Consider the following 55,524-nt stretch of genomic DNA (forward strand, 5'->3'; position numbering starts at 1 on the left):
TGGAATGATGACTTCATCACCTGGGTTAATCACCGCATTGAGCAAATTGAAAATGCTGTGTTTGGCACCACAGGAAACCAGGATTTCATTGGCCTGATAACTGACGTGATTTTCTCTCAGCAGCTTGCCCATGATGGCCTGTTTAAGTTCTGGGGTACCGTCGACCGCTGTGTACTTGGTTTGTCCGGCATTGATCGCCTCTATGGCGGCTTGTTTGATGTGATCCGGGGTATCAAAATCCGGTTCTCCGGCGCCCAGTCCTATCACATCCTTACCGGCCCTCTTCAGTTCCGCCGCTTTCATACTGACGGCTATGGTGGCAGAGGGTTTTACCCGCTTCACCAGATCTGCAACAAAATCGTTCATTCCCGCTGTCAAAGTGTTAAAAACTGCCTATCTTAAGAGACTGTCTACAGATCGCAACCTTTTTCTTAACTACCTGCCCTTAAGATGACACAGATCATGACATCAGGTCTTGATTCAGGGCAATGGCTGGCAGGGAATGGCAAAGTCCACATGGTAATGCTCATCGTGCCGCACCCAGACCTGTTGATGATTGAAGGTGATGTGTTCTCTGAGGTAGGCACCAGCTGGTGTGTCCAACACAGCCGGTTGCAGGCGGGGATCAAGGATTACTTTTTTGATGTCAAAGCCTGCAGCCACCGCGTGTTGATGTAAGGTCTTCAGATGATCTGCCAAAGCAGCATAATCAATCCGATACGCCCCCATCTGGCCCTCGGCGTTAAATTCCAGGTCATAACCCCAGCGATTACTGATACTGACCGGCAGCAACACCGATCGCATGTCCTTCAGAACCGGCACCATAAAATCCACGGACAATCCGTTTTGGTGGGTTCGGTGGGGTTTGAACCGACCACCTTGTGGCCAACCGGTTTCGGCATACATGTATTGAGTGCCCGGACGGGTGTTGACCAGTTCCGTATAACTGGACATGACCACCTCAGCCACCTGATGGTGCACATGGGTGCGACCCAGGTGCCAGGCCAATTCACTGAAGACCACAAAGTTCTCACCACTGGCCGGTAAGCGCACCGCACCTTCAATGGAACCCTGATGGCTCTGGCCACGGCACACGCTGTCGGCCCTGACAGGACTGACAACACACAACAACAGTAAGGTGATCAGACGCATACTGTTCTGACCACGGGATGGCTCATCGGTTCATGCGTGACTTAATCAACGCAATGCACTCTTCAACCCACTCCACTTTGGCACCGACTTTTTTAACCCCCAGCATCAACGTCAGATTGGGATAAAATTCTTCATCCGGTAAATCATGCGGATAATCCGGAAATTCGGTTTTGGTCTGCTCCTGTATACACACCAGATGTTCATGCCATTGCTTCATATGGCTGTGTAATGGTTCGAGGAAATCAATCCGCGCCTGATCATCGGGCAGCGCGCCAAGAAAAAAGGTTTGTGCCAGGTAGGCCAGTTTTTCGGTGTTGGTGATCGGCCCTTCTGCCAGCCACTTCACCAATTCCTGCTGTCCGGCCGGCGTCACCTCATAGAGTTTTTTATCCGGCCCTTTATCAGATGGCACAGACTCCACCGTGAGCAAACCCTGCTCTTTGAGCTTCCTCAGCTGCGGATAGATTTGTGACAGTTCAGCAGCCCAGAAATTACTGAACACTTCATCAAACATTTTTTTGATGTCGTATCCGCTTTGGGGCTGCTGCAGGATGCCCAGTAAGATGTGTTTTAAACTCAAACCGCCTCCTTTACGCCGGGATTTCTTTGAATTTGCGCTGATAGTGCCGGCGCCAGATAATTGAAGCCGGGATGCCGATTGCAGCCGGTAAGATCCACGGAATCACCGCCACCCAGCCAGTTAAACCAATATCAAACATGCGGGTCATACCGAACACCGCAAAGGCCGTGTGAAAAGCGATGCCCGCACCAATCATGGAGCCCAGGTGTTCATACAGCCAGCCCCGTGGACTGCTCTCCTTGCCACCCATGTAGCTGAGCATGCCCATGCCGGTGGTGAAACCAACCGGACTCAGGGCCAGCAATACCGGCATCATCTCGGGTCTGAGAATCAATGCATATGCAACAATTAATCCGCTGAGCAGGATACTTAACCAGGCCATCAACTTCATATACGGCGTGGCCAGTCCGCTGATGTCTTTTTTGTGTTGCAAAACATCCACGGCATAAATGGTGATGATAAAAGTGATCACCGACAGGTAGCCAAGAAACAGAATAAATGCATAGCTGTTCGGATGACTGACAAGTCCATGGCCTTTGGCCTGCAACTGTGGGATGTACATCAACACACCGGCGAAGGCGGTAAACAACACCACCCGGGCCAGCCAGACCCAGATCTTACCTGTTTTTTTATGCAACGGACTGCCTTTTTTGCTTAACAGAGGAATCCAGAATAACGCCAAACCAATAAAACCACCCACCACATGAATGTTCCTGAAAATGTCATGCACCCAATCCATACCACACCTCGTTACTATATAAGAATATATATAGCATACTATATCATTTATTACATAGTCAATCACCCTGATCAAATTCGTGACTAATGGACCAGACACACTACAACTTGCAGATTGATTGAGCTATCATTAGCCACCATGGAAACCGTCAACCTGCAGATCAAAAAGAAACCCAAGCCATTCACCATCAACAGCCCGTTTGAACCGGCCGGCGATCAACCGCAGGCCATTGAAAAACTGGTCTCAGGATTTGAAGATGGTCTGAAGTCACAAACCCTGCTCGGCGTGACCGGTTCAGGTAAAACCTTCACCATCGCCCACATGATCAACAAAGTACAGAAAACCACCATGATCATGGCCCACAACAAAACCCTGGCCGCCCAGTTGTATTCTGAGTTCAAGGAGTTCTTTCCTGACAATGCAGTTGAATACTTTGTCTCTTACTACGACTATTACCAACCCGAAGCCTATATTCCGGCCACTGACCTGTACATTGAAAAAGACGCCTCGATCAACGAATACATCGAACAAATGCGCCTGAGTGCCACCAAATCCCTGATGGAACGTCAGGACGTGATCATCGTGGCCACAGTTTCGGCGATATATGGCTTGGGCGATCCTCAGTCATACCTGCAAATGCTCATTTCACTGAATGTAGGTGACACCATTGATCAGCGCACCCTGCTCCGCCGGCTGGCAGAACTGCAATACAACCGCAACGACATCATCCTTGAGCGCAGCACCTTCCGTGTACGTGGTGAGGTGATTGATGTGTTCCCGGCTGACTCGGAAAAAGCTGCAGTACGGATTGAAATGTTTGATGATGAAATTGAATCACTGTGTTACTTTGACCCATTAACCGGTCGCAAAATCAGTGAAGAACAAACCATCAATATTTTCCCGACCTCCCACTATGCCACGCCCAGGGAACGAATTCTGAACGCCATCAACAACATCCGCGAAGAACTGAAAGACCGGCTCAAAGTGCTGTATGACGACAACCGGCTGGTAGAAGCCCAACGCCTTGAACAGCGCACCATGTACGATCTGGAGATGATGCAGGAGCTGGGTTACTGTCAGGGCATCGAGAACTATTCCAGACACCTGACCGGCTTGCCGGTGGGCCATCCGCCGCCGTGTCTGTTTGATTACCTGCCGAGTGATGCCCTGCTGGTGATCGATGAATCTCATGTCACCATCCCGCAAATTGGGGCGATGTACAAAGGTGACCGGTCACGCAAAGAAAACCTGGTGCGCTTTGGTTTCCGCCTGCCCTGCGCGCTGGACAACAGACCACTGAAATTTGCCGAATGGGAAGAACGCACCCCCAGAACGGTGTTTGTTTCTGCTACCCCTGGGAAGTATGAAGCCGAGCACCAGAACCAGGTGATTGAACAAATCGTCAGACCAACCGGATTGATCGACCCCACCATTGAAGTCCGGCCGGTGGCCACCCAGGTTGACGACCTGCTGTCAGAAATCAACCAACGCGTCAAACTGGAAGAGCGGGTACTGGTCACCACCCTGACCAAACGCATGAGTGAAGACCTGACGGACTACCTCACCGACAAAGGCATCCGGGTGCGTTACCTGCACTCAGAAATCGAAACCGTGGAACGGGTGGAAATCATCCGTGATTTACGCAAAGGGGTGTTTGATGTATTGGTCGGCATCAACCTCTTACGTGAGGGACTGGACATGCCGGAAGTGTCCTTGGTGGCGATCCTTGATGCCGACAAGCAGGGTTTTTTACGCTCTCAAAGCTCACTGATCCAAACCATCGGCCGCGCTTCGCGAAACCTCAATGGCAAAGCCATTCTATATGGCGACAAGATCACCGCCGCCATGCAGGTGGCGATTGATGAAACCGAACGCCGCCGTGAAAAACAAGTAGCACACAATAAAGAACATGGCATCACACCTAAATCAGTGATTCGTAAAATCCATGACTTACAAGATGCTTATGAACAAAACGAACCCCGCGAATTGGTTAAAGTGGCCGAAGGAAATGCGGCCTACTCCGGTAAAAAAGCCAAAGAACTCGGTACCTTACTGAAGAAACTTGAGAAACAAATGAAACAACACGCCGCCGACCTGGAATTCGAAAAAGCCGCCGACCTGCGCGACGAAATCGAACGGATTAAGGCCGCGGTGTTTTGAGTGAATGACTGAAGATGAGCTCTGATGTTGGCCCTGTGGGCAAGTGATATTCGATGCACACAACCACAGGTGCCACCCGATCAAATGACACTGGGTTCCGGCTCGGAGGCCGCAACCCAGCGTCTTTTAATGAATGAAATCATTCACTTCAGGCATTTCAGGGTACGTCAAAAAAAATCAACAACACTCCCCTGTCATTGATTTAACTGCGCTACAACACATTGCCAGTAAGATAGCAAAAGTGATAAACGACACCATCAAAATCAACCACCTCAATCCATTCATCCATCAATTTAAATCCTTCGCTGAATATGTCTCTTCCAGATGTTTGCCACAACAATTCACCTGAATCTGTAAATCGTGATATGCTCAATTCTCCATGAGCAATTAAAGCTTGGTGTTTTTCTGAATAATACAAGCCAAAACACGTTGCATCATCAATCCTCATATGCCATTTGATGCTCTTCTCTTTTAAGCTTATGACAATGACCTGATCGCCCACAGCAACAAAAGCCATCTCCTTAATTAACAGTAAAGAATTATTGTGAACACCGGTTGGTCCACCTCCCGTTCCAATGACAGCAAAGGGCACCTCATCAATGAACACCCCATGAATGGAAGCAGGCAGATACCTGTCCTCAATTAACAACTCATTCGGATATGATCGTTCGTTACTTGAAGATCCAAATGTATGGTTTGGCTCATCGAGTAATGTGATTTGTGTTGTTTTCATGCGCTCAGGCTATGTTAATTCACTGATATGACGATTGACCATGCAAGGCTTGTGGATGGGTGAGTCCACTCCATGAATGGTTCCATCATCGAATGATTCTATTTGCAACACCCGATAGGTACCTGGAAACACCTTGACATAACGATTGACCATATCCACAACAATCAGTCGTTGTCGCTTATCCGGAGTCCATTGTGGCACTGCAAGGAATTGTGAGTCAGCAGACCACTGAATTGAGGGACTACAACATTCAAGCTTCATTCCATTAGATAGTTCCAGACTGCCCTGGGTTGGACCACCCATTGCAATTTCATAGGCATCCTTCATTTCCGCGACTGACGTTCCGTCAGGTGAGGCCATCCTGACTCCATAGTGCCATGGTGAGATGATCATTTTTTTTAACTTTAATGGGTTTCTTCAACAAAAGCCCGGCCACCCAAAGCTGGTGGCCAGGCGAATTCAAACCATCAATCCCTGAACAACCCATGCCGGTCCGGGTAATCCGGGCGTTGGATGGGTGATTCGGGCATGTTTTGCATTTTTTGTTTGATCAGTTCGATGGCTTTGTCCAGTTGGGGGTCTTCGCCGTTGATGACCTGGGCGGGCCATTGATCGACCTCCACATCGGGAGCCACACCGGCGTTTTCGATGCCGAAGCCCTGCTCGTTGAAGAAGGCCACATTGGGGGCTGAGACCGAGCCGCCGTCGATGAAGTTAGGATAACCCAATACACCCACCAGGCCACCCCAGGTGGTTTTGCCCACCAGGGTGCCGAGGCCATAACGGCGAAACATGTACGGCAGGTAATCGCCACCGGAACCGGCGTTTTCATCGATGATCATCACTTTGGGGCCCTGGATCGAGGCATGCGGGGCCTTCAGGTCGTTGCCGTAACGGAAGTTCCACTGCGCAACTTCCGGCCTGTTCAACAGGTCAATCACGTAATCGGCCAGGTAACCACCGCCGTTGTAGCGCTCATCAACAATGATGGCTTTCTTGTGCACCTGCGGGAAGAAGTAGCGTTTGAAGTACTCATGACCGGCATTGGCGGTGTTGGGCACGTAGACATAAGCCACCTGGCCATCGGTGGCTTCATCGACTTTTTTGATGTTGCCTTCCACCCAGTCCCGGTTTCTCAGGGCGTATTCCTGGTCTACAGGGGTAACCTCGATCTGGCGACTGTTTTTACCATCGGCTCGCTTGCTGACTGTCAGGGTGGTCACCGTGTCAGCGGTGTTTTCAAAGAAACTGAACAGGTTGTCATCAACGGTTATTGGCTGGCCGTTGACTGCCAACAGGTAATCACCTTCCGCAACATCCACGCCTGGTTCAGTCAATGGTGAACGCAAGCCCGGGTTCCAGTTCAGCCCGCCAAAGATCTTACTGATTTGATAGCGGTCATTGTTACGTTCAAAATCAGCTCCCAGCAGACCGCCTTTGACCGTCTTCATTTCATGCAGCCGATCGCCGCGGCTGTTGAAGCGGTGGTGACCCACGGCCAATTCACTGAACATCCATTGCATGACCCTATACAAGTCACTTTTCGTTGCCAGGTGCGGTAAGAAGACCTCATACTTGTCTTTCATGGCCGGCCAATCGGCACCATGCATGCCCGGATCATAGAAATAATCCCGGTTAACCTGCCAGGCTTCAGCAAAAATATTGGCCCACTCTGCCTGAGGCACCACTTTTACTTGCACCGCATCCCAGTTCAAAGGGTTGCCCTTCTTCGGATCTTTGGCCAGGTCAACAGTTCCCCAACTGCCTTTACTTTGATACAGCACGTGGCTGTTGGTGGCTGACAGCTCAAAAGCATCTGTTGCCAGTAAAGCGGTTTCTTCTTTGTCTGCGAGGCTGTATTTGTGCAGTGTCAGCTGACCTTGCTCATCAGCTTTGGTGTAATACAGCTCACCGGTTTTACCAACCCTGAGGTTGGCATATTGCGCACTGGCCAAAGGCAGATCAATGATCCGCTGACTGATGCCTGACCAGTCAATGCGCATGGTCGCTGGTTCTTCGGATTTGTCTTCATCTTTCGACTTGTCGGCCGATTCTACGGACTGGATGACCACCTGGTCATTGTCCTTTTTAAAGGGTGACACCACATCTTTTTGTAAAGTCACCAGGTAAATATTGTTGGTGCTTTGCATGTCGATGCTGGACTGATCAAACCAATTCTGTACCGGACCGGCATCAGTCGAGGCCAGCACATACAGGTACTGTCCATTGGGATCAAAAACCGGATGGCTCAGGTTGGACAAGCCATCAGACAAGGCGTAAGATTTTTTCTTTTCCAATGAATACAGGTACACATGCTCAAAACTGTTTTCTTCGATCAGGGTGTAAGCCAGCCATTTTGAATCAGGTGACCAACCACCAGTGAGATCACGGAACGGACCCGGTATGTATTGCTGATCTGCAGCGATGCGGGTGGTTTCACCATCACCGATATCGGTGATGAACAACTGCCTGCCATTGTCAGCATAACTGACTTTTTCACTGTCCGGTGACCAATGGATGTGGGCATAAAAACCAGCTCCTTCCAGCTCAATGGCTTTAACGGATTTGGTGCTCATGTCTCGCACATGTAATTTGTATTCACCCGACTGGTTGGAGAAGTAAGCCACATACTGACCATTGGGCGACCAGACCGGTTGGTTTTCATGACTGCCCGGAGTCTGTGTGAGGTTTTTAGGATCACCTTTATCCACCGGAACGGAAACCACTTCGCCACGGAAATCAATCACCACCCGTTCACCGGCCGGAGAAATGGTGGCCGTGCGCACAAACTCTTTACCAGCTGCGTACCTGGTGCGGTGCTCCAACAAGTCCGTATTGATGGTGATCGCCACGCTGTGTTGCTGACCACTGCTGATATCCAGGGTGTGGATCAGGCCGGCTTGCTCATAAACCAGGGTCTGCTGATGGACTTTCAGACTCAACACCGGGTAGTCGTCATGAAAGGTCAGTTGTTTGATGGCTTTGCTGGTGGTGTGATAACTGAAGATATTGAATTCACCGTTGCGGTCACTGCGGAAATAAACATGTTCACCAGACCACTGTGGGTTGCTGTCATTGCTGCCGGTGGCGGGCTTGGCAATTTCATCCACGGCATGGGTTTCCCGGTTGTATAACCAGATTTTACCCATGGTGCCGCCGCGGTAATTTTTCCATTGATTAAACACCGTGCGATTGGGTGTGTAAGCAATGTGCGAATCGTCATCGGAAAATGCGGCCCAAAACCCGGTGGGAATCGGTAATTCAGTGGCTGGACCACCGTTTACTGAAATGGTGTGTAACTGAGAAAAACGGTTGGTGTGGGAAAAGCGATTGGAAGTGAACAGCACTTCACTGCCATCCTGATTAAAATCCACCACGGCATCATGGTAAGGATGCCAGGTCAGGCGTTTGGGCACGCCACCGGTGATTGGCATCACATACACATCATGGTTTCCGTCATATTCGGCATCAAAAGCAACCAATGAACCATCTGGCGAGATGATGGGGAAAGACTCCACCCCTGGTGAAACAGTCAGCCGGCGTGGATCAGAACCATCACGGTTCACCACCCAAAGGTCTTCTGCATAAACAAATACGATGTGCTCATCACTGATGGCGGGTTGTGACATCAGGCGGGTTTCTGCCATGGCCACTGACGCTTGCAAAAAAAGCAACAATAACAGGACGATCTGAATGATTTTTCTGGGTGTGTGCATGAGTTCCTCGAAACAAAAAACCACCCATATTAGCACAAACCCAAAGACTGTCAGTTAATTGCGTGCGGGTCAGTAAATTGCTGAGTCCGTTTCACAGTCTATGAAGAGAAAATGCATGGCTCATCATTGATCACACTGTTGGTTTTGTTCCAGTAACCGCATGGCAGATTGTTTTAATTCCTGACCAGGCAAAAAGCCATCAGCAATGGTCATGATCGAAAACAGGTTTTCAGTCAGACGGGATTGATCCAGCGGCCCTTCCTGCAGGGCCGTCTGAATCAAATGAGTCGCCATATCCACCAACAGATAACGCTGTTTCTCCAGCCACTCAGGATGACTTTTATCGGCTTCATGCTGTTGATAGAACTGCTCTGCAAGGTCATGAATTTGCCAGCTTTTCTTAAGCAGCTGCTGATTTGATTCGTGACTCATGAATAATCAATAATCATGTTGTGGTGCACCATCAGCGATGATGTAGTAATCGCCTTTTTCTGCAGTAAATATATGCCGTTCGATATCAACCCCGGTGGCGTTGGTGAATGAACCCAGGGCGATACCAATCCAATCATGTTGCTGATGATCCATGGGATCAAAAAACATTGGTGAGCCACAGGCACCACAAAACCCCCGGCGAACTTTCCCTGATGATTCAAACCATTTGAGGGTTTCTTTTGAATCAAAGTGTAAAGCCGAGCGTTTGACTTCAGTACTGGCATAAACATGGCCGGTCCACAACCGGCATTGCTGACAGTGACACATGTCACCAGCACCCAATTCACCATCAACAGTGAACTTCACTGACCCACATAAACATGAACCCTGGTGTTTTGCTTGTGTCATCACTGACCTCCCTGAGCTGATGCCATGACTTCTGGCTGACCGACCAGTACCACCGGCGCACCGCCAGTGGAAATGCGATTGGCGTCAGCCGCCACCTGTTGCATTGCACTGGAAGACAGCACCTCATGTAACTGATCCGAATCTGCAAAATCCATGCTGAACAGCTGATAAAAGGTCGCCGGACCAGTGGGGCCATCGAGCATTTTGGTTACGGTGTATGGCCGCTCGTCACTGGGTATGCCGAGTTTCTTGTGCAACAATTCCAGATGGGCCTGGTAATCCCGCTCAAACTGATCCACATCGGCAGGTGGTGGATACAACACCATAAAACTCATGGTCGTCATCGGTCTTTCCTGTCTTCAAAAAAATCTCAGCATAGCACAAGGTCAGGCACCCTGCCCAGCCCATCACCTCAGCTTTTTTTAAAGCCGCTTCAGGTATTCTGCCAGCGGCCGGATGTCAAAAGGTGCAAACAACAATTCACCTGATTCACCAGGGATTGTATTGGAAACGATGCCCACCACTTCATGCCGGTCATTCAGTACAGGTGCGCCACTCAAGCCACGCAACTGAGCTGTTTCAACGTCATCCAAACGAACCAACAGATTGTGATCTGTGTGTTTGAGGTATACACCGGTGAAATGTTCCTGCTGACAGCTGTCCTGAACCTGGTAGTAACAACCGAAAACGTGAATCTGGTCACCGGCTTTGAGTGGTTCACTGGCCAGCTGAACCGGCTTCAGGGCGGCGTCATTGTTGTTAACCTCAAACAACAACCAATCATCTTTCAACACCTCCATGTCCAGCTTTTCTGTGGCATCTGCATTGATCAGACGCCCCAATGTCACCGTACCTGTCACCTCGTTAAAAGGGTGCAGTTGCCACTGTTTGACATGATTAGCCACATCAATGTATTGGATACCCTGGTCCATCACCGCCATCAACACATGTTTGGCGGTCACCGCATACAGGTTTTTCTGATGCTGTAACAGAAAAGCGCTGCCGACAAATGTTTTGGTTTCCTCTGAGACTGCGAATTGTATGGTATTGGCGGCCGAATATCGCTCAGTCACCGGGCCGGCCCACACCTGATATGAACCCATCAGGGCGGCCAAAGTTAACATGGTTTTCTGCATGGTTGATTACTCTGTAATTAAAAACACAGACTTTAGCCGTACGTGGGTGTTGAGGTGATAATCCCGAACCAAATTATCCTGATCAACTGGCCAAACGCAATTCTTTGCGGTATACCGATGGCGAATGACCTTCACTGGCTTTAAAGGCCTTGTTGAATGTCACCCGATTGTTGAATCCACTTTCAATGGCAATTCTTTCCAGGGTAAACGAGTGATGTCGGTCATCAATCATGGCCTTGGCATGATTGACACGATAACCATTGATCAAAGCAAAAAAAGAGGTCTGTAAAGTCTGGTTAATAACCTGCGAAACCAGGTGTTTTCTGATGCCCAGGTGATTGGATAGCTGATCCAGATTCAATGACGGTTGCAGGTAAAGTTGTTCATCTGCCAGACTGCGATGTATTTCCCGGGCCATCAATTCAGCAGTTTCCTCATCCAACAAGGAATGGCGGTATTTATCCGTTGCATCCATTGGCAATGATTCACCGGACTGAGTGGTGGCCGGTGATGGGTCATCATTCGATGATGGCGAAACCAGTATCAAATGCGGATGTTGCAACCCCCAGTAACCCATCAACAGCACCAATCCACTCATGAACAGCAGCCAGTACTGTCCCACGGCATCCAGTGTGGCCAAGCCAAACCATTGCTGTGCCAGGAACAACACCACCCAGAAGGCCTCCAGCCCCATCAGCATCAGACACAGTTTCTTTTGCCACTGTACGGTCCAGCGGCTGTCATCAGATGTCTGACTGACTGCTTGTTTGGCCACCTCCGCCAGTTGTCTCCAGGCGGTCCATAAATAACTGCCCAGGTGGCATTTGATGACCACCAACAACACCACAAACCGCCCGGGAATTACACCACCTGTGGCGTTGTTTTGCCAGGCGGTATACATAGCCACTTTCTGTTCTGCTGGCAGCAACAAACCCGGCACTCCCCAGAAAAAGACCAGCAAAAACGGTAAGCCGTGTAACAGCCATTGCCGCACTGTCCACCGCTCACCACCAGACATGCGATTGACATAGGCCAGAAATATGGGCCCCAGCAATAAAGCCACGCCTGGAAGCCAGTCAATCAAATGCGGTAATGCGGTGTATCCGTCTGAATTGAGCAAAACCCCTTCCAGCAGCTTATATGCCATCACCGCGACCAACAGAGCCAGTATCCTGCCTGGTTCACCAGGCCGGCTTTTTGACCACAAAACACCAACCAACAACACCGCCTGGGCCAGGGCCATCAAATAGAACAATCCGGGTAAAGTTATTGACATATCAAACATTTCAATGAAAGGAGTCCCATTATCCATGTTGCACAGCCATAAACATGTGTCATTGGTCAGATTGCAACAAAGAAAAATCATTCTGATAATTCGGTTCGCTTTTATCATCACTGCTTCACCGCGGATTAAGCTGACTGTTCTTAACCATGAGAATACAACATGCCCAAAAGGATTACCCCAATGCTCGCCGTGTTGATGAGTTGTACAGCTCAGGCCGGACAGTTTGCAAACATCAATGCACCGGCCGACATCACATTTGGTGAATCATCACAAGTCGTTGAACAGCAGTTAACGAACCGCTGCGAGACCATCAACAGACAAACCATCAGCCCACCACAAATACCAGACGCCAAAACCCATACTCAACTGGACTGTCATGGTTTTCATTATGCCAGCAGGTCCAGACTGGCTGAATTTGTCTTCAAAGACGATCAGCTGCACTTGAGTTGGATCCTGGTAGAGGCTTCTGAACTGGGTCAACTGGAGCAAACAATGCAACACACATATGGTGAACCGTCACATCGCAACCCGGCATTCACCGCCTGGACCTCACAGCGGACTGCCTTGCGCAAAGATGTGAACGAAGTATTGTTCTATGCCGACGCCGCAGCTGAACAATTTGCCGCCTGGTTTCAATCTGCAGAACTATAACCACCCCTCAAACACAACTGGAACAATTCAATGAAATCATATATATACTTTATTTTATTCATCCTGATTGGTATGACCAACCAAACACACGCGGAGCAACACCAAACAGGAGAAAGCACTTATTTCCGCCACCTGGCATTCCGCGAAACGCCTTTCAGTACATATCGTGGCATTTATCCCATCACTCAACAACAAGCCAGGTCCACCGCTCATTATCGGTTTGACCATGATGACCAGGGACGCGTGACCGCTGTATCACACCGCATTGGCGAGCACATCATCCACAACAATGGCAATTGGGACACTTTCATCTGGTTCGCCCCAAAAGTCACCATTGAGTATGGCGATCAACAAGAAATACATCGCTATCACAACAGAGTAAACGAACGCATCACCGTTCATGGCGACGTTTATCAGGCGATATACCAACTGAATGACCAGGGGCAACGGGTCAGTTTGACTTTTACCAATGAAAGTCAACAGCCCAGTGAAAATACCTGGCACATCAACCGCTATACATGGCAGCACCTCAATGATCACCAGTTGCTGGAAAAACGTTTCAACCTGGCAGGTGAGCAACAACCCATCAGGCCAGAATTTGTGTTTCACGAAACCCGCATGACTTTTGATCGCAGGGGCTTCATACATAAACTGGAAAACCTGGGCCTCAATGGTCAGCCCACCAACAACGATTCTGGTGCAGGTATCGACCGTATTTACTTTGATTTACATGGTAATTTTCAACGCTGGCAAGTGTTTGACAAAGACCATAAGCCAGTAGAAGGCAACCGGCCCGGGGTTCATGTTGGTGAACATTTGTATGATGCTTCAGGGAATAAAATCGGATTGCGTGGCTTTGACCTTAAGGGCGATCCCAAAGGCTTTGCCTGGGGCGATTTCATGATCCGCAATGCATACGATTCATTCGGCAATCAGACAATCAATGAAAGCCTTGATGATCAGCACCAACTGAAAAGAAGGTTAACCATCACCTATGCTGCCAACGGGCTGAAACGGGAATGGATCAAACACCACAATCAAAGCGGTGATTTATCCTCCACACCCATGCTTGGCGGGGCCGCTGCACTGCGCTATGAATATGCCAATGGCGGGGTCATCAGCACGGGTACAACCCCATTCGATGCGCAAATGAAGCCCATCGACCAAGGTTAAACCTGCGGGTCAGCTGAGTTGTTCAGCTGACCCGCCCAGTCAGGATTTGAGCAGTTCAACCAAAGCTTGAGCGGTGGCCTCTGAAGAGGCAGGATTCTGACCGGTGATCAGGTGTCCATCCGTAATGACAAATGCAGCCCAGTCATCACCCTTGCTGTATAAACCACCTTGATCCTGCAGTGCGCTCTCCAGCAAATACGGTACCACATCACTCAAGCCCACAGCCTCTTCTTCACTGTTACTGAAACCAGTGACCTTAAGCCCTTTTACCAGGGGTTGACCAGTTGGACTTTGGGCCTTTAATAACACAGCTGGTGCATGGCAAACCGCCGCCACCGGCTTGCCTTCGGCATGCATGTACTCAATCAATTCAAGAGAACCGGGGTGTTGATACAGATCCCACAGAGGACCATGACCACCGGGATAAAACACCGCGTCGTATTGATTGGCCTGCACATCATCCAACTGCATGGTATTGGCCAGCTCCTGTTTGGCCGTGGTGTCACCATGAAAACGCCTGGTGGCATCGGTTTGCGCATCGGTGTTGGCACTCTTGGGATCAACCGGTGGTTGTCCGCCGGCTGGTGAAGCAAGGGTTACGTTAACGCCGGCATCACGCAATACATAATAAGGACTGGCAAATTCTTCCAGCCAGAATCCGGTTTTCTCGCCGGTGTCTCCCAACTCATCATGTGAGGTCAGTACCATCAATACATCCATCGATTTCTCCTGTTATACAAAACCACACAATGTAACAAGGCATTGGTCAAAGTCCTGTCAAACTGAAGTTATCCTTTTACCATTCAACCCTGAACACCATCTGCTGACAGAGGCTGCACCTAACCCGTTACACCCTTAAGTTCACTGGTTCCATTGTTTATTCAATGATCACATGAATTAATCTGGCTATCTATTTGAATTTCAATGTATTCATGGGATATGATCTGACCAACACCATGAAGGGCTTTGATCAGTTCCCACCTCCATTGTCATCATCAGACTGATCTTTTTTATCTTTGTCTTTTTGCTTGGCTGATTTAAACAAACCTTCCAGTAAATTACGTTTCAGCTGATCTTTTTCTGCCTTTTTGCGCTCATCATCGGTCATCGGCTGGCCTGCTTCATCACCTGACGCCTCTGCTGATTCGCCGCCTTTGTCCTTGTCGGAACCCAGAATGGCATCAAACAGGTCTTCCTTCAGCTCTTCTTTCTTCTCATCAATTTTGGCTTTTTGGGTTTCCAGAATGAGTTTTTGCAGATCGATAGAAACAGCCGGCGCCATCAGTTCGCCTTTGAGGCTCACAGGGATCCTCAGGTTTAGCAATTTCTCAAACCGCTGATCCATCACCCCTTCAGGAATGTTGGTCAACATCGGCCGGATGGTACCGTTGATGGTTTGTTGGTTGAGGTCGATGCTGACCTGCCCAGTCAGGTTAAAATAAGGCGAATCAATTTTCAGTGCACGGGTGGTCAGCACCCCTTGATTGACATCCGCCTGGATATCCATCAGGCCAAAAGCCGTTTTCAGTTCATCACTGTTATTCATGGCATCCGTTTTGTTCAATAAACTCAAGCTTTGCTGCATGATTTGAAACACATCAATGCCAACAATATCACCATCCCGCAACTGGTAAGACAACGACCCATTCGCGGTTTTCAATGGTTCAGCACTGAATGGCTCATCCACCGTGATGTCAGCCTCCAGCTGGCCCAGTCCAGTCAGGTATTCACTGCCGATCAGGTCAGCCAATAAACCTCCAGCCTGAAAATCGCGCATGCGGTGACTGACAGAGAGTTTCTGTGAGGTTTTCTGCGGATCCAGCTGCAACTCGGTGCGGATCAATCCCTGATAAAAGCCAGCTTGCAAAGGCTCAAGTCTGATGGCGGTGCCTCGGGTGGAAACGTTCAGGGTGATGTCCTTCATCTGTACCCCGGCAGCCTGCAAACTACCCAGCTTAATTTGTCCGTTCATTTGCCCCAAATCCATGGGTGATGCGACTTCGGTGGCAGCTGATGTCGAAGCTGTTGCATCACTGACTGGTACATACTGATCCAGATTCAATTGATCCAGATTCAACTCAAAACGCCCCTTCAGCGCACTGAGCTGAGTGATATCAACAGATCCGCTGATCTGGCTGTCATCGAGTCTGGCCTGCACATCTTTCAACTGCAGCCGGTCACCGGCAAGCACCCAATTCAATGCACCGGAAAATTCATTCTCAGCCTGATTGTCCAATGGCGAACCCATTTGCGCGAGGAGTTCAGACAAAGCAAAAGCTTCCATTTTCAACGCACCGGACAGCTTCATCTGCTGTGACAGGTTTTCTCCCTTGACCTCTGTCACCAGTTTCATCGGCCCATAGCGCAATGCCAGCTGGTTGAGTGACAATTGATCATTGCCCAGATCCAGGAGCATGCCATCCGGACTGTCCAAAGAAAGCGTAACACCATCCATCGCTCCTTCATATGACAACTCAGCAAAAGTCATCACCACCGGTTGCTCATCGGCCAAATGATTGGCTTGCCAGTCTGCCTGTAAGCGACCTTGCATCGCTTGTGCCGGCAATGCCACTTGAGACGCAAGGCTCATCGCGGTTGGAGAACCGGCCTGTATGGCATCACTGGTGAAACGCAGGTCTGTCATATTGACTTGTAAATCAGCGCCACCATCAACATAGGTCAATGATCCTTCACTGATGATGATACCTTCAATGGCCAACGAAGTACCACCCTCACCCTGCTGACCGGAGTCAGCTGGTTCAGCCGCCAAATGATCCAGCATAGACTGCCAGTTGCTTTTGCCGGACCCAGCCACCTGCAACCTGATCTCAGGCTTTTGCAACTCCACCTGGCCTACCTGAATCTGTTGACTCAGCAAAGGCAACAGCTTGACCCGCACCGCCACCTGTTCAACCTGCGCCAGGTGATCGCCTTTGAAGCCAGATTCATTGGCAATGGAAACGTCTTTGAGATTGATGGCCAGCCAGGGAAAAACAGACCATTTGATGGGTCCATTGAGCACCACTTCACGACCAATGGTGTCTGCAGCCATTTGCTGGATGCGGGGTTTATGGTCATTGGGATCAAAGAACACCGGCAACAAAATGATCGCCAACACCAACAGCACAACCAGTCCGGCCACCAGGCCCAGCATCCATTTAATCAGTTTTTTCATGTCTGACAACAATCTCTTAAGAAAGTCACAGCTTAACATTCAGTGGCTTAATATGCTGTGAACAATTGTCCCAAAAACAAACTGTCCGGCAAAAAAAAGGCCCCCAACCGGGAGCCTAAGAATCAAGCTATTATCATCATTAAGACATCAGGCATCAGTCACCACATCGATGGTGAACGTGCGGCCGATCACTTCCTCGATACCCATATCTTCGGGTGGCTCAAAACGCCAGCGCTTGATGCTTTTTTCAGCACTGTCAACCACATACTCAGGAATGCCGGCATCGGCACGGGTTACTTTGACCACTTTGCCTTTGGGATTGATTTGAATGTGTAGCTTCAGTGAATCAGTACCCGTGTAATCACTGGGAATGTTTATCGGCGAGGTTTTCAATACCGCCCATTTGTATTGTTTGATCAACGCTTCCTGCTCAGCACTGGCAATGACAGCCTGTCCGGAGAAGTATTGCTCACGGGCTTCTTCACGGTTGGTGATTTCAGCTTCTGTGGTGTTCACAGGTGCATCAATAACCGGTTGAGGCACTGCAATCGGCTCAGTCACCAACTCCATATCAAGGTCGCCACCCATGGGTTCCAAATCAGGTGTCACATCCACCTCTGGCGCACCCGGTCTGGCAGGCTTGAATCCCGCATCACCAGGTTTCATCGCCGCTTGACGCTCTGGTAATCCCTGAGACCAGCTGGGTCGTTTCTTGTTTTCTTCCTGGGCATATCCGGCCACGGAGGCAAAGAGTAAAATCAAAACTACAATTTTCATAATGTTGTCTTCGAACTGTGTCACAAAAATGAGATCAGCCAAGTTTATGCGTATTCGGCATGAAGTCAACGAATACCGCGCTTTGCGAGACATTGTTTTGCAATTCAGCGGGGGTTTGTACCGCCATGCCCTACTGCGTTTTCAATAACGGCCACAGATGACAATTTTTGTTAGTATGAAAATGATTCAGATTTCCACCAGTGGTCATCTCTGGCGCCGTCCCCCATTATGCCGGCATATGCCGCGTTTGCCTGCCATGATTTATGATAAACTGATCTTCCGAGTATAAAAAAGTGTGTGAGTTCAAAGATTGTGGGACAGTTCAGTTCTGTGTTAAGCCGCCTGAATAAAAGTCGCAGCATCATTGCTTTGCAAGATGCGTCGATTGCGCTGGTGCCGATGATACTGACGATGACCTTTTTGTTGATGATCGGTGAAGGACTGACTTTGTTTTCTGACACCACAATGATCACTTACATCAAAAGTATCTACCGATACTTTTATGTGTTTTTCCCCTTGATCTTCACCGTCAGCCTGGCGGTTTCATTCGCCAAAAGCAAAGAAGTGGATCCCACTGCGCTGGTGATCATCTGTGTGAGTATGCTGACCTTATCGATTGCCGGCGATGTGAGCAACCTGGAAGAGCTGAAATCCTCCACCTATTTCAAGGTCATTCCCATCCCGTTGTGCTATTTCACTGCCAGCGTACTCCGATACTTTGCCAACCAACACAGTCTGCACTTGTTCAAAGCTGACTTCATGTCATACCATTTGAATAAAACCTTTAATTACATCATCCCATCGGCCATCACTTTCTTTGTGGTGTTTGTGCTGTTCATGATGTTTGAAACCATCTGGCAAGTCATGAGTCAGGCCGAGTTCACCTCGCACTTGGCCGTGACCAATACCGAAGACATCTTTGGCGTGATCATGATCAAGTTGATCTATAAGCTGACCTGGTTCATCGGCGTCAACCCTTCACACATTTTTTCATTCCTGCAATACCCTTACCACGAAGCATTCATCAACAACCAAGCGGCTTTCGACGCAGGCCTGCCCATACCTAACATCAACGCCCCGGGGAACTACTTTTTTACCGATATTGGTGGTGCGGGTTCCTCGATGTGTCTGATTCTGGCCATCCTGCTGTATTCCAAATCAAGCCGCAATAAACGGGTAGCCAAACTGGCAGTGATACCCAGCACCTTCAACATCTCAGAGATCATTCATTATGGCCTGCCTGTGGTGTTTAATCCGTTTCTACTGGTGCCATTTCTGGTGGTTCCGGTGATTTTATACCTCAATACCTACCTGTTCATGTCAATCGGTCTGGTGTCACCGGTGGTGGTCGCGGTGCCCTGGACCACCCCACCCTTACTGAACGCATACCTGGCCACCGGTGGTGATCTGCTGGCCGTACTGCTGCAACTTGTTAACCTGGCCCTGGGCGTTCTGATCTATTTGAAATTCATCAGGATGCTGGAAGCATCACACCTGGATGAAGGATTGGTCAAGGACTTCATGAGCCGGTTCGACCTCGAATCCAGCAACATTCAGGCACTGCAGTACCGCAATCAACAATCCATGATGAAAAACCTGGAAACCGAAAACCAGGTCAATGCCTTCCTGTTTAAACTGTCACATGGCAAGCTGCTGCTGAATTACCAGCCCATCATAGACACCCGCACCAGACAAGTGGCCAAAGTGGAAGCCTTATTGCGACTGCAAGACAAACATGGCAACATCCAGCTACCCACATTCATCAATGACTTATCAGATGTGGGCCTGTCCACTGAAATTGATAAATGGGTAGTCAAACGAGCTGTAAAACAATCTCACGACTGGCCCAGTGATTTCTCTGACATTGAAATTTCGATCAACATTTCACCCGGCTCCCTGCTCGACCCGGCTTTCATCGACTTCCTGCTGGACATGCACCGTAAATCAAAACACCCTTTTTGCATCGAAATACTGGAGAATCAGGCGGTGTTTGAAGAGCACCTCATCAATGAGCATTTAAAGATCCTCAAAGACGAAGGCATATCGGTGTTCCTGGATGATTTTGGCTCCGGCTATTCAGCCCTGGCGATGTTACCCAAACTGAACATTCACGGCATCAAATACGACATGGAGTTCACCGAACAGCTGGAATCAGCAGAAGGTGCCGCGGTGTTCAAATCCTGCCTGGAAATCAGCCGCACCCTTCAGCACCAAACCGTTCTGGAAGGCATCGAAACCGCGGAACAATACACCCTCGCCCTGCAATCCGGGGTCAACTACATCCAGGGCTTCCACATCGCCAAACCCCTGCAGCATGAAGAACTGGCTGCGTTTATTCAGGGTTATGGGAAGTGAATGGCATTTGGCTGGTGGTGACGGCGAACACCGAACTTATTTATAAGCTATTGATGTTAAATAATATTAATTCTTGAAAAATAATTTAATTTGAAATTACCACCGCTATTACCACCATTTGCGATTACTCAAAGCGGTAAACAACCTTTATTGTTTCTTAAAATCCATTTGACCTTAAAAGCTCTAAATATCTATGCGATAATTTATGGCCATAGTTTGTATCGATCTGTAGCGCATAATTAATTAGCCCTCTGATATGGTCAATCAAAGCAAATATTGAATTAAACTGAATATGAATACGATGTGACTCTAATCCATATTTTTCAATACACCTCAAATGATTTTCAACTCTATTCTTGAATACCCTTGAAAGCCTCGGCGTATTTGAATTGACATTTAAACCTAATACTACCTTATGGGCTCCAGGAGGAACAATTTTAAGTTTGGTATGATTAGGGCTAAAACCATACTTTGACAAGTATGAATATAGTTCTTTGACAAAGGTTACAGCTTTTTCACGTGAGAAGTTTTTTTTGACGGTTGAAAATGTCATATCATCCGCATAACGTGTGTATTGCAAATCATTTTTTTTAGCAACCTCAAAAATGTGCTCATCATGCTTTTTAAAAACTAAATTTGAAAGCTGGGGACTTGTTGGTGCTCCTTGCGGAAGGTAACCAATAGTTTTTATTTCATCTTTCTTATAGGGCATCCCTTTGTCAGTATTAAACATTACCCATTTTTTATAATAGTGCTTTTTAATTTTCTTTTTGTGGTTTACGGTACATATTCTTGCAAGTTCAAAAGATATCAGCGGCTTGTAGCCTAACTCAACAAACACTTCATACACTTGTTTTTCAGTGATTGAGTCAAAAAACCTTTCGATATCTATTTTTATCAACCATTTTGATTCACAATGAATTGAGGCACAATCCAAAATAGACCCACCTGGATGAAATGAAAAACACCTCCAATGCGGTTTCGAATTGTAAAGTATGCATTCATTTATCCAGCGTTGGACTCGTTTTATTTGGCTTCCAGGAGAGTGAATAAATCTAAAACCTCCGGATCTTTTAGGAATTTTATGAATATCGTAAAGATATTTAAAATCTGTACATTTTCTCTGAATAACTTTTCTTAAGTTATAAAAGTCTACATCTGAATTTTTGGCAAGGTGATTTAAACTAAATAATGGAGGAAAACCGCTTTTAATAAGTTCATAAGATTCGATCAAAAGACTCTCAATTTTTTCAATTGAGTAACCTAGACTTGCACCCTGATTTAAATAGGCATGACTAAGATTAATACCCATTCACTCTACCTTTTATTGAAAATGTAGTGTTTCTTAACTGACTGAGGCCACGAAGAGCAAAGTTAAGAAAAACTGCATTTGTATTAAAGCCTAACCTCTTCCTAAAGTAGTTTTGAATCAAAACCACCCTGTAAACACAGTAAACCTGAAGTCTAAAGTGTTTACACAGAACATTATGCCTACGACAGCAAAATGCATAAAATGCTTTGCATTTTATTAACTCTAGAATGAACGAGATCATAACCCTAGTCATGACAAGATAAAGGGTAATAAAATTCATTGGTATAATCAACTTCTATCCTTCTTTTTTTCAAATACTTAAGCTCCTTATAACCCTCTTTAGTTAATGAAAGATTTGAATCAATCAAGTTATTTCTTTGTAGGTTTTTTACTATTTCTCTTGTTTCTGAATACTCAGACTTTAGTACAAGGTATAGATCATCTTTATCGATATTTTTATTCTTTTTTTCTAGTGACTTTAGAGTGTGTAGAAAAGAGTAGCGTAGAGAGTTTTTATTTCTTTTAATATTTGACTTAAAATTTCTAGAAACTAACTCTGGAACGGCTCTCCCAGGAAACAATGCCACCCAAGACTTAAGGTTTAATAAATGTTTTGTGTTTGGTAAATAGTTTTCATATGATTTCCATAAAATTGCTGGTGTATTATTAGGAATACTATATTCAAAAAATGCTTTTCCGAAACACTTATCATAACCAAATATCATTGATTCACTTTTATCACTGTATTTATATACTAAATTGTAATACTTTTTATATTTGTGATATTCCATATCATCAAAAGTCGGATAGCTATATAAACTCATGAGCTCAATCTTTTGTTTGTGCTTACTGATTGCATTTTCACCAGTTTTAGAACACATGTAAGCAAGATAAACTATCTTTACATAGTTACCTGAAACCCAACTATTAAGAGTTTTGTTAGCAAATAAAGATTTTAGAAATTTTTTGCTAGTAGATCCAGATGCGACAACATCATCAACTAGTAGTATAGTTTTGACTGCTTCTTTTCTGATTTTATTGACTGTTATTGACTTTTTTTCATAATCAAAACATCTACTTTTATGTGCTCTGTTTATTTGAGTTACCAAGTTTGAAATTAATGCTTCACTACCAGGTGAAACATTTGGTAGTAATATTGTGGCTCCATGGTTGTTATTATTTATTGAAAAAATTGCACCATAGCTTGGTTTAATGTCTCTAACAGGAATTAGAAGAAGATTATCTTTTGTTTTAGAAATGTAGTTTTCAATAAAAGACTTTAATTCTCTAATAATTTTTTGAGATTCAACATACTCAAATTCATTAAGAAAATCTTTAGCAACTTTTTTATCTGAATATTGAAATTGATTTAGCCACTCTAAGCTATATGGATTGTTTGAAAGCATTATCTGCGTAAGTATTGATTTATATCCATTTAACCTTAGTTCGAAAAAACAACACAAGCAAGCATTACTTTCATGTACAACCGTGTTTTATCGACAAGCTGCAAAACAACAATTCATTGACTCTTAAAATCAACTCCAAAGTGTCTATTTCTGTGACAATTTGGACATAAGGCCATAGCATTATCCACAGTGTCATCACCGCCTTCAGATAACTGAATAACATGATGAACCTCTAAGTATGGTGTATCGTCTTTAGATCTAATAAATGGAGCTTCTTCTATGCAGCCCTCACAAACTCCATTTGCTCTTTCTAATACTTCAGCTATTACATCGGGGTTTCGCTTATAACCTGAAACTATAATTGTTTGTTTACCAGGTTTCTTGGGGGCATTTTTTAATCTAGCTAGCCTATCTATCTTAGAGCTTTTACTTGCTTGCTTTACTTTTGATTCTAGGTCCTCATTATATGCTTCTAAGGTAATCTCTGTTCTTTTGTCCTCTATATCAGCTTTCAACAATCTAAAATAAATCCCACCATTTACATCATATTCAAAATTTTTATACTTAAAAATTCCTTGTAAGTAACAATTTGTGCCATCTTTAATATAAATATAAATAGGAGTGTTGTTTTCTTGTGAGTTTATAAAAGCTCTATTATGTTTCCAACTTAGATTTTTATCTGTGAAACTGTTGTTACTTGCTTTGAGGTAATGCTTCAGCTCAGTTCCTTCCTCTATCCAAGCATTCGGATATCCTGTATCATTACCTATTGTAACTTTAGAAAAAATAGCTTCGTAATTTGGTTCTTTCCCAACTAAATATATTCCTTGTCTAACATCATATGTACCAGCAAAGTTAGCTATATCATATGAAGAATAAGTTTCACCTATTACAAAGTCTGTGAGAACAGTGAAATCATTAACTTCATATTTGAATTTCTCCTTAAACCTTTCGAAAATTGATTCATGAGTTTCAAGTCCGTACTTACTCATTTCATCATACATTTCACGACCACCGCCGCCATGGAGGTTGTTACTAAACCTGCTTAAATATTTGTATAAATCACCAACTTTTTTAAAGCTATTGATGATTACCTTTGTGCTTCTGACCTTAGACTTTATTTCCTTTGGTAATTTAGGGTGAGCTAAAGCGGGATCATGAACGCTGCCAGTAATATATTTTATTGCTTCATTAATCATTTATAGCTTCCAGTTACTTAAAAAATGCTTGTTTTATTTGATCTCACTAAAAGATTTTTTTACTAAGTCTTTTTAAATGCAAACTCTTGAATCTTTACCGTTATAAAAAAATAGTAATTTGTCCATACTATTCTTCTAATACTGACTTCAACCACTCTTGAGGGGCATATGAATTGAATTTCATGTATTCTCCTACAATATCTTTTACTTTTCTCTCTAAATTAGAATTAATTAAATTTCTAAATGCAGCTTTGAAAGAGTCTTCAGGATAAGGGTAACCTGGGTTTATTTTGAACATCTCCATCCAGATCTCGACAACTTCTTTCTGATGTGTATTACTCCAAATTTCTATAGCTTCAATCGCCTCATTTGAATTATGGTCTGCTTCAACATAGGGTATAACTTCTTTGATCCAACTTATTGATTGTTCGTTTAAATCATCTATTAATATAAACCAGTGAGCTAAATAAGATGCCAATCTTTTACCATCCAATGTATCAAAATCAATTCGTTCTAGTATTTTAGGAAATAGCTCCAAAACTTTTGTTTTGATTTTATTATCATATTTAAGTCCGTATCTGAAAAACCAAATCATTTGTCTAAGCTCATCTGGCTTTCTTCGATTTAAAAGTCTAGCAATTAAGCTGTCTTTGTCATCAACACTTTCCTTATCCCAAAGATATAAAAAAACACCATAATCAACAAATCTTTTTTCAGTTCTAATATTTTGAGTGTCGTCGAGTACCTGTTCATATATTCCTTTTTCTTTAAAAAACTCTAAAACAATTTCACTAGGACGATTGTTGTATGACAACCCATTTAAAGCACATACCCACTGAACTGAGTTTGAAGGGTTAAAGAATGATCTAAAGTTATGCTCTATCCACTTTTTCGATAAAAAAAACATATTATTTAAATATAATGGAATAAGAGTATAAAACTCTAAATTTTCTTGTTTATCTAACTCATTATTAAATATTGGTTCAAACTCTTCCCAAACTTGTAAATGTGATCCATTTTCACTATCTTTATATCTAGACACATACAAAGCCAAAGTAACTACTGCCTGTATTGCATGTCCATAAGGTGAGTTTATTGCTGATGAAACTGCATCTCTAATTTCTCCAAAATCAGAATATGATGTGGTTTCAATAATCTTTTTTAAAAAAACCAGAATATTTTTATATTTAGATATGGGTAAATTTCTTTTATCACCATCTTTTTTTGAACCATTTTCAATAAGTCTACAAACAGAACTTATTAGCCAAAACCGATTTCCAATGAATGCATCACTTTTATCATGAGTAGATTCCCAAAACTCATTCGAAGAAATGATATCTGATATAAATGTAATTAGAGCTGGCCATGCTTCAGTCCAATTAAATTGTTGATATTCATTTTCTTCTCTCCAAATTTGATTATAAGAATCGATTAACTCGTAAAGAAAACAAATATTCAAATTTTTATATTTATCCAGATGAAGAAATAACTGATTACCTTCCTTTTCTTCTAAAAGAACGAAAGACTTGAAGACTTTTACTAATCCTTCAATATCAAAGTCACTAGCAATACTCTCTTCATTTACATACTTGTTTAAAGTAATAATTAAATTTGAAACATTACCTATTTCTTTGAGCTCTTCGATAGATAATGGAGAACTATCCTTTTCATCTATCCATTCAGCTGATGTTCTAAAAGTTGATAACCCAGGGTGCTCTGGTTCAAATTGAATTAATTTAACTAATTGATCGTATTTATTTGAAGCATCTAAATCTATATCCTTTATGGCAGCCAACCATTCAGCTTGTTCATGCAGCCCTGGCTCGTCAGTATTTTTATAATGCTTAATTTGAGAAACCAATTCAAAAAAATTGAGTTTTTGAATATTTGAAAATTCAGCGAAATTATTTTTTATTAACTCCCAAAATTCATGCTTTAAATTCAAGCTGAAAGACTTCTCATTCAGTAGTTTATTAAAAAGTGTATTTTTGTATTCTTGAAAATTTTGATTAATTGTATAAATTGCAATTCGCTTATTTATATTAAGATCAGATTTAAGAATTGACTCAATTAATTTTTTTGCTGACCCTGGCCAGTATTTCTCACATGCAATAATCGATTCACGAAATGCGACAATAAAAAAATCTTCTGTATCACTAGAAGAATTGTTTTGCTCATGATCTTCTATAGTTATTCGCCAAATGTAGGAGAAGTCATCACCTCCTCGTTTAGTTATTGCCTGAGTAAGAAGAATATGGAATAACTTTACTGCATCAATTCCAATTTTTTTACCAGATTCATAAGCAATATTTTCAATTTTATTTGTATATTTAAATGATTGAGCCCTAAAAACCAATTCATTGTGAGATAACTTAATTTCCCGCTCTTCGACTACTTGAAATTTAAAAAGAATTTCTATCAATCGAATACATTTGTCTTTATTTTCAACATCATAGTCATCAAGCCAATGTATGAGTAAATTAGAAAGTTCATCTATAATTAGACTCCTTTCAAATCGATTATCCAACCATGAGTCGAACATCTCAACATCTTCATTTGTAATTAGTTCTGTAGGAATATATCGAAGAGCTTCACTTAATTTCCACCAGACTCTACCATTGCATAGATTGTCACCTTTAAAAACAATAAAGTATTCTCGAAATAGGGCTAAATATTTGTTAGCAAACTTATAATTTTTTTCAGCAGCAATCCTCTTTGAAGACTCAACTAAATAATTCAATACTGGCCAAACAGGAATTTGATAGTCACCTCCTTCAAGTTTTTTAGGATGTGGAATCTCAGTCGGGTCTAAAAAACCATTTGCTTTTAATGTGTCGAACCACTTTAGTGACTTTATTTTGTTAAAAAAGTAACCTCTCAACTCAGGTTTTTCTTTTACCCTAGTCAATAAATCAAGTTCTTCTTGAGTTAAACTATTCATCAACAACTACTCTATCTATCTCTGCTATATCATCAATAGTTGGAGGAGGTAGAACTTCAATTTGTTCTGACCAATCCTTTATTATTTTTTCAAGCTGACAATAGTCCTCCTTGTCTTTTGAAAACCCTTTGAGGTTAACACCAAAAGATTTCCTGTAGTAAGTGACTAATTTTTCATATAAGGGCTGTTCACTTTCAAAATACCCCTGAAGTAAAAATCGTTTCAGTCCATTAGTATCTTTGCCTTCTTCTCTAGCATTACCTCTTCTTAAAATGTGTTCTAAAATTTCAGCCTCTTCTAAACTATACCCAACGAATAACACTGTATATTCCTTAAAAAGTTTTGCTAAGAAATTGATAACATTCGGATGGTCATAATGAGCAAGGTATTGACGTGTGGTGACAATCATTTCGTTAGGATTTAACATGTCTCCGTGTAAGTGAATAACCGTACCTGGGTTCTTAAGTAATGCTGTATTAAAATCATTTGGGTCACTAATCCTATCCACTGTCTGAATAGCTTGATCAGATGAAGGGGAGCTGTTTTGTGGATTCAATTCATGGTCATAATTTGTAGTTACATATACAGATCCAATCGAATTTAAGTACCTGTAGATATTACTATCTTTAGTTCTAACTAGGTATTGAGGTAAATCTAAATCTATTTTTTTATCTGCTAGTGTATATGCTATAGATAATTGCTTTTTAGCGTCTAAGTTTTTGAGTTGATTAAGTTCAGCATAATCAATTTCCCCCTCAAGTCTTAAACATTTTAAAACTTTTTCAGCCAACTCATTCCATGATGGCATCCCTAGCAACATTGAAGCACCGGCTCCAACAAATAATACCAATTTACCATTTTCAGCAGCTTTTTTAACTTCAAATGGTAACTCTGGAATTGGTGTTATTTTATCGTCCTTTTTTTCTGGATCATCCATTTGGCTCAAAAATTTTTATTTAGTTTTTTTAAATTATTGCACATATATGTCTATCATACCTTATTAAACTATAATTTTTAGCTAGAAATATGAGTCACAATTTTATAGTTTTAAATTTGGCCACTTGAAAATAAAAAAGTCATAATAAACTTGTTTAATAATTATATCTCTTTTATGTCATATAACGTTGATAGTAAAAGATTTATATGACCTAAATCGTATATTTTATTTCATCTTCTATTATGTTGTTGCCCTATAGGTACTTTTGTATCTAGCTCAATCTTGCGATCACTTGCACCCGTAAAACATTAAAACTCCAGAAGAACCTTTGATTTATGAAAAAGGAGTAGTGATTGTTGGAAGTAAAGTGATTATCACCCAATTATATTTTTTTAAAACTAGTAAAACAATTCACTTTAAATAAGTATGAAGTCAATTTAAAACCATGTTTAAATCACCTAAAGTAATTAGCCTATATAACTGAAATAAAAGATAAATATAACGTTTAACTCATGGATTTATTTTAATTTCTATTATGATGATGACCTATAGTAAATTTGGTTTCTAGCGCTATCCTGCGATCACTTGCACCCGTAAAATATTAAAATCGTAGAAGAACCTTTAATTTCTGTGAGAGGGGAATGATTGTTTTTTTGGGAGGGAGGTAGTTAAACCTCCCCATAGTTATAACATGGTTGTTTTGACCTTACTATTTGACCCCATAGGTCAATTCTTTTGATTCAAACTTGCCATTAATACTTTTATTTATTCTCACTCTAAATACTGGTATATCTAGTTTTTAGCACCGCTATTTAACTATTTTAAATAGGTTAGATAACGATGGGTTGTGATAAGTAAAGTTTATAATATTGAATGAATCTAATTTTCTAGCAATTCATCTACAACTGAATATTGCATTTGTTCTGGCAGTTTATCGCCTTCAAAGTCTTTCTTTACAGTTCTGACCTTAACCTTAATGACTATTCCATTTAGGTTTTGCATCGGAACCCTGTCTGTCCTGAGTCTTTTGATTTTGGGAAAAACTTTGTACCAATGTTTGAGGAAAGATCCAGAGCATTTAGCTATGAATTTGCCTTTAATTTTTGGCTTACCATTGAGTTTTTTTACATAGTAGAACTTTCGGAATGTCTTTCCAAAATGCTCACCACATTCAGTGATGGTGAAATATAAGATTAATCTAGGTAGTCCAAAACTGATTGTAGTTTCCCAGGTGTTCAAAGTAGCTTCATAAACACCTTCTTTGATCAAGTGAGTTTCATCAATTGCTGATAAATTTGATTTAAATGGAATAACATTCTTGATTGGACTGCTATGTGATTCGTTGTTATAATTGTTGTTGGTTGAATTCATATGAATTTCTCCTGTATTGTTGCCTTAAGTGGCGAATTAAAACCCGTGATGACTTTGCAGAGTTGAGCGGGTTTTTTATTGGGTTATTAAAAATAACAGCTTTAAGAACTTGCTGATTCATTAACTACCTCCTCAGACTGTTCTTCCATCCATTTGTTAATCTCGGATAGTTTCCAGACTGCTGCTCTTGAATTCCCAAGTTTAAAATTACTTGGAAATTCTCCGGCTTGAATCTTGGCAAATATCCATGATTTGGACATGGGAACTATCTGTAGTAGTTGTTCTAATCTGATAAATTTCTCTTGTGTCATATAACATCTCCAGTTAATAAATAAATTAATTAATGTATGGATATAAGTTTTATTACATCCATGTGGAATATGTTAATGATATGGAATTTATATTCTGGTGGATTTCTTAATGCGTCAAAATCCACCATTTCGAGAATGGTGGATTTAGGTTGGATTTCCGACAAGGGCTTTCCAGCCCTCTTCAATCATTTTTACAGTCTGGTCATAGGCGTCCTTCCAGTAATTATTTTCATCGTCGGTCAAGGTTTGAGAGTCTGGTATTTGTGATCCTGTGTAACAATAAACTAAGTACTTTTTAATGATCTCTGATTTTTTCATTCCTTTTCTTTTTAAATCAAAACATCCAAGTCCCATGGCCCATGTGTCAAATTTATGATATTTGACTCTTGGTTTTAATATACCTTTTGCAGTTCTAATTTTTGAAATTTGGGTTTTAACTTCGTCTAGGATTTTTTTAATGGGCATTTCAGCATTTATTAATATGGAACTGGTTGTACGAGTTAGCTTTCTAACATTATCTCGATATTTTTCAAGAGATTCTTTATCTGGAAAATATGTAAGCCCAGTCTTACTGTAGTTATGGTATCCCATGTAATACTCTTTTTTGGGGTTGGCTTCCGTTGTTCTGATATATGATTCAAATATTGTTTGAGGATGCTCATCTTTCTCCTCATCAGGAATAAATATTCCTCCAGCTTCTTCAAAGTAATGATTCTTCAAATCATTTAAATATTTATGTGGCATCCAACTAGTAAATACACCATTTCTCCATTCTAGTTTTATACCTGGATTTCCATTCTTGTAGGTTATTCCACCTGTTGATTCAACAAGGTATTCCTTATTAAAGCCCTCATTTCTTTTGAGAAACTCCATAGCCCAGATGCTTAAATCTTTTTCTTCACTTAATCTTATGTAGTGGTTGTAATCAAACCATTCCGGCAAACCTTTTACGTCACTTAAGTTTTTAGGTTTAAAAATTTTCATCTTTCACTGTAACTTTCATAATTAAAAGACTCATAAAATTCATCAAAGGCTATTCTTTCCCCATCAACATAATCTGCATACCATTGCATCAAAGCAGTTCTTTGAGGTAGGTATTCGCTTCTGTTGTAGGCACTGCGTATTTTGTTGCTGGGTGCATGGGCTAATTGTCGTTCAATCACATCAGGATTGATTTGAGCTTCATTAGCCACTGTTGAGAATGTTGACCTCAGTCCATGACAAGTTGTTTTTTGCCACAGTCCAATATTCTTCAGCATAACCAGTAGGGCATTTTCACTGATGGGCTGTTTATGTGGTTTATGGGCGCTGGCAAAGAGGTAAGGAAAATCTCCGTTGATTGATTTTAGCTCTTCGAGAATGGTCATTACTTGATTTGAAATTGGTACAACCAAGGCTTTATCTCGTTTCATCCTTTCACGAGGCACTATCCAAACTCTTTTATCCCAATCGATTTCTTCCCAAGTGGCAAACCTTAACTCGCTCATTCTTACAAAGGTGTAAACCAGCATCTTCAAAGCCAGTTTTGTGGTGGTGAATCCAGTGTAGTTTTCAATGCCATCCATAAGAATAGGTAAATCATTACTGCTAAGGGCTCTGAGGTTTCTGACTTTTTCTTTTTTAAATGATGTACTCTTGATATCAGATGCAGGATTGCTGAAGATTACAGTACCGCCATAGGTATCAATGACATACCAAAATATACTTTCGACTCGCTGCCTTACTTTTCTGAGTGCTGTTAATGGAGGGTTTTTTCTGCTTTCAATTCCCTTGAATATTTCCATCAAATCAAATCTTGTGATGTCACTGATCGGTTTATGACCAACTTTAGGAAAGATAAAGCGATCAAGTGAACTCATAACTTCATGTCTGTGGCGTTCGCTCCATTCTGGACATTTAGTTTCATGCCATTCCTTGGCCATTTTCTCAAAGGTGAATTTTTCTAGGTGGCTTCTTTCTTCAGCTTCTTTTTGTTCTTTTGTTTTTTGTGCTTCGATTTCTTGAGCTTGTTCTAGTTCAATTCTTTTTTTCTCTTCAAACGGATCAATCCCCTTATCCAGTAATTCACATGTTTCCAGATATTTGATTCTTGCGTCTTTCAGTGAGACTTTTGGATATTGGCCATAAGAGGAAACTTTTCTTTTTCCATTGATGCGGTATTGGTGTTGCCAGAGTTTTGAACCGTTCTTTCTAACCAACACATAAAAGCCGACATCAACTGTAAATTTATACTGTTTAGGCTCACCTTTTTTATCGCCATCTTCGTAATATTTAATTTTGAGACTTTTTATTGTTGTGTCTTTGATTATCGCCACGTTACCACCACTAAATGTTCGTTACCACCAGCGTTACCACCAATAACAGTGTTTCTAGCTGGATTCCTGTGGACGTAAGTATATCATGTTTTGATTTAAACCTGTTGGTATGTATGGGTTTGGTGGAAGTTAAGATACGTCCTTGTACCTTGATATGGTGGAGACGGCGGGAATCGAACCCGCGTCCGCAAGTCCTCCGCTTGGAGCTCTACATGCTTAGTTTTGGCTTTTAATCTTATGCCGGCAACTCCGCCAATCAGGATTTACCGACACCAGAATAGATTTAATTTAACTTGATGCGTCTAGACAGCACATCAAGCGATCTTGCTGGTTATGACGGACAGTTCACGAACGCAAGAAATCGCGAGTGCCCGTTAGCAATTAAGCTGCTAAAGCGTAGTTATCGTCGTTTGCAACTATAACTTTGAAATTGAGTTTTACGAGGTGAATTTCACCCTCGGCATGCACCCACAAGTTTCGTTACCCACGTCGAAGCCAGGTCGTCCCCTTGTTTGGTCCTTAAAATATATGGGTTTAATCATCTATTTCAATGGCGCCATTGTATCACCTTAAAGATGAATGACAACTGAAACAGCCGATCCATGGTTGTACCTGCTTCCACAGAAGGACCCAAAATACCACATAACAGCCTTTTTACGCGGTGGTGGAGACATTAATAAAACATTAAACCACTCACGGTCTGTTAAAAAATCGGTAAAACACACATTCCAAAAGACTTTACCAAGTCGGTTTATATAATTGAAATCAATGGATTTTTTTTATTTTTTACCAATTTTGACCAGCGCAGTTCAACCACCAAAGCCTGATGGTCGATACACTGGTCACCGCTTCATCAACATCAGATGTTCACACAAACCAACGATGGATGAACACATTATAAAACAACACTTTTTTATTTTTACCAAAAGAGGAGAACCACATGAAAATCAATGGCAAAACCATTTTATTTACTTTCAGCCTGCTGTTGGGTGCCGCATCTGCGCAGGCCGCCTGTACTGGTTGTACCGCAGTGGGTGTCGGCCGCGATGATGATTTTGATGACCCATCTGCCACCTACAGTGCAGAGGTCAGTTACATCACCTGGTACACCAATGAAAATGGCCAACACACCCATCGGGTTAATTTCCTGACCCTCACTGGCAGCACCATGGCATATTGTCAGCAACAGCTCAATGCAGTCCTGGCCAGCCCTGGTGTGAGTGTGGTTCAATTCTGTCAAAAAGACTGATCACCGGCCCTTCACCATCAACACCTGGCCTGGCTTTGCCAGGTGTTGATGATAAAAAAACACCTTTGACCTATTGATTTATGTCAGACAGCTCTTAGAATAGCCAATATGAGCAATCGTCTGACCCACACTTTCATCGTTGTCTTCCTGTTGGCACTGAGTGCCAATATGGTGCATACGATTTCAGTGCATGAACAAGGCGTTTGTGACATCTGCTTGCACATCCAGTCATCTGATGACAGCGATGTGGCTGCGGAACTCTTCACCAGTAACCATTGGCCATCGACTCAACATGGTCCGGTCGTTGTTACCCAACCCCTCGTTCATCAAACAGTCCCGTTGCAACAAGCGCCACGTGGACCACCCGTATTCAGTTAAATCACCCCTTTACATAACAAAACAGCCCTGGTCTTTGACCGTGGGCGTACATCATCACACCTGAGACATGAGTCTCTGATTTAACGAGAATGAATCATGAAAATATATTCACTGCTGCTGTTGTTGTGCAGCACATCCGTCTGGGCACAATCTGCTGAGTTGACGGGCACCCTGACCAACAACAAAAACGAACGCATCAGCCAAGCCAAAGTCCGGATACACGAATCCGGCCAATCCGCAATTTCTGACAATGAAGGTCAGTTTCGGTTTGCCGACCTGCCCCTGGGCGAGTATGAAATTGACATCGAAATTTCCAACAGCAAGCATTACAACACCGTGATAGATCATACAGGCGATGCCCTGGTGGTCAATGTGGATCTGCTTAAACTGGATGACCTGGTGGTCTCTGCCAACCCTTTGGAACACAGCCAATTGAAAATGACCACACCAGTGGCCATCCTCAGTGAGGAAGACCTGGTCATGGATCGTGGCCTGTCACTGGACCAAACCCTGAATAACATCAGTGGCGTTAACTCCGGCAGTTTTGGAGCAGGTTCAGGGCAAATCGTAATCCGCGGCCAACAAGGCCCACGGGTAATGGTACTCACCAACAACATCACCAATCAAGACGCAGCTTCTGTATCTCCTGATCACTGGATCTCTTCAGAGCCCTTATTGGCCAAACAAATCGAAGTTCTTAAAGGCCCCGCAACCCTGCTCTACGGCGGTGGTGCCGTTGGCGGTCTGGTAAATGTCATCGATGAGACCATACCCACTCAACCGATTGATGGTCTGAATGGTGGTCTGGAAGGCCGCTTTTCTGACAGTGCGTTGGGTGAACAGGCGGGTGTGTTGTCGCTGAACTATGGGTTCAATGACCGAGTGGCCGGCCATTTCAGTTATTTCGACTCACAAACTGATGACTATGAAATCCCCGGCAATGCTGAATCTGAAATCCTGCACGAAGCCGAAGGCCATGATGAAGACGAAGAAGAGGAAGAAGAAGGCATGGGTTTGCTGGAAAATTCTTCGGTCAATTCCAGTGGTGTGAATGTCGGCCTGACCGTGTTCAATCAACAAGGTTACTGGGGGGTTTCATTTTCTGACTTCGATCGCAACTATGGCATTCCAGGCCATGAGCACGGCCATGAAGAAGAGCACGATGATCATGATGACGATCATGGCGATGAGCATGGCGACGAGCATGATGAAGAGGAAGAAGAAATTGTGCGCATCGATCTGGACAAACAAGTGTTTAACCTGAAAGGCCTGCACCGCTTTGCCAACAACAATTACTTCACTCAATTCAGAACCCATTACTCCAATACAGATTACCAGCACATTGAACTGGAAGGTGATGAAATTGGCACTGTTTTTGATAATCAGGCTGACGAATTCCGTTTCGAACTGACGCACAGCCAACGGGCCGGTTTTGAAGGCGTGTGGGGATTACAGTGGTCGAACCGTGATTTCTCGGCCATCGGCGAAGAAGCGTACATCCTGCCATCAGAAACCCGCATCTGGAGTCTGTTCCTGATTGAAGAACGTGACTTTGATGGCTGGCACGGTGAGTTTGGTTTTCGCTATGATGATCAGACAGTTGACACTGCACTGTTCAATGACATCACCGATTCAGCCTTCAGTGTCTCACTGGGCGCCACTTTTGATCTGAATGAGCATTGGACCTTGCCGGTTAATCTGTCATCAGCCCAACGCCTGCCCACCGCAGAAGAGTACTTCTCAAACCAATCCGGCATTGATGAGCTGATTCCTCACCTGGCCACCTCAACCATCGAAATTGGTAACCCGGACCTGGTTCACGAAACCGCCAATAATCTGGACATCGGGTTGCGCTACCGAAACGAAGGTTTCAGTTTCAATCTGTCGGTGTTCTACAACCAGATTGATGACTACATCTTTTTGCGTGACACCGGTCTGGAAGAGGAAGAAACGCCGATCTTTGAATACGTGCAGCAGAACAGTACCTTCACCGGTTTTGAAACTGATCTGGGCTATCAGTTTGATGACTCATGGAACAACCAATGGTCATTTCGTTTGTTTGCTGACATGACCGAAGCCGAGTTGAACACCGGGGACAATATTCCCCGCATTCCTGCTGAGCGATATGGCGTCAACATCAATTGGTTGCGTGGGCCCTGGTCAGTTTCTCTGGATCACACCCATGTGGCCAGACAAAACTCCATTGCAGAATTTGAGCTGCCCACTGAGGGCTATGACCTGCTGGACCTGAGTCTGAACTGGGTTCACTATTCAGATCAGTTCGAAACCCTGGTATTCATCAAAGGCGCCAATTTGCTGGATGAGGAAATCCGTGACCACGCCTCATTCATCAAGGACATCGCCCCCAGACCAGGCCGCAGCATTTCTGCGGGCTTCCGTCTGACCTTCTGATTAATCCTTACTCAGGCTGGTTTCACCACCAGCCTGAGTAACACCCTTTCTTCACTCAAAACCGGTCCCAAAAGATCAAATCCCTGGCATGACCGGATTCAATCGCACCGATATCGACCACGCCAATCTGAACCCGGCCCTGAGCCAGCACATCGGTGTCGCCAAGACTCCAGTCATTGACAAATGGTGTGGGAAACGGACACACCATGCCACACGGTGAGCGACCGGCGTTGACCAGCGGTGAATCCACATCAGGGGTGAAACTGAAGAGTCCGCTTTCAAACCGGTTGGGCAAATTAAAATTACCACTGACCACATCAGGAGCACTACCGGTTAAGACATCCAGGTTGTTATCAAACAGGTAAAAAACAGATGAAGCCGAATTCCGGCCATCCAGATCTTGCAGCTGATTACCGTTGAGGACGTTGTTGGCTACCAGCAGGTTTGAGGAGCCACTGGTGGAGAGGTAAACCCCACCCGATTCATCCAGCAGGTCACTGGTATTGCCTGTCACTGTGTTGTTATTGAAATAGATGCCATTAGCGTCATTTTGCACCACCTGAACCGCATACCGTACCAGCGCATTGTTGTCGATGACCAGGTTATTGCGCAGATGGAAGGTATCTGCACTTGACACACTCATGGCCGATCCAAAGGTGGCCTGGTTGCTGATAAAAACGTTATTGGCAATGGTGACTTCACCACTGTTGAGGTTGTTTACCCGGACGATGTTCAGGCCACCACCGGACTGACTGGAGACACCATTTCTGAAGGTCAGGTTAGTCACTTCGATGTCCGCATCACCTGAAGCTCTGATGTACAGTGCCCGGGTGGTTTCAGAGCCATCGAGGATGGTGCCCAGCGGTTGATTGGGGGACTGAATACCGCAATCATTGTCGAAAAAATCGATCCAACCTCCGGAAATGCGCAAATCGAACCCCTGGGTTTCATTGTATTGGAAAGTACTGCCATTGCTGGCAAACACCCCCAGTTCAACCCGGATGTCATCATCCTGATTGTTGCCTGAGGCAATGTTCAATGCGTTTCTCAATTCAGTGGCCGTGCCGACACAGAATTCTGCAGCTGCCACAGGCAAAGACGTCAGCGACAGCAGACACAAAGCGGTGATGGTGGTTTTCATGGTACTTCCTCTTATTCATTGATTAACCTCTCAAATGCCAGTCAGTTCAAAAACCACACAAAATAACTTCACCAATTACCAGCTTTTGACTGCCATACTATCCAGGCAGATTTTCTGGTAAAATGCGCCCCTTGTTTCATCGGGCGCATTTTCATGTCTCAATCAAAATCCGGACAACGCAACGAATACCTGAACCGCAGGACGTTTGCCATCATCTCGCATCCGGATGCGGGTAAAACCACCATCACCGAAAAGATTCTGTTGTTCGGTGGTGCCATTCAGGTCGCGGGCTCGGTGAAATCCAGAAAAGCCGATCGCCATGCCACTTCAGACTGGATGGCCATGGAACAGGAACGGGGCATCTCGATCACCTCCTCCATCATGCAATTCCCTTACAAAGGTCGCACCATGAACCTGCTGGACACCCCGGGCCATGCCGACTTCTCGGAGGATACCTACCGCACGCTGACTGCTGTGGATTCGGCTTTGATGGTGATCGATTGTGCCAAAGGTGTGGAAGAGCGAACCATCAAACTGATGGAAGTGTGTCGCCTGAGAACCACCCCAATATATACCTTCATCAACAAGCTTGACCGGGAGGGTAAAGACCCGATTGAATTACTGGATGAAGTGGAAGACGTGCTGAAAATCCGCTGTGCTCCAATCACCTGGCCCATAGGCATGGGCAAACGACTCAAAGGGGTTTATCATTTCATCGATGATGAAGTCTTGTTGTATGAAGCCGGCAAGAACTATGAAACCCAGCAGGCTGTGGTGATCAAAGGTTTGAACTCACCTGAACTTGATGAAAAGCTGGGCGATGTGGCCGCCGAGTTGCGTGAAGAAATTGAACTGGTACAGGGCGCTTCGCATAAATTTGATAAACAAGCCTACCTGAACGGTGAATTGTCCCCAGTGTTTTTTGGTTCAGCGATCAACAACTTTGGTGTGCAACCGTTACTGGACTCATTCGTTGAGCATGCACCTGAGCCCCAACCCAGGGCCACCACCGAACGGGTGGTTGAGCCTGACGAAACCAAATGCAGTGGCTTTGTGTTCAAAATACAAGCCAATATGGACCCCAATCACCGTGACCGGGTGGCCTTTATGCGCATCTGTTCCGGTGTCTTCACCCAGGGCATGAAATTGAAAAATTCCCGCACTGGAAAAGACATCAAGATTCCCAATGCCCTGACTTTTCTGGCTGAACACCGGGATCATGTTGAACACGCCTATCCGGGTGACATCATCGGCATACATAACCATGGGACCATCAGCATTGGTGATTCTTTCAGCGAAACCGAAAACCTGCAGTTCACCGGAATTCCCAGCTTTGCGCCGGAGTTATTCCGCCGGGCCAGACTCAAAGATCCACTGAAACTCAAAGCCCTGCAAAAAGGATTGGCACAGTTATCTGAAGAAGGAGCCACTCAGTTTTTCAGGCCATTGATCAGCAATGAACTGATCCTTGGTGCGGTCGGTGTACTGCAGTTTGAAGTGGTCGCCTATCGCCTGAAACGGGAATACAATGTGGAAGCCATCTTTGAAAATGTTGATACCCGCACTGCCTACTGGGTGGATACCGACGATGACAAGAAAATGCAACAGTTCAGGAACAAAAATGAAATGAACCTCGCAGAAGATGCCCATGGACACCTGGTTTATCTGGCTCCTTCCATGGTGAACCTGCAACTGGCACAAGACCGCCATCCTGACATCCGCTTCCACAACACCACAGAGACATTAAAAACCCGACCTTAAGTCATAAGATGCAGACTTTACTCAGCAGTTGTTTCCCCGGGCTGTAAACAGCTGTTGAGTGAATTCATCAGCCGGGTACAGCAGCTCCAGCCTGATTTCCTGCGTGGTGAGGTCCAATGGTGTACCGATGGTGGCAATGGTGGTAAAAAAACGCCCGGTTTTTCCATTGAAATCAAATTCCAGTGTCAACATAGGTAATCCATAATTCAAGTGACCCATGCTGTCTTTCGCTGGTTCAGGCGAGTCCACTGCATTGACCCAGTTCAATAACCAATCATCCTGTAGGCTGATGGCCTCTTCCCTGACCCTGGCCAGCAGCATCGGAGCCACCAGATCCCAATTCTTCACCTGAGAACGCAATCCATCGCTGGCAAAAAACAACTCCAGCGCATTGTTATATTGTTGCCTGTTGCGCTGACCCATAACCGCTGTTAAAAATGCCTGATATCCTGAATTACTCAGCAAAACATCATAACGACTGTTCATTACCAGCGCGGGAAAAGGATTGTGGTTATTCAGCAATTGTTGCAATGCCTGGTTAACCAATGCCATCTCTTCACTGTCCAGTCCCTGTTCCTTGAAATGAGGTGCATAACCCGCCGCTTCCAGCAGACGGTTCTGTTGTCTGAATGGCAAACACAGGGCCTGACCAAGATACATCACCATCTCTTTACTGGGTTTTGACTTGTCATTTTCCATGTAACTCAGGTGTTTGGTTGAGATACCAATGTCCATGGCCAGTTGTAACTGACTGATGTTTTTTTGCTGGCGCCAGAAACGTAACATCGAACCAAGGGTATTTTGAGGGACCATCAGGGCACTGCTTTTCATATCCACTTAACCTCAGAGGTAATGGCCACATTTAAGCATATATGACACCATACAACCACTGAATCTGATTACCTGGAGAATAGATATGAAAAAGTGGATTGCCGGCCTGGTATTGCTGTTGTTTTCAGGCCTCACTGCAGTGGCTTTGTGGCATCATGGTTATGTGGGACTTTTTGCCTTTCAACTGAGTACCTATGCAGGTATTCAGGTACTGACAGATCTGGTCATTGCCTTGGGTTTGTTTTTATTGTGGTTGTGGCAGGATGCCAAACAGGCCGGGCGAAACCCCTGGCCTTGGATCCTGGGGACATGTGTCACTGGCTCCATAGCCCCACTGTTGTATGTTTTACTGTTCAAGTTGAATCAAAAACAACCCTCAGTTGCCAATTAACCAGCCAGCAAAAACAGCCTGGCCAATGAGCGACTGCCCCCGACCTGAAGGCATTCGGGGGCAGTCAGGAATACCGACAGCAAAAATGCGTTTATTTCTACGGAAAGAACTTGACAAAAAGCATGATTGATATGAAAATTCGCGCTCTCTTGTGGCTATATAGCTCAGCTGGTTAGAGCACAGCATTCATAATGCTGGGGTCCCTGGTTCAAGTCCAGGTATAGCCACCACTTCTCCCCCATTTTTCAGGACCACGGTCCACTTCACAAAACAGGCCAACGGGCTTTTGTATTATCATGCATTTCATTTTATAATCATTGCATGAAATCTATCCTCTTGCTGACCTGGCTGATCAATGCCCTGACCTACTCAGAAACCCAATGGGTTCATTTAGGTAGTACCGACATTGACTGGGGTTACAAAACACCTTATCGACTCACCTTACTTGCACCCAAAGGCATCCATGACGCCAGCGACATCAGAAATGGTGTACAAACCATGCAGTTTGAAATTGAATGGTTGGTGCCAGTGACCACCGAAGAACAGGTTCACCAACACTTCAAAGAACTCATAGAAAACAACCTGAAAGACCAAGAGTCCATCAAGTTCAATCAAATCATCATCAATCGACTGGTTGAAAAATTACCTGAAGCCAGGCGTGCAGATCGCTGGCATTTTTATTTTTCACCCGATTCAGGAACCCAGTTGGTTATTGATGACCAGGAACTGCACACCATCATCGGCTCTGAAGTCAACCGGGCATTGCACCACGCCTGGTTGCTGAAAGACCCTGTCACCACGGCAAAACTACTTAACCGTCTACTCAAAATAGGAAAATAATGAATACAAAACTCAAGTTGACAGCCTGGGCTGTGCTTGCCTGCAGCCAATTCGCGCAGGCTGCACAAGTACCCACAGAAACCGTCAATGGCAACATTGATCAGCGCACCCCACTGATGGCATTGACCCATGCCACCATTCATGTCAATCCGGATAAAACCCTTGAACAAGCCACCGTATTGATACAAGGTGACCGCATTGTGGGAATCAGCGAGGATAATCAGGTACCCGATGATGCCCAAGTAATCAATTATCGTGGTTTACACATTTATCCCGGATTCATCCACCTGGATGCGTCAACCGGTTTGCCTGAGCCTGACAAAAAACCACCATTCAGCTGGGGTGGCAAAGAAACCATAAACAGCACCAAACCAGGTGCATATAACAACAACGAAGCCATCAAAGCCAGCTACGATGCCGCTGAGCATTTCAACACCGATGCCAAAGCCAATCAAAAACTTCGTGAAGCCGGATTCACTGTGGCCCTGAGTCACCGCAAAGACGGCATCATGCGCGGCACTTCTGTGCTGACACACTTGTCTGATGGCGCCCCTGAATTGAGCATCATCAAGTCGCAGGTGGCACAACATTACTCATTTGACAAAGGTTCATCCAAACAAGATTACCCAATATCTCTGATGGGTGCGGCGGCATTGATCAGACAAACCTGGCTGGATGCCGACTGGTATGCCAGGCAGGACGTCATGGTAGACCTTGATCTGGCAGCCATCAACCAACAGCAACAACTGCCTAAATTCATCACCGTGGGCAATTGGCAGCAAAACCTCCTGGCAGATAAAATCGCCACCGAATTTGCAACTCAATTCATGGTCAGAACCCAAGGGGATTCTTACCAAAACCTGACTGCGGTGAAAGCCACCGGCCAGGCTTTGATCGTGCCCCTGAAGTTTCCCAAAGCACCTGAAATTCATGATCAGCTTGATGCCTGGAACATTGATTATACCGACCTGAAAAAATGGGAACTGGCACCCCACAATCCTGCACTGCTGGAACAACAGGAAATCACTTTCGCACTGGTTCCGGACGAAGGACCTAAGGCACTGGGAGGCTTTCTTAAAGACCTCAGAACCGCACATGAAAAAGGCCTCAGTCAACGCGCGGCACTGGCTGCACTGACAGAAACACCAGCTCAACTGTTGGGAGCCAAAGACCTCGGCGCTGTGGCTGAAGGCTATCTGGCCAATCTGGTGATCACCGATGGACCTTTGTTGTCCAAAGGCACGCAAATCGCAGAAACCTGGGTGGCTGGTCAAAACCACACCATCAATGGCCGGCCTGATTTGTTGAGCGGAATGTATGAACTGGCCATGAAAGACCACAGCCATCAGTTTGAACTGAAGCGCGAAAAAGGTAAATACAAACTCTCTCCGGTTGCAGAGGATGACCCGTACAGCTATCAGCTGACCACAGCTGGACAATTCGCTAAACTGACGGTTAAGTCAGATGAAAAAGAAGTCAAACTGCTGGGCCTGATCAAAGACCACGCCATCAATGCCACCGACGGCAGCGGTTGGGTGATCAGTAAAACCAGCGACCTCGATGCTGACAAGCAGACTGATCCGACCAAAGATCAACCCACGCAGCCGGTTATTCCAAGCCCATTCACTGCTTATGGCATGGCTTCCATCGACCCCAGTGACTCGGTGCTGATTCAAAACGCCACGGTGTGGACCAATGAAGAGCAAGGCATTCTGCAAAACACCGATGTCCTGGTGATCGATGGCAAAATCAACAAACTGGGACAAAATCTGCAAGCCGCTCATGACATCAAAGTGATTGATGGCAGTGAACTACACCTGACCACAGGCATCATTGATGAACATGCCCACATCGCATTGTTGTCTGTCAATGACATTGCCGTCAATTCTTCAATGGTCAGAATGGAGGATGTGGTCAATCCGCATGACATCAACATCTATCGCAACCTCTCAGGCGGTGTCACCGCTGCTCAATTACTGCACGGTTCGGCCAATCCAATTGGTGGTCAATCTGCCCTGATCAAACTCAAATGGGGAGCCAGTCACCCGGAAGACCTGCTGATTGATGACGCCAAAGGCTTCATCAAGTTTGCCCTTGGTGAAAACGTCAAACGTTCGCGCAGCCAGGATTCTATCCGCTATCCGCTGACCCGCATGGGCGTCGAACAGGTTTACCGCGATGCCTTTACCCAAGCCAGGGCATACGAACAGGAATGGCAGGCTTTCAACAACCTCAGTAGCCGGGCTCAAAAAAGAACCACCCCACCACGTAAAGACCTGGCCATGGAAGCCACCCTTGAGGTGCTCAATCAACAACGCTTTGTATCTTGCCACTCTTATGTACAATCTGAAATCAACATGTTGATGCATGTTGCTGAAGATTTCGATTTCAGGGTCAACACCTTCACCCACATCCTCGAAGGCTACAAAGTGGCTGACAAAATGAAAGCCCATGGAGTGGGCGGATCTACTTTTGCCGATTGGTGGGCCTATAAATGGGAAGTTAATTATGCGATTCCCTACAACGCGGCACTGATGAACAACGAAGGTGTGGTCACTGCCATCAATTCAGATTCAGCAGAAATGTCCAGAAGGTTAAATCAGGAAGCCGCCAAGGCAATTAAATATGGAGGACTGAGCGAAACCGAAGCGTGGAAATTGGTGACGCTCAATCCAGCTAAGCTGTTGCACCTTGATGACCGCATGGGTTCCATTGCCGTTGGTAAAGACGCTGATCTGGTATTGTGGTCTGATCATCCGCTGTCGATTTATGCCAAGGCTGAGAAAACCCTGGTTGATGGTGTGCTTTACTTTGACCGGGAACAACAAGCTGACCTTGAGTCCATGATAGCCACTGAAAAACAACGGCTGATTGATCTCAGCAAAGCGTCACCAGGGCAAAAAGCACCTTTCAAATCAATGCCACCCAAAACCTATGAATGCGAAAGCATCACCGGATACCATGAGTTTGACCACATGTTTTACACAGGAGCACAGCAATGAAAAAAGTCATCACCACAACCCTCATGATGTGCTCAATGGCAGCCTCTGCATTGACCCCTGCTCCGGCTGCAAAACCGGTTGACCAGGTATTCATCAACGCCAACATCCATGTGGGTAACGGCGAAGTTCTGGAAAATGCACAGTTTGCCATCAGTGATGGGAAAATCAGCCGTGCGGGCTATTACAGAATGGCCCTGGATGGCAGCGAAATTGATCTTAAGGGTCAACACATATACCCTGGATTCATTCTGGCTTCAACCAATCTGGGGCTGACCGAAGTGGATTCAGTGAAGGCCACCATAGATGCCACAGAAACCGGACAGCTCAACCCCAATGTCCGCGCACTGATTGCCTACAATACCGACTCGGAACGCATACCCACAATGCGTTTTAATGGCATTCTTTTGGCCCAAACCACCCCTTCTGGTGGACTGGTCAGCGGCACCTCTTCAGTGGTCCAGCTGGACGCCTGGAATTGGGAAGATGCTGTGGTCAAAGCCGATGATGGCCTGCACATCAACTGGCCTGCTGAGTGGTCAAAGCGATTTGATTTCAGCACTTTTACCATGCAACTGAAAAAAGACGACAAGTACACTGAGAAAACTGATCAGATCAAAGCCTTACTGGCAGATGCACGCAGTACAGGTCATGACAATAACGTCAAACTCAATGCCGTCAAACCAGTGTTCAGCGGGCAAAAGAAAGTCTTCATCCACACCAACAACCCCAAGTCAATCATTGAGGCCATCAGCCATATCAAGTCAATGGGAATAGATGATCCTGTTTTGGTTACTGGACAAGCAGCAGGATCTGTCATTGAGTTCCTGCAAGAACAGCAAATCAGTGTCATCATCAATGGTACACATGCCCTCCCCCAACTGTCCGATGACTCCATCGATGAACGCTACAGCCTGCCGGCAAGGCTGCTTCAGGCTGGTATCCAGACTGCCTTGACTTATCCAGGATCCATGAGTTCGCGCAACCTGGCTTTTGCCGCAGGGAGTACTGTGGCCTACGGCCTGTCAACTGAACAAGCCCTGCAAATGATCACCGGCACAGCTGCGCAAATACTGGGCATTGATGATCAATACGGCACCCTGGAAGTTGGTAAGAGCGCCACCTTTTTCATTAGCCAGGGAGATGCCCTGGATATGCGGGGTAATGTGGTTGAACAAGCATACATTGATGGCAGACCGGTCGAGTTGCACACCCGTCAACAAGAGTTGTATGAACGTTACAAGGAAAAATACGACCAGTAAGCAAATGCCTTAAACGCATTGAAAAGGAGCCATTCAGGCTCCTTTTTTTTATTTGAGACCCCGTTGGCCTGACCAACAGCACTCAATCAGTCATTTATTTGGCATTGATTGGATCACTGAATACTGATGACAGTCACCCATTCATAGAAAACCTGTCAGGTAAAGGCCAGGAAACACTGATCATCAGCACAAACAACCAACCTGATTAATTGATCGCAGTAGACAACGCGTGACTTGCCTGCCACAGTGAGTTCATGAACCTGTATATCATTCCAATCGAACAACAATGAGTGACAAAACCTTGAAAAGCTGAATAGATCACTCCGCTTGATTAACCCCCTGGTATCAATTGGCATTGCCGGCCCGTTACAACAACACCCACACATGGCTGGCTGTTGTACATGCTGACATTGAACAGGAACTCATATAATTCATTCTCAGGACCTTGCGTTGATGGCATTTTGCTGGTGTATATCTACAGGGCATAAAACAAAGGGCGTGAGATCAAGCATCCCGAAATGAACCTTTACCCACAAAAAAAGGAGCCCTCAGGCTCCTTTCATGAAAGTTTGAACAATCAGGCTTACAGCGCTGACTGGTTAAGCAAATCTTCATTGATGGTAACACTGGCTGATTCGCGCAGCGCCTGAAGCAATAACACCTGTTCATTGTTTTTGATGTTTCTGCTCAATTGAGCTGAGTCTGTGCTCTTGTCTTCCATTTCTTCAGGGTTTACATCGTTGACCGCCAGTAAATGCACCACTGCCAACTCATTGCCATTGCTCTCCAGGACTTCGGCAGTCACATCATCTGCCGGACGGCCCATTTCAAAAACATTCTTCACCAAACTGAACGGCAAGGAAGATCCTGTTCGGGCAATGTCCCTGGCTTGTTGTACTTCCAGGTCGCGGTCAGCAGCCGCTTGTGTCAGATCAGCATCTCCAGTTTCCAGTTCGGCCATGATGGCATCTGCCATTTCACGGGCCTGATCAGCAGCTTTGTCATTTTTCAAAGCGGTGACAATGCTTTCCCTGACTTCTTCCAGTGGTTTCAACGATGCTTCTTTCACTTCGCTGAGGTTCAGGAACACAATGTGTGTGTCGGAGATATTGATAACATCTGAGTTGAGTAATTCATCTTTAACAATCGACGAAAACGCGGCATTGATGAATTCTGGATTGGCGGCCAAACCCACGCCACCACTGCGGCCAAAAAATTCTGTGGTTTGAATACTCAGACCAGTGGCTTCTGCAGCGGCATCCAAACCTGCACCGGCATCCAACACTTGCTCAGACAACAAACTGGCCTGATCAAGAAATACGTTTTCAGATTGTGAAGCCTGCAGTTCCTGAATGATGTCAAACTTAACTTCTTCATAAACTGGAATTGAAGGCGGTCTGATGTCATTCAATTGAATCAGATGATAGCCAAACTGTGATTTGACAGGCTCTGAGACACTGCCCACTTCCATGGCAAATAATGCATCCTCAAACTCATCAACCATGTCATCAGGTGATACCCAACCCAGGTCTCCACCACTGCTGGCTGAACCAGGGTCCTGCGAATAAGCTTCAGCCAGTTCAGCAAATGCTTCGCCGGCGGCCAGTTTATCCTGAATGTCCTGTAATTGAGCTTCTGCATTACCATCATCATTGATCAGGATGTGCGAAGCCAGTCTTTGTTCAGGCTTTTGAAAACGGGCCTTATCAGATTCGAAATATTGCAATGCTTCTGCTTCATCAATTTCAATCTGCATGGCCACATCTGCCGCATTGAGTTCCAGGTAGTTGACAGAAACTTGTTCTTCAGTCATGTATTCAGCGGCATTTTCATCGTAATAGGCAGTGATTTCTTCTTCTGACAATTCAATGCTTTCAATGAATTGAGCCGGATCTACGGTGATGTAGTCAAAATCTCTGGTTTGTTTGTTCAACTGAACCATTTTATTGGTTTCAAAAGGCGTTACAAAAGCCGTGGTATTGAACAATTCATTGAGTACCTGACCGGCCTGCTCTTCTTCCAGCTTCATTTGCAGCATTTGTGCGGACTGATTGGTTTGTACCAGCCAGGCAGCGTATAAGGATTTATCAAACTGACCATTTGCATCCTGAAATGCCGGTGCCTGTTCAATGGTTTCTCTGATTTCTGCTTCAGTGATGGTGTAACCGTTATCCAGGGCCAATTGTTTAACCAACGCGTTGTTGATCATTGACTCCAGAAAATTTCTCCGCATCATTGGCGTGTCGAAAAAACTGGGGTCGAAACCTTCACCAAACTGATTCAACATGTTGTTGCGGTACGTATTGAACTGCGAATTGAACTCGGTGTAAGTAATGGTTTCACCATTGACTGTGGCCAGGGTATCGTTGCTGGATTGAGCAAAATAATCCCCGACTCCCCACAAGGCAAATGCCAAAATCAAAATGCCCATGACAACGGTCATGAACACGCCTGATGATTTTTTTCTGATCCAAGTTAACATATCTTTTTTCGTCTAAATTGTTGCTAAAAAAAAAGGGTGTCTGAATGACACCCTTCTTTTATGTGGCGGAGCGGACGGGACTCGAACCCGCGACCCCCGGCGTGACAGGCCGGTATTCTAACCAACTGAACTACCGCTCCGAATCTGGTGGGTGCTGAGGGGATCGAACCCCCGACCCTCGCCTTGTAAGGGCGATGCTCTCCCAGCTGAGCTAAGCACCCGATTCAGGGAGCGTTAGTTTACTGCATCTTTTAATGCTTTTCCAGCTTTAAATGCTGGAATTTTTGCAGCTTTAATTTCAATGGTTTTACCGGTTCTTGGGTTACGACCTTGACGCGCTGCACGCTCTTTAACAGAAAAAGTTCCGAATCCAACAAAAGTCAGCTTTTCGCCTTTTTGCAAAGATTCAGTGATGGTTCCAACCACCGCATCAAAACAGTCACTGGCTGTGGATTGTGACACGTTAGCACTGTCAGCAACAGCTTTGATAAAATCTTGTTTTTTCATTGTGTATCTCCTTCGTCTCGTTGTATTTTAATTATTGACATCATGCGTCAAGAAAGGCGCATTTTATAACAACTCAAGCGCTTTTTGCCAATATATTTTCATTATTTTTTTCAGCTTTGCAAAACCCCTCACATTATGCGCAAACGTAAGCATAGCTTGATTTGATAAGCAAGTCTTATTTGTTGATAAATCGAAAATTATGGTGAAATTGTGCGGTTGCTATTCACATTAACAATGAACCGTTACTGGTTCATTGTTAATGACTTTTCTCGTTCTGTAATCCAGCTTGTTTTTCCAGTAGACTGACGTCAGCCTTCTCTGCATCTTCAGCTGTGATGTGCTTGATTTTCTGTGACAATGCCAGGGTCAAAACCTCATCAATCCACTGCACCGGAACAATGTTCAGTTTCTCTGTGATGTTCGCTGGCATCTCAGACAAATTCTTTTCATTGTCTTTGGGAATGATGACCGTCTTCACACCACCCCTCAGGGCTGCCAACAATTTTTCCTTGAGACCACCGATTTCCAGCACCCTGCCGCGCAAGGTTATTTCACCAGTCATCGCCACATTTGCTTTGACTGGATTCTGGCTCAGGGCAGATACCAATGCGGTGCACATCCCGATCCCGGCACTGGGGCCGTCTTTGGGTGTGGCACCCTCAGGCACGTGCACATGAATGTCGTGTTTGGTGAACATATCCTGACTCACTCCAAACAGGGCCGCCCTTGATTTGACCACTGATAAAGCAGCCTGTATGGATTCTTTCATCACTGATCCTAAATGACCTGTGAGGTTCAGTTTTCCAGTCCCTGGGTAAACTGCGGCCTCAATCTGCAGCAGATCACCACCCACTTCAGTCCAGGCCAAGCCAGTGACGTTACCAATCTCATCACTTTTCTCAGCCACACCAAAACTCACCTTTCGAACCCCCAGAAAGTCTGTCAGGTTCTTGATGGACACATTGATGGATTTTAGTTTCTTATCGGACAACAATTGTTTCACTGCTTTGCGACAGATCTTGGCAATTTCCCGTTCCAGGCTTCTGACACCTGATTCCCGGGTATAGTAACGAACAATGTCACGGATGGCGGCTTTGGAGAGTTTAACCTCTGGGTTGGCCAAGCCATGCGCTTTTAATTGTTTGGGCAACAAATAACGTACCGCGATTTCAATTTTTTCTTCTTCAGTGTAGCCAGGAATCCTGATGATTTCCATACGGTCACGCAGAGGTGCGGGAATATTCAGAGAATTGGCGGTGGCTATGAACATCACTTCACTAAGATCAAAATCCACTTCCAGGTAATGATCAGTGAATGCATTGTTTTGCTCAGGATCCAGCACTTCAAGCAAAGCGGCTGCCGGGTCACCACGAAAGTCGCGTGACATTTTATCCAGTTCATCGAGGATCATCACCGGATTACAGGCTTTCACTTTAGAAATGTTTTGGATCACTCTGCCAGGCATCGAACCGATGTATGTTCTGCGATGCCCCCTGATTTCAGATTCATCAGACACGCCTCCCAATGAGAACCGGCTGAATTTGCGGTTAGTGGCCTTGGCGATTGATTTACCCAGTGATGTTTTGCCAACACCAGGAGGACCCACCAGACACATGATGGCGCCTTTCATTTTGGGGGTTCTTTGCTGGACAGCCAGGTATTCCAATATGCGTTCTTTGATTTCTGACAAACCATAATGGTCCTCATCCAGCACTTTTTTGGCATATGCCAAATCCAGTTTCAGCTCACTGCGCTGTTGCCACGGAAGCGCCAAAATGGTATCCAGATAATTGCGCACCACTGTGGCTTCTGCTGACATCTGGGGCATCATTTGCAATTTCTTGAATTCCGCATCCACTTTTTCCCTGGCATTGTCAGACAATTGCGTATCTGCAATTTTCTTTTCCAGGTCGGCATATTCTGAATGTGACTCATCAATGTCCGTCAATTCTTTCTTGATGGCTTTGATTTGTTCGTTGAGGTAATACTCACGTTGATTCTTTTCTATTTGCCCTTTGACACGACCACGGATTTTCTTCTCCATGATGATCAGTTCGAGTTCTGCTTCTATGATCGCAAGGATGTGCTCCAGGCGCTCACCTTCATCCACTATTTCCAGTAAATTCTGTTTGTCCTGATGCTTGATGACCAGGTGTGCCGACACGGTGTCGGTCAATTTACCAATGTCTTCAATACTGGTGATGTTGTTGGTGATTTCCTTGGGGATTTTTTTGTGTTTGCGGACGTACTCTTTGAAGCGTTCCCGCAACGTCCTTTTCATGGCCAGGTATTCAGCGTCAGCAGGCGCTTTGACCACTTTGCTTTCAATGTAATTGGCTTTGAAATACTGATCGTCTTCAAGGTCCTGAATACGAACCCGGGTTTTTCCTTCGATCAACACCTTGTGTGTACCGTCCTGTAATTTAACCATTTGCAGGATCGAAGATAAGGTGCCAACCTGATAAACATCATCCAGATGTGGCTCATCAACCTCAGGCTGTTTCTGGGCAACCAGAATCACAGGTTGATTGGTTTTCATGGCACTTTCCAGGGCCAATACTGATTTCTCGCGGCCCACGAACAATGGGACCACCATACCGGGGAAAATCACCACATCTCTCAGTGGCAATACAGACGTTTTTTCTTGTGGGTTTGTCATAAATAAGTGTTATTCAGTTACCTGATTGGCAATTTTTCCGTATACCAGATACGGTTTGTTACCGTCTTCAATCACTGCCCGGTCAATCACAACTTTTTCAATGTTTTCCTGATCCGGCAATTCGTACATGATTTCCAATAATGCGGACTCCATGATGGTTCTCAAGCCCCTGGCACCGGTTTTTCTCGCCAAAGCCAGTTTGGCAATGGCTTCATAAGCGTCGTCTCTGATTTCCAACTCAACATTTTCCATGTCGAACAATCGCATAAACTGTTTTGAAATGGCATTCTTGGGTTCTTTGAGAATCCTGATCAATGCCGCTTCGTCCAACCGTTCCAGGGTGGCTGACACAGGTAATCGACCAACAAACTCAGGGATCAGGCCATATTTCACCAGGTCGTCTGATTCCAGCCCATCAAACAAAGCCAGCTGTTCATCCTGTTCTTTCTGTGAGGCCACTTCAGCAGAAAACCCTATACCGGTTTTAACTGAACGTTCCTGAATGATTTTTTCAAGACCAGAAAATGCACCACCACAAATGAACAGAATGTTGCGGGTATTAACCTGTAAAAACTCCTGCTGTGGGTGTTTTCTGCCACCCTGAGGCGGAATCGATGCCACCGTACCTTCAATCAGTTTCAACAGGGCCTGTTGCACCCCTTCACCGGAAACATCACGGGTGATGGATGGATTCTCTGATTTTCTGGATACTTTATCGATTTCATCAATGTAAATGATACCGGATTCGGCTTTATCCACATCGTAATCACAATTTTGTAACAGCTTCTGAATGATGTTTTCAACATCTTCACCCACATAACCGGCTTCGGTCAGGGTGGTAGCATCAGCAATGGTGAAAGGGACGTTAAGAATTCTTGCCAGGGTTTCCGCCAACAGGGTTTTACCGGAACCGGTCGGCCCTACCAGCAAAATGTTCGATTTGGACAGTTCCACTTCATCATTGCTATCGGAATGATTAGAACGGATTCTTTTGTAATGATTGTAGACAGCTACCGCCAGAACTTTTTTGGCATTTTCCTGGCCAATCACATAATCATTCAATAATTCATGAATGCGTTTTGGAGTTGGCAGGTCTTCCAGGCTTTCTGACAGTGACTCTTCCATTTCGTCACGGATGATTTCATTACACAGATCAACACACTCATCGCAGATAAAGACACTGGGTCCGGCGATCAGTTTAGTCACTTCCTGCTGGCTTTTTCCGCAAAAGCTGCAGTGTTTGACTTCTTCTAATCCTTTGTTTTCACTCATAGTTGGGTTTTTTGCAGTTGTAATATGAATATGATACAGAAATTGCGGGTCATTGCCTACAGCATTGACGTTAATTACTGCCTTTATAGATGCTAATATGTGGATTTCGAGCTGTTATTCAAGGTAAATAACAGCTCGTTTGACAGAATGTGGCGGGATATTATCTGGATTCAATGACTTGGTCAATGATGCCGTATTCTTTGGCTTCCTCCGCACTGAGGAAATGATCGCGGTCAGTATCCTGACTCACTTTCTCAACCGGCTGACCTGAATGTTTGGCCATCAGTTCGTTCATTTTTTGTTTGACTTTGAGCATTTCACGGGCGTGGATATCAATGTCAGAAGCCTGGCCCTGGAAGCCACCCAAAGGCTGATGAATCATGACCCTGGAATTTGGCAATGCAAAACGTTTGCCGGCAGAACCCGCATTCAACAAGAAAGCCCCCATACTGGCAGCCTGACCAATACACATGGTACTGACATCGGGTTTAATGAATTGCATGGTGTCATAAATTGACATCCCTGAGGTGATCACTCCACCAGGGCTGTTGATGTACAAATTGATGTCTTTATCCGGGTTTTCTGCTTCCAGAAACAACAATTGCGCTACCACCAGATTGGCCATGTGATCTTCAATCTGCCCCACCAGGAAGATGATGCGTTCTTTCAACAGTCTTGAATAGATGTCGTAAGATCGCTCACCCCTGGCAGTGCGCTCAATCACCATAGGCACCAGGTTCATGGCTTCTTCAATTCGGTTCATATTCATGCGGTTGGCTTCATGATGTCATCAAATGACTGTTTTTTCTCTTTAATAGAAACCTGAGACTCCAGCCACTCCATGACCTGACTTTCAACGACAGTCTGTTCAATACCAGCCATCAGGTCAGGGTTCTTGTAGTACATTTGCACCACTTCTTCAGGTTGCTCAAAAGTCTGAGCAATCTCATTGATTTGCTCACGAACTTTGGCAAAATCAGTTTTGATGTCCTGTTTACGGGCAATGTCCTGGATGATCAGGGTGTTCAGAATGCGCTTTTTAGCAGCTTCTTCAAACTGAGCGGGTTCTGGCATCGGTGCATTTTCAATGCCCATTTGCATAGCCCGTTGCTGCTCTTGTCTGGCCATTTGCTCACTTTCTCTGCTGATCATTGATTGTGGCACCTCGGTGTCTTCGCAAGCAGAACGCAGTCCTTCCAGAGCGTTTTGTTTGAAACCATTGCTGACTGATTGCTTCAGTTCACGCTCAAGATTCTTTTTGATGTCAGATTTAAACTCTTCAACATCACCACTTTCCACACCAAATGACTTCACAAATTCTTCATCAACTTTAGGCAATTTGGCTTTCCGAACATCAGTCACAGTCAAAGACATTTTGGCCTTCTTATCAGCCAGCTCTTTGACATTGAAGTCTGCAGGGAACTCCAGTTCAACAGCCGTTTCTTCTTTGACTTTCAGTCCCACCAGCGATTTAGCCAGTTCTTCAGGGACCCGGCTTTCACCCAGCAAGATACCCATCTTTTCAGTGCCATCTTCAGGATAAGTGAAGTCTTTTCCGGCCGCGCTGTACTCAATGGTCACCAAGTCTTTGCTGGCTATTTTGCCTTTGCTTTCTTTCCAATCCTGCTTTTGTTTCTGCAGGTTTTTGATCATTCCGTCGATGTCTTTATCTTTCACTTCAGACACTGCTTTTTCCACCTTAATGGCCGTGAAATCAATTTCCGGAATTTGTGGCATCAGCTCAACTTTGGCCTGAAACTCGAAACCACCATTTTCGGTGTCGTCGGCTTTGGTCACTTCAGGAGCAGAAACAATGTTCAACTCGTTGTCTTTGATGGCTTTTTCAATAGAATCCTGCATCAATTGGCCCAGCACTTCTTGCCTGGCATGTTGACCAAATCTTTGCTTTAAGATGTTTTTAGGAACTTTGCCTTGTCTGAACCCTTTGAGCCTGACTTCTTTGCCCAGCTCTGTTAACTTGGCATCTACTTTAGATTGAATATCATCTGCTTCTAAAGCAATGTTAACCAAACGTTCCAAACCTTCAGATTGATCGATTGAGATTTGCATCTTTACTCCACGTGTAAATCATTAATTGGTGCGAAAGGAGAGACTCGAACTCTCACATCAAATGATACTGGTACCTAAAACCAGCGCGTCTACCAATTCCGCCACTTTCGCTGAAATGTATCATCATGATGAAAAAAGAAAGGATGGGGTGGCTGATGGGGCTCGAACCCACGACAACCAGAATCACAATCTGGCGCTCTACCAACTGAACTACAGCCACCACAATGCCTACCTGGCGCGCCCGGCAGGACTCGAACCTGCAACCCTCGGCTTAGAAGGCCGATGCTCTATCCAGTTGAGCTACGGGCGCATATGGTCATATGTAAAATGGTCGGGGTAGAGAGATTCGAACTCCCGACCCACTGCTCCCAAAGCAGTTGCGCTACCAGGCTGCGCTATACCCCGACGGTACTCATTTCATCAAGCTGGCGAATTTTAATACCTAAAACCACCAAGTTCAATGATAAATTGAGGTTTCTTGTTCATATTTCAATGAACGAATGGGATTAATTTAGACTTAACCTCATCCTGTAAAATGGCGCGCCCGGAAGGATTCGAACCTCCGACCACCTGGTTCGTAGCCAGGTACTCTGATCCAACTGAGCTACGGGCGCTCAAGGGTTGCGAATTATGTTGCTTTTTACCTGTTAAGTCAACCATAAATCTCAACATTTTTTGCGTGAACTGCACGAAACATTCGGGATGATAGAAAACTTCCTGTTTTCTCCGCTTCGCGGCGCCTGCGGCGATAAAAAACGCTCCCGGCGTTTTTTTCGAACCTCGGCTTCTCAACCTTCATGCTCCGGTATATTTATTTCAGCCCGCTGTTCGGACCTGAATAAATATGGCGGAGAGTGAGGGATTCGAACCCTCGATGAGCTTTTAACCCATACTCCCTTAGCAGGGGAGCGCCTTCAGCCACTCGGCCAACTCTCCATATTCATGGTTGAAAGTTTTTTTAGGGTTTGTCTTTCTGCAAACCTGCGCTCCCAATGGGAAACGCCTT

General features: G+C 44.9%; 44 protein-coding genes, 9 tRNA genes and 1 other RNA gene (1 of these 54 cut by a window edge). 13 read left to right on the forward strand and 41 right to left on the reverse strand.

What is annotated here, in order from left to right; genetic code table 11:
* The 4 genes from B0475_RS04545 to B0475_RS04560 all read right to left on the reverse strand — a co-directional run.
* Positions 1-366: the 5' end (the start) of a pyridoxal phosphate-dependent aminotransferase gene (locus B0475_RS04545; protein WP_077410504.1), read on the reverse strand. The gene continues 828 nt to the left of window position 1, outside the view; only the first 366 of its 1,194 coding nucleotides appear in the window; its start codon is at positions 364-366; its stop codon lies beyond the left edge, outside the window.
* Positions 367-480: 114 nt separating this feature from the next.
* Entirely contained in the window at positions 481-1,152 is a 672-nt protein-coding gene (locus tag B0475_RS04550) for a penicillin-insensitive murein endopeptidase (protein WP_077410506.1), read from the reverse strand.
* Positions 1,153-1,174: 22 nt separating this feature from the next.
* The gene (locus B0475_RS04555; protein WP_077410508.1) at positions 1,175-1,732 is read right to left on the reverse strand and encodes a PadR family transcriptional regulator; all 558 of its coding nucleotides are present in this window, start codon (positions 1,730-1,732) and stop codon (positions 1,175-1,177) included.
* Between the two features lie 10 nt (positions 1,733-1,742).
* A complete protein-coding gene (locus tag B0475_RS04560; protein WP_077410509.1) occupies positions 1,743-2,471 on the reverse strand; it encodes a hypothetical protein in 729 nt (242 codons plus the stop codon).
* A 138-nt stretch (positions 2,472-2,609) separates the two neighbouring features.
* Here B0475_RS04560 and uvrB point away from each other — a divergent pair, with 138 nt between their 5' ends.
* Positions 2,610-4,631, forward strand: coding sequence for an excinuclease ABC subunit UvrB (gene uvrB, locus B0475_RS04565; protein ID WP_077410510.1), 2,022 nt, complete (start codon positions 2,610-2,612; stop codon positions 4,629-4,631).
* Positions 4,632-4,842: 211 nt separating this feature from the next.
* Here uvrB and B0475_RS04570 read toward each other — a convergent pair whose 3' ends face one another.
* The 8 genes from B0475_RS04570 to B0475_RS04605 form a co-directional block, all read right to left on the reverse strand.
* The gene (locus B0475_RS04570) at positions 4,843-5,364 is read right to left on the reverse strand and encodes a hypothetical protein (RefSeq protein ID WP_077410511.1); all 522 of its coding nucleotides are present in this window, start codon (positions 5,362-5,364) and stop codon (positions 4,843-4,845) included.
* Between the two features lie 9 nt (positions 5,365-5,373).
* Positions 5,374-5,724: a hypothetical protein gene (locus B0475_RS04575; RefSeq protein ID WP_157892707.1), complete on the reverse strand. Its 351-nt coding sequence runs from the start codon at positions 5,722-5,724 to the stop codon at positions 5,374-5,376.
* A 107-nt stretch (positions 5,725-5,831) separates the two neighbouring features.
* Complete coding sequence (locus B0475_RS04580) at positions 5,832-9,080, reverse strand: S41 family peptidase (protein WP_077410514.1); 3,249 nt, start codon at positions 9,078-9,080, stop codon at positions 5,832-5,834.
* Positions 9,081-9,203: 123 nt separating this feature from the next.
* A complete protein-coding gene (locus tag B0475_RS04585) occupies positions 9,204-9,512 on the reverse strand; it encodes a hypothetical protein (RefSeq protein WP_077410516.1) in 309 nt (102 codons plus the stop codon).
* A 6-nt stretch (positions 9,513-9,518) separates the two neighbouring features.
* Positions 9,519-9,920 carry a GFA family protein gene (locus tag B0475_RS04590; protein WP_077410518.1) on the reverse strand — a complete coding sequence of 134 codons (402 nt, stop codon included), beginning with the start codon at positions 9,918-9,920 and terminating at the stop codon, positions 9,519-9,521.
* Complete coding sequence (locus tag B0475_RS04595) at positions 9,920-10,264, reverse strand: EthD family reductase (protein ID WP_077410520.1); 345 nt, start codon at positions 10,262-10,264, stop codon at positions 9,920-9,922. Before B0475_RS04595 ends, B0475_RS04590 begins: the two co-directional genes overlap by 1 nt.
* A gap of 78 nt (positions 10,265-10,342) precedes the next feature.
* Positions 10,343-11,044, reverse strand: coding sequence for a trypsin-like peptidase domain-containing protein (locus tag B0475_RS04600; RefSeq protein ID WP_198538109.1), 702 nt, complete (start codon positions 11,042-11,044; stop codon positions 10,343-10,345).
* Positions 11,045-11,138: 94 nt separating this feature from the next.
* Positions 11,139-12,332, reverse strand: coding sequence for a helix-turn-helix domain-containing protein (locus B0475_RS04605; RefSeq protein ID WP_157892708.1), 1,194 nt, complete (start codon positions 12,330-12,332; stop codon positions 11,139-11,141).
* A gap of 168 nt (positions 12,333-12,500) precedes the next feature.
* Here B0475_RS04605 and B0475_RS04610 point away from each other — a divergent pair, with 168 nt between their 5' ends.
* On the forward strand, positions 12,501-12,992 hold the full coding sequence (locus B0475_RS04610; protein WP_077410526.1) for a hypothetical protein: 492 nt from the start codon (positions 12,501-12,503) through the stop codon (positions 12,990-12,992).
* 30 nt (positions 12,993-13,022) lie between these two features.
* Entirely contained in the window at positions 13,023-14,165 is a 1,143-nt protein-coding gene (locus B0475_RS04615) for a hypothetical protein (protein WP_157892709.1), read from the forward strand.
* Between the two features lie 39 nt (positions 14,166-14,204).
* Here the strand turns inward: B0475_RS04615 and B0475_RS04620 are convergent, their stop codons facing one another.
* The 3 genes from B0475_RS04620 to B0475_RS04630 form a co-directional block, all read right to left on the reverse strand.
* Complete coding sequence (locus tag B0475_RS04620; protein ID WP_077410541.1) at positions 14,205-14,885, reverse strand: type 1 glutamine amidotransferase domain-containing protein; 681 nt, start codon at positions 14,883-14,885, stop codon at positions 14,205-14,207.
* 250 nt (positions 14,886-15,135) lie between these two features.
* The gene (locus tag B0475_RS04625) at positions 15,136-17,340 is read right to left on the reverse strand and encodes an AsmA family protein (protein WP_157892710.1); all 2,205 of its coding nucleotides are present in this window, start codon (positions 17,338-17,340) and stop codon (positions 15,136-15,138) included.
* A gap of 147 nt (positions 17,341-17,487) precedes the next feature.
* A complete protein-coding gene (locus B0475_RS04630) occupies positions 17,488-18,117 on the reverse strand; it encodes a hypothetical protein (RefSeq protein ID WP_157892711.1) in 630 nt (209 codons plus the stop codon).
* A gap of 297 nt (positions 18,118-18,414) precedes the next feature.
* Between B0475_RS04630 and B0475_RS04635 the strand changes: the two genes are divergently transcribed.
* A complete protein-coding gene (locus B0475_RS04635; protein WP_077410546.1) occupies positions 18,415-20,472 on the forward strand; it encodes an EAL domain-containing protein in 2,058 nt (685 codons plus the stop codon).
* Between the two features lie 157 nt (positions 20,473-20,629).
* On the opposite strand, the gene B0475_RS04640 is transcribed toward B0475_RS04635, so the two are convergent.
* From B0475_RS04640 to ssrA, 10 genes are all read right to left on the reverse strand, one after another.
* Positions 20,630-21,784, reverse strand: coding sequence for a reverse transcriptase family protein (locus B0475_RS04640; protein ID WP_077410548.1), 1,155 nt, complete (start codon positions 21,782-21,784; stop codon positions 20,630-20,632).
* A gap of 245 nt (positions 21,785-22,029) precedes the next feature.
* A complete protein-coding gene (locus B0475_RS04645) occupies positions 22,030-23,190 on the reverse strand; it encodes a phosphoribosyltransferase (RefSeq protein ID WP_077410550.1) in 1,161 nt (386 codons plus the stop codon).
* A 113-nt stretch (positions 23,191-23,303) separates the two neighbouring features.
* The gene (locus tag B0475_RS04650) at positions 23,304-24,389 is read right to left on the reverse strand and encodes an HNH endonuclease (RefSeq protein WP_077410552.1); all 1,086 of its coding nucleotides are present in this window, start codon (positions 24,387-24,389) and stop codon (positions 23,304-23,306) included.
* Positions 24,390-24,516: 127 nt separating this feature from the next.
* A complete protein-coding gene (locus B0475_RS04655) occupies positions 24,517-27,330 on the reverse strand; it encodes a hypothetical protein (RefSeq protein ID WP_077410554.1) in 2,814 nt (937 codons plus the stop codon).
* On the reverse strand, positions 27,323-28,267 hold the full coding sequence (locus tag B0475_RS04660; protein ID WP_077410556.1) for an SIR2 family protein: 945 nt from the start codon (positions 28,265-28,267) through the stop codon (positions 27,323-27,325). Before B0475_RS04660 ends, B0475_RS04655 begins: the two co-directional genes overlap by 8 nt.
* Before the next feature lie 879 nt (positions 28,268-29,146).
* Positions 29,147-29,638 carry a hypothetical protein gene (locus B0475_RS04665; protein WP_077410558.1) on the reverse strand — a complete coding sequence of 164 codons (492 nt, stop codon included), beginning with the start codon at positions 29,636-29,638 and terminating at the stop codon, positions 29,147-29,149.
* Positions 29,639-29,739: 101 nt separating this feature from the next.
* Entirely contained in the window at positions 29,740-29,949 is a 210-nt protein-coding gene (locus B0475_RS04670) for a helix-turn-helix transcriptional regulator (RefSeq protein WP_077410560.1), read from the reverse strand.
* 144 nt (positions 29,950-30,093) lie between these two features.
* Positions 30,094-30,933, reverse strand: a complete 840-nt coding sequence (locus B0475_RS04675) for a hypothetical protein (RefSeq protein ID WP_077410562.1) — start codon at positions 30,931-30,933, stop codon at positions 30,094-30,096.
* Positions 30,930-32,264 carry a tyrosine-type recombinase/integrase gene (locus tag B0475_RS04680; RefSeq protein ID WP_077410564.1) on the reverse strand — a complete coding sequence of 445 codons (1,335 nt, stop codon included), beginning with the start codon at positions 32,262-32,264 and terminating at the stop codon, positions 30,930-30,932. The genes B0475_RS04675 and B0475_RS04680 overlap by 4 nt, the downstream gene beginning before the upstream one ends.
* A gap of 155 nt (positions 32,265-32,419) precedes the next feature.
* Positions 32,420-32,772: a transfer-messenger RNA gene (ssrA, locus tag B0475_RS04685) on the reverse strand.
* Positions 32,773-33,204: 432 nt separating this feature from the next.
* On the opposite strand from ssrA, the gene B0475_RS04690 reads away from it, so the two are divergent.
* The 3 genes from B0475_RS04690 (at position 33,205) to B0475_RS04700 (ending at position 36,303) form a co-directional block, all read left to right on the forward strand.
* Positions 33,205-33,513 carry a hypothetical protein gene (locus B0475_RS04690; protein WP_077410566.1) on the forward strand — a complete coding sequence of 103 codons (309 nt, stop codon included), beginning with the start codon at positions 33,205-33,207 and terminating at the stop codon, positions 33,511-33,513.
* Between the two features lie 108 nt (positions 33,514-33,621).
* Positions 33,622-33,891, forward strand: coding sequence for a hypothetical protein (locus B0475_RS04695; protein WP_077410568.1), 270 nt, complete (start codon positions 33,622-33,624; stop codon positions 33,889-33,891).
* Positions 33,892-33,987: 96 nt separating this feature from the next.
* Positions 33,988-36,303, forward strand: coding sequence for a TonB-dependent receptor (locus B0475_RS04700; protein ID WP_077410569.1), 2,316 nt, complete (start codon positions 33,988-33,990; stop codon positions 36,301-36,303).
* Between the two features lie 55 nt (positions 36,304-36,358).
* On the opposite strand, the gene B0475_RS04705 is transcribed toward B0475_RS04700, so the two are convergent.
* Complete coding sequence (locus B0475_RS04705; protein WP_077410571.1) at positions 36,359-37,444, reverse strand: right-handed parallel beta-helix repeat-containing protein; 1,086 nt, start codon at positions 37,442-37,444, stop codon at positions 36,359-36,361.
* Positions 37,445-37,597: 153 nt separating this feature from the next.
* Here B0475_RS04705 and B0475_RS04710 point away from each other — a divergent pair, with 153 nt between their 5' ends.
* Positions 37,598-39,205 (forward strand): peptide chain release factor 3, encoded by a 1,608-nt coding sequence (locus tag B0475_RS04710; RefSeq protein ID WP_077410574.1) that lies wholly within the window; start codon positions 37,598-37,600, stop codon positions 39,203-39,205.
* A gap of 21 nt (positions 39,206-39,226) precedes the next feature.
* Here B0475_RS04710 and B0475_RS04715 read toward each other — a convergent pair whose 3' ends face one another.
* Entirely contained in the window at positions 39,227-40,036 is an 810-nt protein-coding gene (locus tag B0475_RS04715; RefSeq protein WP_077410576.1) for a helix-turn-helix domain-containing protein, read from the reverse strand.
* An 85-nt stretch (positions 40,037-40,121) separates the two neighbouring features.
* Here B0475_RS04715 and B0475_RS04720 point away from each other — a divergent pair, with 85 nt between their 5' ends.
* The 5 genes from B0475_RS04720 to B0475_RS04740 all read left to right on the forward strand — a co-directional run bounded on the left by B0475_RS04720 (position 40,122) and on the right by B0475_RS04740 (position 45,528).
* Positions 40,122-40,427, forward strand: a complete 306-nt coding sequence (locus B0475_RS04720) for a DUF2834 domain-containing protein (RefSeq protein ID WP_077410582.1) — start codon at positions 40,122-40,124, stop codon at positions 40,425-40,427.
* 153 nt (positions 40,428-40,580) lie between these two features.
* Positions 40,581-40,657: transfer RNA gene (locus B0475_RS04725), tRNA-Met, on the forward strand.
* Between the two features lie 91 nt (positions 40,658-40,748).
* Positions 40,749-41,267, forward strand: coding sequence for a chalcone isomerase family protein (locus B0475_RS04730; RefSeq protein WP_077410584.1), 519 nt, complete (start codon positions 40,749-40,751; stop codon positions 41,265-41,267).
* Positions 41,267-44,269, forward strand: a complete 3,003-nt coding sequence (locus tag B0475_RS04735) for an amidohydrolase family protein (protein WP_077410586.1) — start codon at positions 41,267-41,269, stop codon at positions 44,267-44,269. The genes B0475_RS04730 and B0475_RS04735 overlap by 1 nt, the downstream gene beginning before the upstream one ends.
* A complete protein-coding gene (locus tag B0475_RS04740) occupies positions 44,266-45,528 on the forward strand; it encodes an amidohydrolase family protein (protein WP_077410588.1) in 1,263 nt (420 codons plus the stop codon). Before B0475_RS04735 ends, B0475_RS04740 begins: the two co-directional genes overlap by 4 nt.
* A gap of 583 nt (positions 45,529-46,111) precedes the next feature.
* On the opposite strand, the gene B0475_RS04745 is transcribed toward B0475_RS04740, so the two are convergent.
* The 14 genes from B0475_RS04745 to B0475_RS04810 form a co-directional block, all read right to left on the reverse strand.
* A complete protein-coding gene (locus B0475_RS04745; RefSeq protein ID WP_077410590.1) occupies positions 46,112-48,010 on the reverse strand; it encodes a SurA N-terminal domain-containing protein in 1,899 nt (632 codons plus the stop codon).
* A 63-nt stretch (positions 48,011-48,073) separates the two neighbouring features.
* A tRNA-Asp gene (locus tag B0475_RS04750) sits at positions 48,074-48,150 on the reverse strand.
* Between the two features lie 5 nt (positions 48,151-48,155).
* Positions 48,156-48,231, reverse strand: a tRNA-Val gene (locus B0475_RS04755).
* Positions 48,232-48,244: 13 nt separating this feature from the next.
* Positions 48,245-48,517: an HU family DNA-binding protein gene (locus B0475_RS04760; protein WP_077410592.1), complete on the reverse strand. Its 273-nt coding sequence runs from the start codon at positions 48,515-48,517 to the stop codon at positions 48,245-48,247.
* 256 nt (positions 48,518-48,773) lie between these two features.
* Positions 48,774-51,176 (reverse strand): endopeptidase La, encoded by a 2,403-nt coding sequence (lon, locus tag B0475_RS04765; protein WP_077410595.1) that lies wholly within the window; start codon positions 51,174-51,176, stop codon positions 48,774-48,776.
* Positions 51,177-51,185: 9 nt separating this feature from the next.
* Positions 51,186-52,448 carry an ATP-dependent Clp protease ATP-binding subunit ClpX gene (gene clpX, locus B0475_RS04770; protein WP_077410597.1) on the reverse strand — a complete coding sequence of 421 codons (1,263 nt, stop codon included), beginning with the start codon at positions 52,446-52,448 and terminating at the stop codon, positions 51,186-51,188.
* Between the two features lie 160 nt (positions 52,449-52,608).
* The gene (gene clpP / locus B0475_RS04775) at positions 52,609-53,211 is read right to left on the reverse strand and encodes an ATP-dependent Clp endopeptidase proteolytic subunit ClpP (RefSeq protein WP_109862344.1); all 603 of its coding nucleotides are present in this window, start codon (positions 53,209-53,211) and stop codon (positions 52,609-52,611) included.
* A 2-nt stretch (positions 53,212-53,213) separates the two neighbouring features.
* The gene (gene tig / locus B0475_RS04780) at positions 53,214-54,518 is read right to left on the reverse strand and encodes a trigger factor (protein WP_077410601.1); all 1,305 of its coding nucleotides are present in this window, start codon (positions 54,516-54,518) and stop codon (positions 53,214-53,216) included.
* Between the two features lie 26 nt (positions 54,519-54,544).
* A tRNA-Leu gene (locus tag B0475_RS04785) sits at positions 54,545-54,629 on the reverse strand.
* A 33-nt stretch (positions 54,630-54,662) separates the two neighbouring features.
* A tRNA-His gene (locus B0475_RS04790) sits at positions 54,663-54,738 on the reverse strand.
* A gap of 13 nt (positions 54,739-54,751) precedes the next feature.
* Positions 54,752-54,828 (reverse strand) — tRNA-Arg (locus tag B0475_RS04795).
* An 18-nt stretch (positions 54,829-54,846) separates the two neighbouring features.
* Positions 54,847-54,923 (reverse strand) — tRNA-Pro (locus tag B0475_RS04800).
* Positions 54,924-55,054: 131 nt separating this feature from the next.
* Positions 55,055-55,132 (reverse strand) — tRNA-Arg (locus B0475_RS04805).
* Positions 55,133-55,363: 231 nt separating this feature from the next.
* A tRNA-Ser gene (locus B0475_RS04810) sits at positions 55,364-55,454 on the reverse strand.
* Positions 55,455-55,524: the final 70 nt, after the last annotated feature.

The sequence above is a fragment of the Marinicella sediminis genome, assembly GCF_002000055.1.
In the GTDB taxonomy this organism is placed as follows: Bacteria; Pseudomonadota; Gammaproteobacteria; order Xanthomonadales; family Marinicellaceae; genus Marinicella; species Marinicella sediminis.

What these genes read in the sequence shown, in the direction of transcription:
- B0475_RS04745 (WP_077410590.1), bottom strand. Translation starts at nt 48,010, where the DNA reads ATGTTAACTTGGATCAGAAAAAAATCATCAGGCGTGTTCATGACCGTT.
- B0475_RS04575 (WP_157892707.1), bottom strand. Translation starts at nt 5,724, where the DNA reads ATGGCCTCACCTGACGGAACGTCAGTCGCGGAAATGAAGGATGCCTAT.
- B0475_RS04705 (WP_077410571.1), bottom strand. Translation starts at nt 37,444, where the DNA reads ATGAAAACCACCATCACCGCTTTGTGTCTGCTGTCGCTGACGTCTTTG.
- B0475_RS04600 (WP_198538109.1), bottom strand. Translation starts at nt 11,044, where the DNA reads ATGTTAACTTTGGCCGCCCTGATGGGTTCATATCAGGTGTGGGCCGGC.
- clpP (WP_109862344.1), bottom strand. Translation starts at nt 53,211, where the DNA reads ATGAACCGAATTGAAGAAGCCATGAACCTGGTGCCTATGGTGATTGAG.
- B0475_RS04650 (WP_077410552.1), bottom strand. Translation starts at nt 24,389, where the DNA reads ATGATTAATGAAGCAATAAAATATATTACTGGCAGCGTTCATGATCCC.
- B0475_RS04580 (WP_077410514.1), bottom strand. Translation starts at nt 9,080, where the DNA reads ATGCACACACCCAGAAAAATCATTCAGATCGTCCTGTTATTGTTGCTT.
- B0475_RS04550 (WP_077410506.1), bottom strand. Translation starts at nt 1,152, where the DNA reads ATGCGTCTGATCACCTTACTGTTGTTGTGTGTTGTCAGTCCTGTCAGG.
- B0475_RS04610 (WP_077410526.1), top strand. Translation starts at nt 12,501, where the DNA reads ATGCCCAAAAGGATTACCCCAATGCTCGCCGTGTTGATGAGTTGTACA.
- B0475_RS04740 (WP_077410588.1), top strand. Translation starts at nt 44,266, where the DNA reads ATGAAAAAAGTCATCACCACAACCCTCATGATGTGCTCAATGGCAGCC.
- B0475_RS04695 (WP_077410568.1), top strand. Translation starts at nt 33,622, where the DNA reads ATGAGCAATCGTCTGACCCACACTTTCATCGTTGTCTTCCTGTTGGCA.
- B0475_RS04605 (WP_157892708.1), bottom strand. Translation starts at nt 12,332, where the DNA reads ATGTCAATAACTTTACCCGGATTGTTCTATTTGATGGCCCTGGCCCAG.
- B0475_RS04720 (WP_077410582.1), top strand. Translation starts at nt 40,122, where the DNA reads ATGAAAAAGTGGATTGCCGGCCTGGTATTGCTGTTGTTTTCAGGCCTC.
- B0475_RS04655 (WP_077410554.1), bottom strand. Translation starts at nt 27,330, where the DNA reads ATGAATAGTTTAACTCAAGAAGAACTTGATTTATTGACTAGGGTAAAA.
- B0475_RS04640 (WP_077410548.1), bottom strand. Translation starts at nt 21,784, where the DNA reads ATGGGTATTAATCTTAGTCATGCCTATTTAAATCAGGGTGCAAGTCTA.
- B0475_RS04595 (WP_077410520.1), bottom strand. Translation starts at nt 10,264, where the DNA reads ATGACGACCATGAGTTTTATGGTGTTGTATCCACCACCTGCCGATGTG.
- clpX (WP_077410597.1), bottom strand. Translation starts at nt 52,448, where the DNA reads ATGAGTGAAAACAAAGGATTAGAAGAAGTCAAACACTGCAGCTTTTGC.
- tig (WP_077410601.1), bottom strand. Translation starts at nt 54,518, where the DNA reads ATGCAAATCTCAATCGATCAATCTGAAGGTTTGGAACGTTTGGTTAAC.
- B0475_RS04760 (WP_077410592.1), bottom strand. Translation starts at nt 48,517, where the DNA reads ATGAAAAAACAAGATTTTATCAAAGCTGTTGCTGACAGTGCTAACGTG.
- B0475_RS04570 (WP_077410511.1), bottom strand. Translation starts at nt 5,364, where the DNA reads ATGAAAACAACACAAATCACATTACTCGATGAGCCAAACCATACATTT.
- lon (WP_077410595.1), bottom strand. Translation starts at nt 51,176, where the DNA reads ATGACAAACCCACAAGAAAAAACGTCTGTATTGCCACTGAGAGATGTG.
- B0475_RS04665 (WP_077410558.1), bottom strand. Translation starts at nt 29,638, where the DNA reads ATGAATTCAACCAACAACAATTATAACAACGAATCACATAGCAGTCCA.
- B0475_RS04710 (WP_077410574.1), top strand. Translation starts at nt 37,598, where the DNA reads ATGTCTCAATCAAAATCCGGACAACGCAACGAATACCTGAACCGCAGG.
- B0475_RS04690 (WP_077410566.1), top strand. Translation starts at nt 33,205, where the DNA reads ATGAAAATCAATGGCAAAACCATTTTATTTACTTTCAGCCTGCTGTTG.
- B0475_RS04590 (WP_077410518.1), bottom strand. Translation starts at nt 9,920, where the DNA reads ATGACACAAGCAAAACACCAGGGTTCATGTTTATGTGGGTCAGTGAAG.
- uvrB (WP_077410510.1), top strand. Translation starts at nt 2,610, where the DNA reads ATGGAAACCGTCAACCTGCAGATCAAAAAGAAACCCAAGCCATTCACC.
- B0475_RS04670 (WP_077410560.1), bottom strand. Translation starts at nt 29,949, where the DNA reads ATGACACAAGAGAAATTTATCAGATTAGAACAACTACTACAGATAGTT.
- B0475_RS04630 (WP_157892711.1), bottom strand. Translation starts at nt 18,117, where the DNA reads ATGAAAATTGTAGTTTTGATTTTACTCTTTGCCTCCGTGGCCGGATAT.
- B0475_RS04660 (WP_077410556.1), bottom strand. Translation starts at nt 28,267, where the DNA reads ATGGATGATCCAGAAAAAAAGGACGATAAAATAACACCAATTCCAGAG.
- B0475_RS04615 (WP_157892709.1), top strand. Translation starts at nt 13,023, where the DNA reads ATGAAATCATATATATACTTTATTTTATTCATCCTGATTGGTATGACC.
- B0475_RS04700 (WP_077410569.1), top strand. Translation starts at nt 33,988, where the DNA reads ATGAAAATATATTCACTGCTGCTGTTGTTGTGCAGCACATCCGTCTGG.
- B0475_RS04675 (WP_077410562.1), bottom strand. Translation starts at nt 30,933, where the DNA reads ATGAAAATTTTTAAACCTAAAAACTTAAGTGACGTAAAAGGTTTGCCG.
- B0475_RS04620 (WP_077410541.1), bottom strand. Translation starts at nt 14,885, where the DNA reads ATGGATGTATTGATGGTACTGACCTCACATGATGAGTTGGGAGACACC.
- B0475_RS04625 (WP_157892710.1), bottom strand. Translation starts at nt 17,340, where the DNA reads ATGAAAAAACTGATTAAATGGATGCTGGGCCTGGTGGCCGGACTGGTT.
- B0475_RS04560 (WP_077410509.1), bottom strand. Translation starts at nt 2,471, where the DNA reads ATGGATTGGGTGCATGACATTTTCAGGAACATTCATGTGGTGGGTGGT.
- B0475_RS04715 (WP_077410576.1), bottom strand. Translation starts at nt 40,036, where the DNA reads ATGAAAAGCAGTGCCCTGATGGTCCCTCAAAATACCCTTGGTTCGATG.
- B0475_RS04730 (WP_077410584.1), top strand. Translation starts at nt 40,749, where the DNA reads ATGAAATCTATCCTCTTGCTGACCTGGCTGATCAATGCCCTGACCTAC.
- B0475_RS04585 (WP_077410516.1), bottom strand. Translation starts at nt 9,512, where the DNA reads ATGAGTCACGAATCAAATCAGCAGCTGCTTAAGAAAAGCTGGCAAATT.
- B0475_RS04735 (WP_077410586.1), top strand. Translation starts at nt 41,267, where the DNA reads ATGAATACAAAACTCAAGTTGACAGCCTGGGCTGTGCTTGCCTGCAGC.
- B0475_RS04645 (WP_077410550.1), bottom strand. Translation starts at nt 23,190, where the DNA reads ATGCTTTCAAACAATCCATATAGCTTAGAGTGGCTAAATCAATTTCAA.